This window comes from Bacillus sp. B.PNR1 (genome assembly GCF_030386235.1).
Classification (GTDB): Bacteria; Bacillota; Bacilli; order Bacillales; family Bacillaceae; genus Bacillus; species Bacillus stercoris.
The window spans coordinates 688,935-746,605 of the sequence record NZ_JANYMN010000002.1 but is presented as its reverse complement, the minus strand read 5'-3'; the positions used below and the strand labels follow the sequence as shown (position 1 = coordinate 746,605).

The following is a 57,671-nucleotide window of genomic DNA, read 5'->3' as shown; positions in this document are numbered from 1 at the left end:
GGTTCAACCATTCCGGAGTGGCCGACCATATCAGGGTTTGCGAAGTTCAGAATGATCGCGTCATGCTTGTCAGCTTCAATTTCTTTGACAAGCGCGTCCTTCACTTCATACGCACTCATTTCAGGCTTCAAGTCGTATGTTGCGACTTTAGGCGAGTTGATGAGAATACGCTCTTCACCCGGGAATTCAGCTTCACGGCCGCCGCTCATAAAGAACGTGACGTGCGGATACTTTTCAGTCTCTGCAATTCGAAGCTGTTTTAATCCGTGCTGAGATAATACTTCTCCGACTGTGTTATCAAGATTTATCGGTTTAAACGCTACATAGCCGTCAACTGTTTCACTAAAGTGAGTCAGGCAGACGAAATACAGGTTCTTCGGATAATTCTCGCCGCGGTCGAATTCACGGAAGTCTTTGTTTGTGAACGTGTTGGAAATCTGGATGGCGCGGTCCGGTCTGAAATTATAGAAAATCACAGAATCGCCGTCTTGGATTTTCGCAACAGGCTCACCGTTTTCTTTTGTGATGACAGATGGAATCACGAATTCATCGTAGATACCATTTGCATATGAATCATCAACAACATCTAGGGCGCTGCGGTAAGATGGGCCTTCGCCATACGCCATTGCGCGGTACGCTTTTTCTACACGGTCCCAGCGTTTGTCGCGGTCCATAGAGTAGTAACGTCCGGAAATGCTGGCGATTTCACCCACACCGATTTCCTTGATTTGATCGTTCAACTGGTTGATGTACGTTTTCGCTGTCTGCGGACCTACATCACGGCCGTCAAGGAAGCCATGGATATAAACCTTTGTCAGCCCTTCTTTTTTCGCAAGCTTTAACAGTGCGAATAAATGGTTGATATGGCTGTGCACGCCTCCGTCGGATAAAAGACCGAACAGGTGCAAGGCTTTGTTGTTTTCTTTCGCGTTGCTGATCGCGTCAAGGAATGTTTGATTGCGTTCGAACTCTCCTTCACGAATGGCAACATTTACGCGTGTTAAGCTTTGGTACACAATACGTCCCGCACCGATATTTAAGTGACCTACTTCGGAGTTCCCCATTTGCCCTTCAGGAAGACCTACAGCCTCGCCTGAAGCAGTCAATGTTTGATGAGGATACTGGTTCCAATAGCGGTCAAAATTCGGTTTTTTCGCTAAAGCGACAGCGTTCCCTACTGTTTCGTTACGTAATCCGAACCCATCAAGAATGATGAGTGCAGCTGGTTTTTTACTCATATTGACCTTCCTCCAATAATTGAACGAATGACTGTGGCTCAAGGCTCGCGCCGCCGACCAAAGCACCGTCAATATCGGACTCTGCCATATATTCTTTAATGTTTGCAGGCTTTACGCTTCCGCCATATTGGATGCGAAGCTTGTCTGCAGCTTCTTGGCTGAAGCTTTCAGCGACGGTTTTACGGATATGCGCACACACGTCATTCGCATCTTTCGCTGTAGAAGATTTGCCTGTTCCGATTGCCCAGATTGGCTCATACGCAATAACAGAAGCAGCAACTTGTTCTTCAGAAAGACCAGCAAGGCCTTTTTTCACTTGGTCAGCAACAAGATCATTTGTTTTGCCGGCTTCACGCTCTTCAAGCGTTTCACCTACACAGATGATCGGCACAATGCCGTGTTTGAAAGCTGCGTGTGCTTTTTTGTTAACTGTTTCATCAGTTTCAGCGAACATTTCACGGCGCTCAGAGTGGCCGATGACGCAGTAGTCAACGCCAAGGTCTTTCAGAGCAACCGGGCTGATTTCGCCTGTGAACGCGCCGCTTTCTTCGAAGTGCATGTTTTGAGCGCCGACTTTTAGGTCAGTGCCTTTAACAGCAGAAGCAAGCTTTTCTAAGAAAAGTGCTGGCGCGCAAACAACAGCTTCAGCTTTGTCTGCTGCTGGAATGGAAGATTTCACTTCTTCAACGAAGCTGACAGCTTCGCCGAGTGTTTTGTTCATTTTCCAGTTACCGGCGATAATTGGTTTTCTCATCTGTTCCACTTCCTTATAGCAGTTTTGAGATTATTTATCGTTCAGTGCAGCTACCCCTGGAAGCTCTTTGCCTTCCATAAACTCAAGGGATGCGCCGCCGCCTGTTGAGATGTGGCTCATTTTGTCAGCAAGGCCGAATTTTTCAACCGCTGCCGCAGAGTCTCCTCCGCCGATGACAGAGTATGTATCTTTCGGCTCTGCCAATGCTTCCGCAACCGCTTTTGTTCCTTGAGCGAACAAGTCGATTTCGAATACGCCCATCGGTCCGTTCCACACGACAAGTTTGCTGTTTTTGATGACGTCAGCATACGTTTCGCGTGTTTTCGTACCAATGTCGATTGCTTCTAAATCACTAGGGATTTCAGAGATCGGCACAATTTTCACGTTTGCATCGTTAGAGAAATCATCTGCAACGAGTACATCTTCAGGCATGTAGAAGTTAACGCCTTTTTCTTTAGCGCGGTCCATAAATGATTTCGCAAGCTCGATTTTATCTTCTTCAAGAAGAGATTTACCGACTTCATAGCCAAGCGCTTTTACGAAAGTATAAGCAAGACCTCCGCCGATGATCAGGTTGTCTACTTTATCAAGAAGACTTTCGATAACACCGATTTTGTCTTTTACTTTCGCTCCGCCGATGATCGCCGTGAACGGGCGGTCAGGGTTAGAAAGCGCTTTTCCGAGTACATCAAGCTCTTTTTCCATTAAGAAACCTGCAACTGCTGGCAGATGCTCGGCAATTCCAGCTGTAGATGCGTGAGCACGGTGGGCAGCACCGAATGCGTCATTTACATATACATCTGCAAGCTCAGCAAATGCTTTTGCAAGCTCAGGATCATTTTTCTCTTCACCAGGATAGAAACGTACGTTTTCCAATACAAGAACGTCTCCGTCCTTCATCTCGGAAATTTGTGCTTTTACAGCATCGCCGTAAGCTTCATCCGCTTTTTTCACTTCTTTGCCAAGCAGTTCGCCGAGACGTGCAGCGACAGGAGTTAAACGAAGCTCCTCAACCACTTCGCCTTTCGGGCGGCCTAAGTGGCTCGCAAGAAGGACTTTTGCGCCTTGTTCTGCAAGGTGTTTGATTGTTGGAAGCGCAGCACGGATACGTGTATCGTCTGTTACTTCCCCGTCTTTCATTGGAACGTTAAAGTCGACGCGGCAGAATACAACTTTGCCTTTTACGTCGATGTCTTTGAGAGTTTTCTTATTCATGCCTAGGAGATCCTCCTTCAAAATGGTTTGCATACAGCACGAAAAACGTGAAACCGTCTGGTCAAGCGATAACGCCGCTAGGGCAGATCGCAGTCTTTTTTCGGCACAGGGCAGTTCGTCTAAAAGCCAGGGCAGCGGCCTTAGGCGAAAGCGCCGGCAAAGCTGCTAAAAACGCGGTCGTTTCTCTTTCACAGAGCGTTTTCTGAAAGCCGGTCTTCATGGAAAAAGGGAAAGGGAGTCCGTCCCCTTCCCTTGTCCGCTTTCATTATAGCGCTTCTATTCAAAAGAACCAAGTCAGGTCCTTTTTTAGCTATAAATTAAAGACCTTTTTTTGCGATGTAAGCTGCAAGGTCAACAACGCGGTTAGAGTAGCCGCTTTCGTTATCGTACCAAGAGATTACTTTTACCATGCTGCCTTCCATAACCATTGTAGAAAGAGCATCAATTGTAGAAGAGTTTTTGTTTCCGTTGTAGTCGCCAGAAACTAATGGCTCTTCGCTGTAGCCAAGGATTCCTTTAAGGTCGCCTTCAGCTGCTTCTTTAAGAGCTGCATTTACTTCTTCAGCTGTTACTTCTTGGTTCAGTTCAGCAACCAAGTCAACTAGAGAAACGTTTGGAGTTGGAACACGCATTGCTCCACCGTTCAGTTTGCCTTTTAGTTCAGGAAGAACTAGAGAAACTGCTTTAGCAGCACCAGTTGATGTTGGGATGATGTTTTCAGCTGCTGCACGCGCACGACGGTAGTCTTTGTGCGGAAGATCAAGGATTTGCTGATCGTTTGTGTAAGAGTGAACAGTTGTCATCATACCGCGTTTGATGCCGAATTTATCGTTAAGTACTTTTGCAAACGGCGCAAGGCAGTTTGTTGTGCAAGATGCGTTAGAGATAACATCGTGGTTAGCCGCATCGTATTTATCTTCGTTAACACCCATAACGATTGTGATATCTTCTTCGTTAGCAGGAGCAGAGATGATTACTTTTTTCGCGCCAGCTTCTAAGTGTTTCGCAGCGTCTGCGCGTTTTGTGAAGAAACCAGTAGATTCAACTACGATTTCAACGCCTTGTTTGCCCCAGCTAAGTTTAGCAGGATCGCGTTCTGCAGAAACTTCAATTGTTTTGCCGTTAACAACAAGGTTGTTACCGTCAACTGAAACTTCAGCGTCTAATTTTCCGTGTACAGAATCATATTGTAAAAGGTGAGCCAGCATGTTAGCATCTGTTAAATCGTTAACCGCTACTACCTCAACTTCAGGATTGTTTAATGCTGCGCGGAATACGTTACGTCCAATACGACCAAAACCGTTAATACCGACTTTTACTGCCATGATTGTTTCCTCCTTTAAATAAGTGAGAGATATTTATATTGAGGGATTATTCATCCCTTAATAACTTCTTTGCGGCTCCTTCGTCTGTGACGAGAACCGTGTTGCGCGGCTTTTTAAAGTAAGCCTCGATCGCCTCGGCTTTTGATGATCCGCCCGCTACCGCAATAATATCGGGAATGGCGTCTATGTCATCCAGCTGCATTCCGACAGAATGCACTTTGTGGACCACTTCGCCGTCCGCATTAAAATAGTAGCCAAACGCTTCTGTCACCGCGTCGTTATCATCTATTTTCTTTAAGTCTTCTAAAGGTGTGTTTCTGCGCTGAGCCATAGTTTTAGCTTCGCCGATTCCGTGAACCAGCATACTCGCTGATTTAATGGTGTTCAGCACCTCTTTGACAGAAGGCTCTTCAATAATAGATGAATAGGCGCCTTGTGACAGCTGTCCCGGAACAAACAAAAGTCGGTAAGTGCCTGAAGCCTTCTCCGCCATATGCGCGCATATGGTGTTCGCCTGGTTTTTCACGTCTTCGCCTAAACCGCCTCTTGCAGGCACAAACAAAAGCTCGCGGTTTTTAGAATCCGGCGTCATCATTTCGGCGACAGCTTCAATTGTCGTACCGCCAGTTACAGCGACGATATTTTTGCCTGAAAATCTTTTTTTCATACATGCGACAGCCGCTCTACCCATTTCTTTTTTGACCCATGGAGAGTGATCGCTGTCTCCGGATACGATAATGACATCCTTTAGATTTAAACGTTCTTTTAATGTCTTTTCCAAAAGCGTCAAACCTAAAACATCTTTCATTGTATCTTCCAGAACAGAAAGCAGTTCATAGCCCTCTTCTGTCAATGTCATGCCGTTTGTCTTAATATCGACCAGGTTCTGTTCCTTTAAAAACTGAACCTCGCCCCTCAGCACACGCTCGCTGATTTCGAGACTGGCAGACAGGCTTCTTCGCCCGATGGGTTCTGTCAGCCTGATATACTGCAAGATTTCAAACCTCTTTTGCATAACGAGCAGAAGATCAGGCAATAATTTTTTTTGAGCTTGTATTAACTGGTTCATGACTCAAACGTTCCTTCCTTTTTTGCTGGACATTATATGTCCCGCTATGACAAAAAACGTCCCATCATAGCCAAAAAAAATCATTTCTGCTTTCTTTAATTATTTTAACAGGGTGGAATTGTTTATTCAACTGTTAAGAGCCAATTCATCGACAATATTCGCAGAGTTTTCATGCCGCGGCGTTTTAACTAGCACTATTTTTCCCTATATATCTTTATCTTATACAGAAATCGCCAAATGGTGCATCCCAATATAAACAGCCCTTCCCAGAGAAAGGGCTGTTCTTTTAAAGCGTTTTCATTTTATCCAGAGCTTTTCAATTTCTTCAAGCGATTTGTTCTTCGTTTCCGGGCAGATTGTTACGACAAACAGAAAGCAAAGGATGTTAATCACCGCGAAGATCCAGAATGTATAGGCGAGCCCGAACGAATCAATCATCATTGGCACAAACTGTCCGATCGCCCAGTTTGCTCCCCATAAAAAGATGGTCGCAATGCCCGCAGCCCGCGCACGCAGATGGTTCGGGAAGATTTCAGAAATCATAATCCATGTGATCGGTCCAACCGAGACACAGAAAGCAGCGACAAAACCTAATATAAGGATGATCATCATGATCCCGCTTGTTAACTCAAAATAAAACGACGTCCCGATTAAAATCATAAAAATAGCCATAAAAGCAGAACCGATGGACATCAGTTTTTTTCGTCCGACTTTATCAATCAGCAACACCGCAATAACGGTAAAGATGACTTCTACAACTCCGACGATACAAGTCGTCACGAATCCGGCGTTTTGCCCGAATCCCATCATTTTAAAGATTTCCGGCCCGTAGTAAGTAATGGCGTTCATGCCGATGACTTGGTTAAACAGCGCCAGCAGGATTCCAATGAAAAGCGCCTTTCTGAGACCCGGCTTAAACAGCTGGGAGAGCGACCCCATTTGTTCTATTTTTAAAGAGTTCTCAATGTTCTTTAATTCTTCTTTTGCAACAGTTTCTCCATTAATACGTGTCAGAATCTTTAAAGCTTCGTTTGTTTTGCCCGCTTTCGCCAGCCATCTCGGGCTTTCCGGGACGACGAGCAGGACAAGGAAAAAGATGACGGACGGCACCATTCCATAAGCAAGCATCCATCTCCAGCCGGTGTGCACGCCCCATTCGTATGTTCCGGACCGCTGCACAGCCAGATTAATAAAGTATGTTGCGGAAATACCCAGGATCGTAAAGAGCTGATATAAGGATGATAAACTTCCGCGTATGGCGGGCGGCGCCGCTTCTGTAATGTACGTAACAGAAAGCGATGATCCCATCCCGATTCCCAAGCCCCCGATAATCCTTGCAATGATCAAAGTGGACACGTCTTGAGAAAGCGCTGAAACGATTGCTGATATCGCAAATAACAAAGCGGCTGTCATTAAAATTTTTCTCCGGCCGAATCTGTCACTTAAAAATCCGGATATCCCGACGCCCACAACTCCTCCAATCATAATGCTTGAAATGACAAGTCCCTCCATAAACGGACTCAGGCTGTATAAATCTTTCAGAAAACCGATGGCGCCAGAAATCACCGCCGTGTCATAGCCATACAATAAGCCGCCAAGCCCGGCCGCGCATGAGATTAAAATGACAAATCCCATTGAATGGCTTCTTGTTACAGGAACATTTGGTTCTAATTGAGTTGGAGTATTCTTCATTTCCCTGCCCTCCCGAAATGTTGAGTAAAGCGTTTTCATTTCAACCTGTAATTGTACGTACTTATATTAAAATTTAACGAAAATTACATTTAATTAGTACGTACAAATATAGAATAATCTTGTTTGTATTTTCTGTCAATGTTTTCTTACAAAGAACGCTATGATATACTAAAATTTGTCCGTATACATTTTGGAGGAATGGATATGTTACCAAAATACGCGCAAGTAAAAGAAGAAATTAGTTCATGGATTAATCAAGGCAAAATACTGCCCGATCAAAAAATCCCTACCGAAAACGAATTAATGCAGCAATTCGGCGTCAGCCGGCATACCATTCGCAAAGCGATCGGAGACCTCGTATCACAAGGTCTGCTGTACAGCGTGCAAGGCGGAGGCACCTTTGTCGCTTCACGCTCTGCGAAGTCAGCGCTGCATTCCAATAAAACGATCGGTGTTTTGACAACCTACATATCAGACTATATTTTCCCGAGCATTATTAGAGGAATCGAGTCCTATTTAAGCGAGCAGGGATATTCTATGCTTTTGACAAGCACAAACAACAACCCGGACAATGAAAGAAGAGGCTTAGAAAACCTGCTGTCCCAGCATATTGACGGACTCATCGTAGAACCGACAAAAAGCGCCCTGCAAACCCCAAACATCGGCTACTATCTAAACTTGGAGAAAAACGGCATTCCTTTTGCGATGATTAACGCGTCATATGCCGAGCTTGCCGCACCGAGTTTTACCTTGGATGATGTGAAAGGCGGCATGATGGCGGCGGAGCATTTGCTTTCTCTCGGCCACACGCACATGATGGGTATTTTCAAAGCTGATGACACACAAGGTGTGAAACGGATGAACGGATTTATACAGGCGCACCGGGAGCGTGATTTGTTTCCCTCTCCAGATATGATTGTGACATTTACAACGGAAGAAAAAGAATCAAAACTTCTGGAGAAAGTGAAGGCCACACTGGAGAAAAACAGCAAGCACATGCCGACAGCCATTCTTTGTTATAACGATGAAATTGCGCTGAAGGTGATCGATATGCTGCGGGAGATGGATCTAAAAGTGCCGGAGGATATGTCTATCGTCGGGTATGATGATTCACATTTCGCCCAAATCTCCGAAGTGAAACTAACCTCTGTCAAGCACCCGAAATCCGTGCTCGGTAAAGCGGCGGCGAAATATGTGATTGACTCCCTTGAGCATAAAAAGCCAAAGCAAGAGGATGTTATATTTGAGCCTGAGCTGATCATTCGCCAGTCCGCACGAAAACTGAATGAATAAAAAAAGCAATGTATGGGTCTCCCCGCTACATTGCTTTTTTTATAGCTGTTATCTGTTTTCCCAAACATCAGCGATGATTTCAAACGAACGCATTCTGTCTGCGTGTTCATAGGTTTCTGAGTTGACCATAATTTCGTCAGCCTGTGTCGTTTTGACGAAGTCTTCAAGCTTCACCTTCACTTCTTCCGGCCCTCCGACAATCGTGGAGCTTAGCTGCTCATTGACCATCGCTTTTTCATACGGGCTCCAGATTTGGTCCATATCCTCAACAGGCGGTTTCAGCTGGTTCGGCGTACCGCGGACAAGATCAAGAAATCTTTGATAATGTGAAGTCGCAAGGTGCTGCGCTTTCTCGTTTGTATCTGCCGCGATAATGGTGACGCCGACCATCGCATACGGTTCGTCGAGCACTTCAGACGGCGTGAAGGAATTGCGGTACAGCTCTAAGGCAGGAACCGTATTCGCCGGCGAGAAATGGGCCGCGAACGCAAACGGAAGACCAAGTTCACCTGCAAGGCGGGCGCTGAAGCCGCTTGAGCCCAGCAGCCAAATCGGCACATCTATGCCCTCTCCGGGAATGGCGCGGACTTGATTGCGCACATTTCCCTTTGGTTTAAAGTAATTGCGCAGTTCCTCTAATTGTTCAGGAAAATCTTCACCGCTGTTGATGTTTCTGCGGAGCGCTCTTGCTGTCAATTGGTCCGTTCCCGGCGCACGTCCGAGCCCCAGGTCAATCCGCCCGGGATACAATGTTTCGAGTGTGCCGAATTGTTCAGCAATGATTAATGAAGAGTGATTCGGGAGCATAATGCCGCCGGAACCGACGCGGATTTTCTTAGTGCCTCCGGCAATATGGCCAATCAAAACTGCGGTGGCAGAGCTTGCCACACCTTCTATATTATGATGCTCAGCAAGCCAGTAACGGTGATAGCCCCATTCCTCCGCACGGCGCGCCAAGTCCATGCTGTTTCGGAATGATTCCGCGATCGTTCCTCCCTGAACAACCGGAGATAAATTCAAGACAGAAAGCAAGGTATCTTTGCGTTGGTTGTTAGACATATTGTTCTCCTTTGCAAATGTGTTATCAGGAAACAGCCCAAAGCTGTCAGGTCATGATCGAATGTACTTCTATCACACCATAACACAACTGCATTCAGGAATAAAAGAATTTGATTCGATGAAATTCGAACAATATAAAACGAACGGTTTGGTACGTTATTCTGCTCTAAACAGCTCCTTAGCCATCTCAATAAAGAGCTTAGCCGCCAGAGAAGCCTCCTTCAGCGACGGAACAGCTAGCTGCACATCACGGTATACCTGCGGGTCCAACTCTCTGGTCACCACATGCTCCGGCAGCGGCATGTGCGACATGGACATTTCTGATAAAATCGCGAGACCCAGTCCTTCTTTGACCATACTGATCGAGGTGTTCATGTTATAGACTGTGAAAGCGGCGTTCAGCGTAGCGCCCGCTTGCCTGAACATATCGTGAAAAGGTGATTCATAGCCGCCGTCGCAGACGATCATCGGTTCATCATCGAGATCTTTCAGCGTAATGGCTGAACGGCTGCAAAGCGGGTGATCATCCCTGAGCACGACAGCCATTTTGTCTTTTTTCAAATGAATATACTCCATCTCCTCTGTTGGATACAGAAGAATGCCGACATCTATCATCCGCGTGTGAAGCCACTCCTTGACTTCATTTACAGTTCCCTCGTGCAGCACAAGCTCCAGTTTCGGATATTTTTGTTTAAATTCACTGATCAGCTTCGGCATAAAATAAGCCGAGGCAGTTGAGAATGTGCCAATATGGATCGTACCCAGTTCAAGCCCTTTTTCCGCAGCTGCGACCTGCTCAACTTTTTCAATGCCTTTTAAGACTTCCCTGATGTGTACTAAGATCTGTTTTCCCGTATCAGTCAGCATCAGGCCATTGCGGCGGTCACGAATAATCAGCTTTACATCAAGCTCAGCTTCGATTGCAGAAATCGCATGGCTGACAGCCGGCTGTGTCATGTTCAGCGCCTGACCCGCTTTTGTAAAGCTTCCCGTTTCAGCTATTTTGACGAAAACCTTTAATTGTGTAATAGTCATAACAATTTACTTATGCTCCTCATAAAAAAGATTCATTTTATTTATCTTATGTTCTACCGTATCATATGATGGAAAAGTTCTACAAGGAGTGAATGAACAATGAAGCAGCTCTCAAAAACGCGGACAGCTCTCCTGCTCGCATTTCTCGTCATCATGTGGGGCGTCAATTGGCCGCTGTCCAAAGCCGCGCTCGCCTATTCGCCGCCCTTATTATTCGCGGGCATCCGAACGCTGATCGGCGGGCTTTTATTAGTCATTGTCGCACTGCCGCGTTTTCATAAATTACGTTTAAAAGAAACGTGGCCGATTTATCTTGTTTCTGCACTTTTAAATATTACGTTATTCTACGGCCTGCAAACGATCGGGCTGAATTATCTTCCGGCCGGCCTGTTTTCTGCAATCGTCTTCTTTCAGCCTGTTCTGATGGGCGTATTTTCTTGGCTGTGGCTCGGCGAATCCATGTTTGTATTGAAAGTGATCGGGCTCATCCTCGGTTTTGCGGGAGTAGCCGTCATTAGTGCCGCGGGCTTTGGCGGGCATATTTCTGTCATTGGGGTTCTGCTGGCGCTTGGCTCCGCAATCAGCTGGGCGCTCGGAACAGTATATATGAAAAAAACAGGCAGCCGCGTCGATTCCATCTGGATGGTCGCCTTGCAGCTGACGATCGGCAGCGTGTTTCTGCTTATATCCGGTCTTTGGACAGAAAGCTTTTCCGCGATCCAATGGACAGCTCCGTTTATCACGAGCCTGCTGTTCATCTCTGTATTCGTTATCGCACTCGGCTGGCTTATCTTTTTTACACTTGTCGGTTCAGGAGAAGCAAGCAAGGTCGCATCTTATACGTTTTTGATTCCGCTCATATCGATCGTGGCCAGCTCCATTTTCCTGCATGAACCGCTCACCCTTAGCCTCTTGGCAGGGCTGCTGCTGATTGTCACAAGCATCTGTCTCGTGAATACAAAATCAAAAGCGCAGAAAGCAGCGGCGATTGGCATAAATGAGAAAGCTGCACAATAATAAAAACCCTCTTGCCGGATGCGGCGAGAGGGTTTCTTATCTACTGGTGTTTGCGTCCTTTGACCAAATACGCAACGGTAATCAAAAGGTAGATCGCCGCAGTAATGCCGGTAATGACAATTGACGTTGTCATGACGACCCCGATCAGAATGGCGAGTAATGCCACAATCGCAAACCATGTCGTGTATGGGAACCATTTTACATAATAAGCCGGTTTTTCCGTTTGCTGTTTTCTCGATTTCAAATGAGCGAATCCGATGATCAGCCAAATGAATAAAACGGTATATCCCAATGATCCCATTAAATAATTAAATGTTTGGCTTCCCGCGAACAGAGAAATCAACACGCCAATATAGAGAGAAGAAGTGCACATCAGAATTGCAAACATCGGTACGTTTTTTGATGAAAGCTTGGAGAAGACCTTCGGAAGCCTTCCGTCACTTGCCTGTGTATACAAAATGCGTGATGATCCGTATAAACCAGAATTCATAGAAGAAATGATCGCCAGCAGGATAACTGCGTTCATGATATGATCAGCGCCCGGAATGCCTACCATTTTAAAGACCATCACGAAAGGACTTTCCGGAACGGAATTGACTTGGTTCCACGGAATCAGGCTGACGATGATGAAAAACGGCAGCAGGTAAAACGCGACAATCCGTGTCAGTGTGCTGCGGACAGCTTTCGGGACAACCTTTTCTGGATTTTTTGTTTCAGCAAGTGTCACTCCGATAATTTCTGTACCGCCGTAAGAGTAGATGACGACAAGCATCGCCGTAATCAGCCCTGTGCCACCGTGCGGGAAAAACCCGCCGTGCTCTGTCAGGTTTGAAAATCCGGCAGCTGTATGATCACCGAATGATACGAATAAAAGCAATAACCCTAAAATAATAAAGACAATAATAACGGTAATCTTGATCATGGCCAGCCAATATTCAGTTTCGGCGAAGATTTTAACAGAAAGCAAGTTTACGATCGTGACGATAAGAGAAATCCCCAATGCCAGCACCCAGATCGGGCAGCCCGGGAGCCAGTATTGAATGAATATCGCAGCTACAACAGCTTCAGCCGCAATGTTGAGCACCCACATTTTCCAGTAGATCCAGTCTAAGAAATAAGCGGCGTAATTCCCTAACACCTGCTGGACAAGGTCCCTGAAAGTTCTGGCGTTGCGGTTTCGAACAGCCATTTCCGCGAGCCCCTGCATAATAAACAGCAAAATAATCCCGCCAAGCAGGTATGCGATAATGACAGATGGCCCTGCCACATCGATCGCTGAGCTGCTCCCCTTAAATAAACCTGCGCCGATTGCTCCGCCCAGCGCCATCATCATAATATGGCGGGACGTCATCGTGCGTTTTAACGTTTGATTGTCGTTTTTCATCCTCTGCTACCTCTCCTTCTCGTTTTCAAAAACAAAAAAGCCCGCCGTTCCTTATCTAATCTAATAGATAAAGAGACGACGAGCCTTCGGCTGACCGCGGTACCACTCTTGTTGATTCTTCATGAAGAATCCTGCTTTTGACCTGTAACGAAGGTTAGCCGTTAAAACATAGGGAATATTCAATCTATTCCGTTCTGTCTTACCACTCCCGGGCGAGTTCAAAGAAGAATCAGGCTGCGTCGCACCACCCCGCAGCTCTCTGTTCTGATTACTTTCTTTTACTGCTCCCAATCTATGCGTTTTAGTTTTCTGAAAAACTCAAATTTTATGATCTGAATATATTAACATAATATACGTGCTTCTCTTTTCCCTGTCAATAACTTCAGAGAAAAAAGAAACTGTTATTTTGTCCCTTTTTGAATGGCTTTCCAAAAGGATTCTGACTCATTTCCTAATGCGTAGACTGAAACACCTGCTATTTTATATTGCTTTGCCAAATGGCTTTTCGTTTGAACGGTTTTTTCGTTTTCATACCACACGACATGTTTATGCTTCTTTTTGTCAACATAAGAAAACGTCATTGAACCTGCTTTTTTGTTGAATGCCGGCTTTGCTTTTTGCTTTTGGATGAGGGATTTGAGTTCATTCCATTCCCTCACAGAGCTTCCGCTTCCGTCTTTTACATCCCAGTCATAGCCGTATGCAGGGATGCCCATGATGACTTTATTGGCTTTGATCTTTTTGACTGAAAACTGCAGAGAGCTTTTGATCCAGTTTGTGCTTGCCACTGATCCTGGCTCACCCCAAATGCCGTGTTCGTCGTAGGTCATGACTTGTACGAAGTTGGCATATTTGCCGATTTTCGCATAATCATACGGCCAGCTCCAGTCATCATTTTTATCATCAGCGCTTTTGGCCGGAACGGATACCATTGTTTGAATATGTTTCTTTTTCAAAGCCTGTGAGACATCTTGAATAAAACGTGAGTATTTAGATCGGTCTTCTGGATTCACTGCTTCAAAATCGATATTGATACCGTAGTATGAGTGCTTTTTCGCCAAAGATATGAGCTGATCAGTGAATCGTTTTTTCGCTGTTTTATTACTCATGACCCGACTTGCCAAATCTCCATCAAAGTCATAAATGGCATCATTATAGTTTGAAATGACAGCCCATGTCTTGATTTTTTTCTTATTCGCATATGTCAGCTGCTTGCTCGGGGCATCGCCAATGATTTGTCCGTTTTTTTCAAACGCAAATGTATCGGTTGCGATGGCATTCATGTATGTATGATATTTCGTAAGAGAATTGTATGAAGCCGTATCCCCAGTCGTGTAGCCTAATGTCATACCGGCTGCCTTCGCTTCTCCTTTTGTATACATAAACAGAACAATCGCAATCGCCAGTGAAACCGCTATGATCAGCCATTTTTTCATCACATTTCCTCCTGTATCAAGTCATACTCTTCTCATCGGCCAAAAAATTGGAAGTTGAAGTTTTTTTCAAGCAAAAAGCCCGGCATATGCCTGCCGGGCTTTCTGAGTTTAGCGGTCAGAGACGAGAATATAGGCTGCCTTTACTGGCCCGTGCACTCCTACAACTAAATCCATTTCAATGTCGGCTGAGTTGCTCGGTCCGGTAATGTAGTTGATACATGAAGGAACAGTGACACCGTCTGCAATGTTTTGGCGGATAATATCACTGGCTTGTGTCATTCTTGGCACAATGCTTGATTTCGGCACGATCGCAATATAAGTCGTCGGCAGAAGGCTGACAGATCGGCCGATGTCTTTTGAGGAGAAGAGGACAACCGTCCCCGACTCAGCCAATGTAATTTCGCTGAATGTAATCCCTACATTGGCTTGCTCCGCTTTTTTGATATTTTCCTGGCCTTTGTCAGCATCCCACTCCCAGACTGGCGTTCCCTCGCTCGGCCAATCCTTGGTGAGCAGGCTTTTCAGTCCGTATGCTTCAAAGCGGGTGTCCTTCGGAATGATGACAGGGCCTCCGGAGAAGCGGCTGACTTGCTCGCGCAGGGCATCATAAAGGCCGGTTGAATCCGTTTCAATCAGCTCTGTATGGATTTTGACACAATGGTTTTTGAGCACTGTGACTAAGTCATCCGCTGAATATCCCTCAAGTGTTTTATATTGCGGCTGATGCGCCCACTCAGGAACTGCCACGCCTCCTGTTCTTCTTTCACGGCCAAGGCTAGATGCGATTCGGTTTAAAAAGCTCTCTTGATTCTGAATGGTTCCCTTCGTCATCACTGCTCCTCCTTCGTGCGTTCACTTGTTTCTCTGTCTGCAAACCAGTCTCTGAATCTCGATTTATGCGGTGCCGGGAAGTCGCGGATCTGTGTCCAGCTTTTGAGCGGGCCGGGACCCTTCGAAATTTTTTCGTCCTCTGTAAAAGGTGTCATGGCGGCCGGCGCCCATTTTGAGCCCATTTTGTATAGTGACAAGGAGGATGCGCCAAGTCCGAACGCTTTCATCGCAAGCTTTTCACTGATCGGCGCTCTGCCTTCTTTTTCGACGATGTTTTGGCGATGCTTGAGAAGGAGCTCGTGCAGCGGAATTTTGACCGGGCAGGCTTCTGTACAAGCAGCGCACAGTGAAGAAGCGTACGGCAGCTCCTTATAATCGTCATAACCGCCGAGCAATGGCGATAAAACCGCTCCGATCGGCCCCGAGTAGATTGAGCCGTATGAGTGTCCGCCGACATGGCGGTACACAGGGCAGACATTGATACAGGCGGCACAGCGGATACATTGCAGCACAGACTGGAATTCTGTTCCTAGGATGTTGGATCGTCCATTGTCAACGATGACAAGATGGAATTCTTCCGGACCATCCACTTCACCTTCCAGCTTCGGACCCGTTAATGCTGTAATATAACTTGTCAGCCGCTGTCCGACAGCACTTCTTGTCAGCATGCTGACAAGCACTTCAAATTCAGAAAATGACGGGACAATCCGTTCCATTCCCATGACGGTAATTTGTGTTTTCGGCAAGGTGCTCACAAGCCGTCCATTTCCTTCATTGGTCACAAGGCTGACAGAACCCGTGTCCGCAATGGCGAAGTTACAGCCGGTAATGCCGATATCCGCTTCCAGAAACTTTTTCCGGAGAATGGCACGCGCATGCATGACAAGCTCTTCCGGTTTTTCTGTATGTTGATAGTCCAGCCTTTCTTTAAACACATCGCGTATCTGCTCTTTATTTTTATGAAGGGCGGGCGCGACGATATGTGACGGTGGATCGTGATCATCAATCTGCAAAATATACTCGCCGAGGTCGGTTTCGACGACTTCACAGCCTTCCTTCTCCAGCACCTCATTCAGATTGATTTCCTCTGTAACCATTGATTTTGATTTTACGATTTTCTTCCCGTTCTTCTTTTGAATGACGTCGCGAATATAAGAAGACGCCTCTTCCGCTGTTTCCGCGAAATAGACATGTCCGCCTCTTTTCGCCACATTTTCGGCAAGCTGTCCGAGATAGAAATCAAGGTTTTCAAGGACATGCTGCCTGATTTCCTCTGATAAAGAACGCCACTCCTCCCAGTTTCCCAGTTCTTCTGCCGCCTCTAGGCGCCGCGTCCGCAGACGCTCCTGTGCACCTGAAACAGCGCCTCTCATAAATTCATTATCAATCCCCTGTGATACCCGCTCTTTAAAAGCGTCAGTACCGATTTTCATCGCCATGATCCTTTCCCCCTCTGAATCCAGTTTTATCTGCTGTTGAGCACTTCGGCGATGTGCATCACTTTGACATTCTTATCTTTTCGGTCAAGCCGTCCCCCGATATTCATCAAACAGCCGCAGTCAGCGCCGATCAGCACCTCTGCTCCCGTTTCCTCCACACATTCGACTTTTTCATCGACCATCTGCTCTGAAATCTGCGCCATTTTGACGGAGAACGTTCCTCCGAATCCGCAGCAGTTATGTTTGCCCGGAAGCTCTGTAAACTGCAGTCCCTTTACATGGCTCAACAGCTTCATCGGCTCCTCCCGAACCCCGAGCAGCCTTGTCATATGGCACGACGTATGTAAGGTCGCTCTCGTATGAAGGGTCGCGCCGACATCCTCTACCCCAAGGACGTTCACGATAAAATCTGTCAGTTCATACGTTTTATCCGCCAGCTTTTGCGCTTTATCGGCCCATTTCGGATCATCCGCAAACAAGTGCGGGTATTCCCGGAACATCGTTGTGCAGGAACCGGAAGGACTGACAACATATTCGGAATCCTGAAACGTTTCGATCATCCGTTTCATTGCTTTTTTGGCGTCATGTACATAGCCGCTGTTGTAAGCCGGCTGCCCGCAGCAAATCTGCCCCTCCGGAAAATCAACCTCGCACCCAAGCCGCTCCAGCAGCTCAACCGTTGCTTTTCCGACATTTGTTTGAAACATATCAACAAGACAAGTGACAAAAAGTGAGACTTTCATGATGAACCCCTCTCTCATCCCCAATATATGATCAGGTCATCTGATGACCTGAGTTAAAATAACTATATGAATATCGTACACTATTCTGATAATGGAAGGGAAGGGTTTTCTGGGGATATTTTCATTAGCGGGCATATCAAAAACACTCCTGATCTCCCAGGAGTGCATAAATGGTGAAAAGTATACGGTGGTTAAATCCAGCCCTTTTCCTCAGCAATGCTGGCGGCTTCTGTCCGGTTTTTCGCATGAAGCTTTTGGATGATTTCTGAGATATAGTTTCGGACTGTGCCTTGAGATAAATAGAGCTCCAGCGTAATGTCTTTTGTTGTCTTGCCTAAAGCCGCAAGCCTCAGAATTTCTTGTTCTCTAACGGTTAGGGGATTTTCGTCTCGCATCATATTAAACGTCAGCTCGGGGCTGAAGACACGTTTTCCCTCTACACATTTTCGAATGGCATCGGCCAGATCGTCAATTTCTCCGTCTTTCAGCAGATAGCCATGTGCACCGGCTTTTACCGCACGTTCAAAATATCCGGGGCGGGCAAAGGTAGTTAAAATAATGACCTTGCTGACGCAGCCTTTTTTCATTAATTCCTCTGCCACATCCAGTCCGCTTCGAACCGGCATTTCAATGTCCATGATGCATACATCCGGCTCCAGCTTCAAAATAGCATGTAGCGCCTCTTCCCCGTTTAATGCTTGTCCGATGACTGTCATATCCTCTTCTAAATCAAGCAAAGATCCCAAAGCGCCTAAAAGCATTCGCTGGTCCTCAGCAATAAACAGACGAATCATTCTTTTCGTCCTCCAATCATTCTGCTTTTTTAATCAGCGGAATCGTCAGAGTCACAACCGTTCCGTTATGATCTGAAACTGTTAATCCCCCTTCAATGAGCATGAGCCGTTCTTCCATTCCCCGCAGGCCATTCCCAAAGGTTTTCCCCTTCGCTGCTCCCTTTCCGTCATCCCGTATCACGATCCTCATTTTGCCAGCAAACTGAGAAATGGTGATGGCGCAGTGAGTTGCTTTGCTGTGCTTGATGATGTTAGTCACGGCTTCCCGCATACACATACTGATAATATTTTGAGTGACGGGAGATATCGCTGAAAAGTCGTCGGCTCCTTCGTATTGAAAGGTAATGTTCCCCACCCTTAAAATGTGCTGAATGTTTACGAGCTCCTCTGTTATCGTGACCGTCCTCATATCAGAAACCAGCTCTCGGACTTGCTTGAGTGCGGCTCGCGAGCTGGTTTCCATTTCTTTTGCCTCATGCTTGGTCCGTTCTGCATCAGATGCAGCCAGCCGCTGAATGAGCTGGCTTTTTAATGTAAGCAGCGACAAGGTATGGCCAAGAGTATCGTGAAGATCACGGGCGATTCGAACACGCTCCTCTCTTTTAGAGAGTTCTTTTATCTGTTCGTTGGCTTGTGCCAGCTTAGCTTCAAGCTCAATTCTCCGAAACATAGAACGAATGCCGAATGGAGAAATGAGCATGATGACGAGAAACGGGAGAACAGAAAAAAGCTCCCGAAGCGTGACTGAATTCACGATAAATTGGTATAGGCATGGAAAAAGCAGGATAAAGATTAAAGCGCAGAACGCACGGTTAAAATTCGTTTTCTCTTTGTAATAACCAACAAAGTTTGCCGGGAAAAAACCTAAGTATATATAGGTGATATTGTAAAACACACTATATATCAAAATAACCGCCATTTGAACGATAAGCCAATATGTAAACGAAGCTCTGCCCACGCAGCAGAATAACTGGCGATATGCCGCGATAAATAGAAGCAGGATGCCATATCCAATGACCTGTTTGATGCCTGATTCTTTCAATAAAGAGAGGAACGGCATAATGGTGTACACCAGAAAGATATAAGGGAAAAACCCGAATTGCTTCGGGAAAATTGATATTGCCTTTTTCATGTATTACACCGCTTCTTGTTTTCTTCTAATATATTTAGATAGTAGCATGAAGAACATCATATAAGCGATTAATATCAGGATATTTTTCCAATCCGGACTCCCGCCCCGCACTAGTTCCCACGCGCCGCTCCCGAAATGATAAGACGGAAGCCACTGGCCAATGTTCTGCATCATGTCAGGCATGACCTCAAACGGCATCCACATCCCCCCGCCTAAAGCCAGCAGCATATAAAGCACATTACTGATTCCGGCCGCTGTTTCTACTTTTCTCATGAGGCCGATTAGTGTGCCTAATGCTAAAAAAGGCAATGCGCCAAACAAAATCCACAGTCCGCTCATCATCCATTCAAACGGTGACAAGGCAATGTCATTGATCATTGCGCCGAACAGAAAAATGACGGTAATCGATAAAACGTGAATGACACTTTGTCCGATCATCTGAGCTAATAAATAGATATGATCTGGAAGAGGCGTAAGGCGGATAAAGGCAGTCCAGCCTTGTGACCGTTCTTGAACCATACGGATGCCCAGTGTCATGATAGAGGAACCCATCACGCTGAAGACTGTCATTGACATTAAGTAATGGGCGTCCCATGCACGTTGGTCGGGAACGTTGGTATTCACTACATTGGTAAAGAGATAATAAAAGACTATTGGCATGATCAGCGACCAAAGCACAAAATACTTGTTCCTAAGCACCCTTTTCATTTCAGCTATGCTTTGCTTCTGCAGCATGTTCACTCACATCGCCTCCCTGTTTCCGTCAGCCAGCCGGCGAAATGCCTCATCGAGCGTCCCGTGTTCAATTCGAATATCCCGTGCTGGGATGTTTTCTTGAAAGATCAACGCCAACACTTTGTCTGTATTTGATGTTTGGATGATGATTCTTTGATGCCTGCGGAACACTCGCTCTACTTCCGGGTGCCGAGACAGCTTTTCCAACGATTCATCTGAATGGAGCGCAAAGGAAACAGACTGTTTTTGAATTCTTGAGCGGATTTGCATCGGTGAGTCATCTGCCACAAGCCGTCCATCAGCAAAAAATAAGATTCGCTGTGCGGCATCGTCTGCTTCCTGTAAATAATGCGTTGAAAAAATAATCGTTTTTCCTTGGTCCGACAGTCCGTGAATGGTCTGCCAGAATCGATGTCTTGATGAAGTGTCCATGCCGACTGTCGGTTCATCAAATATAAGCAGCTCCGGATTCCCGGCAAGAGCCAAAGCAAAGCTTAAACGGCGTTTTTGTCCGCCGGATAATTTTTCTGCTCTTGTTTTCAAATCTTCTTTGGTGAGTGCTGTTAACGAAACGAGTTCTTTCATGGACAATGGATTCGGATAATAGCTCCGGAAGAGTTCAAGGATTTCATCCACCTTAAGGCCCGGCATGACACTTACTTCCTGAAGCATTACACCTATTTTTTCACGAACCTGTTGATCATCGGGAACCCGGTTAAATAGTTTGATTTCTCCCTCACTCGGTTTCAGCAATCCTAATATCATAGAGATGACGGTCGTCTTCCCTGCCCCATTTGGCCCGAGAATGGCTGCAATTTCTCCTTTTTCAATACTGAAGCTGATGTGGTTTACAGCGGTTTTTTGCTGGAACTGTTTTGTCACGTTGCTTACTGATATTGCCTCATTCATCACATGAGCACCTCCTGATAGCTTACATTGATTGTAAAATGCCGGAGCAGCTGTTGTTAGTATGGGGTGTCATGATGATGGAGTGACAAATGTCATTTTCTTTCTCACCGTTAGTATCTAGGCAATCCTCCTGCATCTTCCAATTCATCCACCTTTTCTATCACCCATGTCCTCTTTCTTTTAAACTGCTATGACTTTCATAGAAAGATACACTTTTCAAAGCATGCGAGTGTTATGATAGACACATTGAACTTTATATTACTTTCCGGCTGAAAGGAGCCAATCATGAACGAAGCGATTTTGTCTAGAAATCATGTGAAGGTGAAAGGCAGCGGCAAAGCATCTATCATGTTCGCACCCGGTTTTGGATGCGATCAAAGCGTGTGGAATGCCGTAGCACCGGCCTTTGAAGAAGAGCACCGGGTCATTTTATTTGATTACGTCGGTTCGGGACATTCAGATTTGCGCGCATATGACCTGAATCGCTACCAGACACTTGACGGCTATGCCCAAGATGTCCTTGATGTTTGTGACGCTTTAGATCTGGAGGAAACCGTGTTTGTGGGGCACTCCGTCGGAGCCGTGATAGGGATGCTTGCATCCATCCGCCGCCCGGAGCTTTTTTCCCAACTGGTGATGGTAGGGCCTTCTCCTTGCTATTTGAATGATCCGCCTGAGTATTATGGAGGATTTGAAGAGGAGCAGCTCCTTGGTTTGCTGGAGATGATGGAGAAAAACTATATCGGTTGGGCAACTGTATTTGCGGCAACCGTTCTGAATCAGCCAGATCGGCCTGAAATTAAAGAAGAGCTGGAAAGCCGTTTTTGTTCTACTGACCCTGTCATTGCCCGCCAATTCGCAAAAGCGGCGTTTTTTTCTGATCACCGGGAAGATCTTTCGAAGGTAACGGTTCCATCTCTTATTCTCCAATGTGCAGATGATATCATCGCACCTGCAACAGTAGGTGATTATATGCATAAGCATCTGCCTTATAGCAGTCTGAAACAAATGGTGGCCCGCGGACATTGCCCTCATATGAGCCATCCAGATGAGACGATACAGCTGATCGGTGATTATTTAAAAGCTCACGTGTGATAGCGGAACAAAAAGGATAGAGGTGACCCTCTTAATGGACAAACAATTGAATGATGCACCATGCGGTTTCCTCACTTTGTCAGAAGAGGGGTCGATCATAGCTGCCAACCGTACCCTTATCAATATTCTGGATTATGAACCGGAGCAGGTTATCGGCCAGCATATGAATACGATGTTGACCATTCCCGCACAGCTTTTCTGCCAGCTTTATTTTTTTCCGCTTTTGAAATTGGAGCATCACATCGAAGAATTATACATTTCCCTGAAAGCAAGAGATGGAGAAGAAGTCCCCGTCCTTATCAATGCTATTGCGAGACACAGTAGCGGGGCCTCTGTCTTTGATTGTGTTCTTATTCCAATGCGAAAGCGAAATGAATATGAAAATGAGCTGCTGATAGCCAGAAATGAAGCTCAAGAAGCGTTGCTTGCCAAACAGAAAGCCAATGCGGAGTTAGAGATTGCCTTGGAAACGCTGAAAGCAAAACAAGAAGAACTTCTTGAGATCAATAAACAAAATCAACAATTTAAATTAAACACCAAAAGAGAGCTTGAACTCGCCAGAAAGATCCAGAAAAACTCGTTGACTGAACCGATTGTAAACGATCAGGTGCAGATTGACTCTTATTACAATGCATCGAGTGATTTGTCAGGGGATCTTTACGGATTCTATCAAATCGATGAACACCGTTACGGCATTATTATCCTTGATGTGATGGGGCACGGGATTTCATCGGCATTGATTACGATGTCACTTCATCCTTTGTTTCAGCGCCAGATCACGCAAGGTCTCAGTCCCGTTAATGTCATGAAAGAATTAGACCGGCACCTTCACAGCTTGTTTCAAAATGATGAGGAAGCAAGACATTATTGCACTGCTATTTATCTTGAGATTGATATAGCAAGGCAAAGCATTGATTATGTCAACGCAGGGCATCCGCCGGCACTATGGCAGGACGATAGCGGAACTCAACATCTGCTTCACGCGACCTCGCCTCCGATCGGGATGTTTGAAGACTTAGTGTTTCAGTCAAGCAGCCTTTCATATACGGATGGCGGGAGACTGCTTCTATATACGGATGGCGTGATGGATCCTACGGCTTCATGCTATTTATTTGATTTACTAAAAGAGCATCCTGATTCGCCGATCACTGACCTGAAGGAGAAAATCCTTACATCGCTCCAGCATCAAAAGGAAGCTCATCATAAGAGTGATGATGAATGTTTTATATTAGTGGATGTAAAATAAAATGATCCATGAGACATAACAATGATTTGTTACATCTCATGGATTTTTTTGTTTCAGCGTTTCTTTGGAATATGGCCTGATTCCGCATATTGAAACACTTGCAAGGAAGGCAGCGGATGACCATTAAAATCAAACAAAGCTTGATTATCTACAGCACTTCCCCCATACCACTTCCCGGCGTCCTCAGGATCGTATTCTGCGGCATAGCTTGAGGCCCACCCTGACCCGTATGTTTCCCATAACACTTTGTTTTTCTCTATCTGCGTCTTCGGCCCGACTGGAATCCACGCCGGCTCCCAATAGAAAACGCCAAGTCCTGCTTTGCCCGTATTCGCCACTGCCGCCATTACATCTCTTACTGCAGTTGCCTGGCCTTGAACAGAAATGGGATATGGCAGCGTCTGCCCGCTTTTTGGCGCTGTATTTCCATGCCCATCGCCATCCTCAGCGGTATAGGTGTACGACGTCTCCGCCACCATGACTTTTTTGCCGTACGTATCGGCAACAGCCTTCAGCACGGAGGTCAAATTTTGTAATGTGCCATGCCAGAAAGGATAATAGGAGCTCGCGAACACATCATAATCTACTTTGTTTTTGCTGAGTGTTTCTGCAATAAATGAATACCTTCCAGCCGTTTCAGGATTGGTAAAATGCAGGGCGACCAAAATGCCTGGATTTGTCTCCCTGACCGCTCGGCTTCCTTCATGAAATAATTGGCACATCTTCGTCCAATCGGTTTCGCCGGCAAATCCTCCTGTTGTTTCATTTCCGACCTGAACCATGCCGATGTCAACGCCTTCCTTGGTCATCTTTTGCAGACTTTGTTTCGTATACTCATAGAGCTTGGCTTTTTTTGCTTCAAAGCTGAGATTCGCCCAAGCTTTGGGCACCTTTTGTTTCGCGGGATCTGCCCAAAAATCAGAATAATGAAAGTCGGCAAGCACCTTCATTCCGTTCGCTGTCGCTCTTTTTCCGATTTCGATGGCTTTTTGAATATCATTGTTTCCCCCGCCATACCCATTGCCATTTGAATCATACGGGTTATTCCAGATGCGGACGCGAACATAGTTGACCCCAGCCTGTTTTAAAGTTGTAAAGATGTCCTGGCGTTTTCCGCTTGTATTGTAAAAGGTGACACCGCTGTTTTCCAAAGCAATAACGCTGGACACATCTGCCCCTTTAATAAAGTCTTTGTTCATTCCCTCTACTTTTTTAACAAAAAGATCCTCTGCCCGAAGCTCTGGCATATGCTTCTCCTTCTCAACGGCAGCGGCAGATCCCGGTGAACTGAATGCACTCCACACGATGGCAGCCGCTAAGCACATTTTCACTCCATTCCTCATGATTCCACCCCTCACGATTTAGTAAGCGTTTTCTAAAATGCAGAAAAAAGAATCCGCCCATATCGAGCGGAGCATCAGCCTAATGTGTGTTTACGACGATTCTTACTTCATACTTTTCCATCGTCAGGTCGCCTGACAATATGTCTCCTGTCATCATGTCCTTCACACTCTGCTCAAACGTGATCAGCTGTTTTTCTTCCGTAAAATTCATGACAAAAATATAATCATTGTCCTGATCCTGCCTCGCTTGTACGGAGACGCCTTTTCCGTGCCGAACCGGAAAAACAGGTGAAAGAGACAGGTCTGTGATCAGACCCTCATAGAAATCACGGTGAAATTGATCCTCCAAACGCGCGCCGATAAAATACGCCTTGCCCTGCTGATATCGATGGCTTGTGACAGCTGGCGTACGGGCGTAAAAATCCTCTTGATACACCGCTTCTGTTGAAGCAGTCTTTACATCAATCACGGTTGCATAATCCTTCATTTCGTATGTTTTGCCGCGGTAGCTGACAGCATTTCGATCCTTCGGATACAGCGTGTCAGTTTCAAGAGGCTCAATTCCGAAAATTGCTTGAAGATCCGGATGCCATCCGCCTGTGTATGTTAAGTCATGCTCATTCACAATTCCGCTGATATACGTCATGACTAAAGTGCCGCCATCAGCTGTAAACGCTTTTAAACGGGAAATGGTGTCCTCGCTGATTAAATAAAGCATCGGGACGATGAGCAGTTTATATGGTGAAAAGTCTTGTTCTTTCGTGATGACATCGACAGGGATATCGTGTTCCCAGAATGTGCGGTAATGCTGCTGAAGCGTTTGCGGATAACGTTTTGTCGCCTTCGCAAACCCCTGAGCATCCTCGAGCGCCCAATGATTTTCCCAGTCATATAAAATAGCGGTTTGTGCCGGCCTCTTCGTTCCGACAACCTCGGACAGCCGTTCCAATGTCTCGCCGACCTTGGCCACTTCTTGAAAGACGCGGTTCTTCGGGCTGTTGTCATGATCCACAACCGCCCCATGCAATTTTTCTGATGACCCGCGTGATTTGCGGTATTGGAAGTAGAGAACGCTGTCCGAGCCGTGGGCTATCATTTGCATAGATGACAGCAGATTCATGCCCGGGCGCTTCGCCTTATTGACGTTATGCCAATTGACCGCGCTTGGCGTACACTCCATTAATAAGAAAGGCTGCTGCTTCAAGCTTCGGTACAGGTCATTGATAAAGCCGACCTTCATCGCCAAATCAGCTGTGCTTTCCCAGTCATTGTGCCAGACAGGATAAGCGTCCCAGCTGATGGCATCGACATGTTTCGCAAATTTGCTGTAGTCGAGACCCTGATACGGAATTAAATCCGGTGTGTCAGCCATAAAGTTCGTTGTGATAGGGACATCAGGCGTCAGTTCTTTCAGCGGAACGATTTCATTTTCATAAAACGAAATCGTTTGATCGGTGACGAACCGGCGCCAGTCTAAGTTCAAGCCGTGCAAGCCGTTTTCACCGATCGGCGAAGGGCTTTCAATTTGTGACCAGTCATTGAATGTATGGCTCCAAAAAGGAGTCCACCACGCACGGTTCAATGTTTTGAGGCTGTTGTCGTATTTTGCTTTCAGCCACTCCCTGAAAGCATGCTGGCATAGATCACAGTGGCAATCTCCCCCGTATTCGTTTGAAATATGCCACATTAACAGCGCCGGGTGATTGCCGTATCGTTCTGCTAATAGGCGGTTGATATGCCGTGTTTTATCTCGGTAGACTTTAGATGTGAGACAGTGGTTGTGCCTTCCGCCGTGCAGCTGTTTGACGCGGGAGGCATTGACGCGCAAAACTTCCGGATAGGCTTGTGATAGCCAGGCCGGACGGGCTCCGCTCGGCGTTGCTAATATGACCCGGCCGCCTATACTGTGAATCCGCTCAAAAATATCATCCAGCCAGTCAAATTGATATACGCCCTCCTCCGGCTCAAGTGCGCTCCATGCAAAAATGCCGACAGAAAACGTATTCGTATGAGAAAGCTTCATCAGTTTGATATCGTCAGCTAAAATATCAGGCCGATCCAGCCACTGATCGGGGTTATAGTCTCCCCCATGAAGCATAAAATTCGCTTCGGTTACGTGCGTTTTTTCAAGCTTTGACATCACATTCTCCTCCTTATTCTCTTAGCCTTTCGTTCCGCCTGCGGTTAATCCGGACACAAAATTCTTTTGCAGTATGATAAAGATGACGGCAACCGGAATGCTGATAAGCAAGGCTCCGGCCGCAAATGTCGTATAGCTGGCCCCCATAACATCATTCACTAAATTGAATAGGCCGACGGGCAATGTATATGATTCAGGCGTTCTCAATATCGTTGATGACAGCACAAAATCTCCGAGCGGTCCTGTAAAGCTGTTCATGGCCACCACTGCCGCCATCGGTTTTGATAATGGCAGAATGATTTGGAAGAAGATTCGGGTGCTGCTGGCCCCGTCAATCTTGGCGCTTTCGTCTAAATCCATCGGAATCGAATCCATGTACCCTTTCATCAAATACGTATTCATCGGGATCAGGCCGCCGATATAAAGCAAGATTAACAGCCAGTGGCTATTGATCATGCCCAAGATTTGCGCCAATACAAACAAAGCGATTAAAGCCGAAAACTGAGGAATCATTTGCAGCAATAAAAAGAGGGTTAAAGCGTATTTCCTCCCTTTGAACCGAAAGCGCGAAAACGCATAGGCCGTAAACGTCACACAGAGCAAAGACCCTGCCATTGTAAACAGGCTGATCTTCATTGAGTTGACATACCACTGCACATATTGAAGGCTTTCCTTGCCCGCAAATAATTCCTTGTAATGATCGAATGTCGGATGCTTCGGAATGATGGATGTACTGATTAAGCTGTTGCCGGGGTTAAAGCTTGCGCCTGCCGTCCAAAGGAGAGGATAAACAATGATGACCGCCATAAAGGCTAACAACAAGTAAGAGAAAAGGAGACGGAAATATTTTCTGACCTTCATATCTGCCAGCATGACTCATGCCTCCTCTTTAAAAGACTTTGTCTGTCTGAACTGCCATAATGCGATGGAGATGACAAACACAGATAATAAAATCGTTAAAGCCGCAGCAAGTGAATATTGACTGGACTGCATTGTCAACTTATAAATCCATGAAACGAGGATGTCTGTCCCGCCGGCTGTCGATCCGGTTACAGCCGGACCTCCGCCATTAAATAGATAGATAATATTAAAGTTATTAAAATTAAACGTAAACTGAGTAATGATAATCGGAGCCATGGCGATGAACACCATTGGAAGCGTAATGTATCTCAGCTTTGAAAAGACAGAAGCGCCATCAATCGTAGCTGCTTCATACAGATCGTCCGGGATGGATTGCAATACGCCTGTTGAGACGAGAAAGATGTACGGAAATCCGAGCCAGCCCTGCATGAGAATCAACGCAAGCCTCGACCAATTGGCATCTGTCATCCACGGAAGCGGATCTATCCCGAAGAAAGCCAAGATGTCGTGATTCATCGCACCAAAGCTATCATTAAACAGCCCCGCAAAAATTAAAATCGTCACAAAACCGGGAACAGCCCATGGCAAAATCAGTATCGTCCGGAAAAAGCGTTTAAACCGAAGGTCTTTCTGGTTGACAATGATCGCGAGAAAAATCCCCAAGCTGACTTGCAGTGTGGATGCAGCGAGTGTCCAAACCACCGTCCAAGCCAAAACATCAAAAAAGGTCGACCTCCAAATATCAACTGTGAAAATATTTGCGAACGTTTGAAAACCGACCCAATCAATTAATTTTGCAGGAGGAGAATGATACAAATCATAGTTTGTGAACGCTAATGCAAAGCTGAATAAAATGGGGAAGATCACGGCGAAAATTAAAATAAACAAAGATGGGCCGCTGACGACATAAGGATAGCCCTCAGAAATGATATGCCGGTATTGTTCTTTTAAGGAACTTAATGGCTTGTTTTCATCACGCTGCTTTCCGCTTTGAAACGCATCGCGAAGATTCACATAATACACCGCAAGGCCAAAGCAGGTCACGATGACAGCGATAATTCCTTCCGCCAGCAAGAAAACGGAATTATCCCGCGGCACTTCTGTTCCCAGTGTAAAGATTCCCCAAAACCCCATATTGAGCAGATCTCCAAAGACCACAAAAAACGATGCGCCTAAGAAAAGAAAGACAAAGCCTTTTATCCATTGCTTGTTATAAAATTGCCCGAGCCCCGGGATGATAGACAGCAACAAAGCGATTTGACGATGCTGCACCGTTTTCACCTCTCTTACAATACAAATCTAGCTTTCTCTTTATTTTCCGCTGTGCTTTGCCTTAATTTGTCCTTTGGCCGTTTCAGCTGCTTGATCCAATGCTTGTTTCGGATCCGCCTTCCCTGTTGCAACTGTCTGTAATGCTGAATCAGCCGGCGTCCATATTTCATTCATTTCCGGAATATTTGGTGTTGGCTCTGAGAAGCGGGATTGTTCAGTAACAGCCCGTGCCGCCTCACTTTTCATAATAGCCGGGTCATTGGCTAGGGATTTCACAGCAGGAACTTCTTTCGTCTCTTCATATCGTGTTTTAGAATTTTTTTCATTTGCCAGGAATACGGCTAATTCTTGCGCCAGCTCCGCATTCTTTGAAAATGCGCTGACGTTGTAGCTTTTAACGCCGATAAAGGAACTCATGTTTTTCCCATTTTCCAGCTTCGGCAGTTTCGTAATGCCATAATTGATTCCTGCTTTCGAAAAGGCTTCTACATTCCATGGACCAGAAATGATCGCGGCGGCTTTTCCTTCTGTGAACAGTGATTCCAACACGTTAATCCCTTGTTCTCCAATAATGCCTGCCGGGAATAAGCCCTCTTTGTAAAACTTCTGCATCAGCGCCGCACCTTTGACAGCGCCTTCATTATTGATTCCAATGTCTGATGGGTTATAGCTGCCGTCTTTGTCCTTTCCAAAAATGTATCCGCCGTATCCGCTCATTACACTTTCCGCATAATAAATTTGATCGAATAAGGCTAAAAAGCCAAATTTGCTGCCATCAGCAGTCTTTTTGGAATAGTCGTACCACTCTTCCAGCGTTTTGGGCAATTCCTTTTCTGAGATGAGAGCTTTGTTGTAAAACAGCACAGTCGTTTCAACTGCTTTTGGCAGTCCATAAAGCTTTTGATCGACCATTTGAGACTGAATGGAAGCGTCAGTATAAAGTGATTGAACGTCTTTTTTGACATGTAATTCCTTGAGTAATCCTTCCGTGACAGCCGTTCCGATTTGGTCACCTGGCATTGTTAACACGTCAGGGCCTGTGCCGGCCGGTCCGTCCATTCGCAAATCTTCAATCTGCTTGGCATACGGTTTTTCAACGACTTTGACCTTCACATCGTGCTCTTTTTCAAACGCAGCCACGGCGTCTTTAATGCCGATGCTTTTTTCCTTATCCTCCCACACGACAAGCTCCGACCCTTTTGAACTCGATTTGGCGCTGCTGCTTTCCTTTGGGCCGCAAGCCGCCAAGGATAAACTGACAGCTGCGCAGAGCATGAGTACGGAACACCTTTTTGCCTTTTTCATTGATTGTCACCCTTTCGGTAGAAATGAAAGCGCTTTTAAAATAATATAGCACGCTTGAGAAAATGTGTAAACAAACTATTTACTACTTTAGGTAAATTATTTTACCTAATTAAAAAAACGGCTTAGTGTCCTAAGCCGTTTTTAATTCATACTCTTTCTGACGATTAATTCCGCGCCCACATATAAAGTTTTTACCGTCTTTCTCTTGTCCTGCACTTGTTCAAGCAGCAATTGAACAGCGTTTTTACATAATTCATGTATATCAATATGAAACGTCGTCAGAGGAGGTGAGACATACTTCGCGAAGCTGATGTTGTTGATACTCACAATACTTACCCTGTTCGGTATGGTAATTCCTTTTTCGTTCAGGGCTTGCAGACAGCCCACTGCAATCGGGTCCGCTGCGATCATAAAAGCAGTCGGAAGCTGGTCGCCTAATGTCTCGATCGCCGCTGACATCAGGCGGTAGCCGTTTTCTACAGAGAATCCGCGATGACAGAAAATATATCGCTCGTCCAGCATGCCTTTTTCCCTCATATAGGCTCTGAAGGTTTGTTCACGGATGTCCATTTCATCCTGATTGGTGTTCGGATTTTTGTATGTGCCGCCGATAAAACCGATGCTTTTATGTCCCTTCTCAGCCAGGATGTTTACCGTCTTCCTTGTCATTTGTGCTAAGTCAGGCCTTACCGAGTCAAAATAATCGGGATCAGGAGTTGAATCGATAAAGACGCCGTTTTCAGTGAGATTTCTAAGGAAAGCCAGCTCTTCATCTGAAAATGTGCCGACGGCAATAAACCCTTCCGTATGTTCAGGAATGCACTCGATTCCATCTGATATTTTATAAGTGGTTATATCGATATTGAATGCTTTCGCCAGTTTCTCTATTTCCAATCTCATCGTTTTAAAATAGACATCTTCCAATTCTTCTTTATCTGTCAGCCAATATAAAAACGCAATATGTTTCACCAGCGGCCTTACTGTTTTTTTGCGGTAATTGAGTTTCTCCGCCGCTTCATAGATTTTCTCCCGTGTCTCATCAGGAACAGAAAGGCTTTCATCGTTATTTAAAACGCGGGAAACGGTTGAGATTGAAAATCCCGCTTCCTGCGCGATATCTTTAATTGTCGCCATTGCATCTGCCTCCATTATGCAGCTCGCATTCATTTTAGTAAAATATTTTACTTTCTTTTTCAAAAATGTCAAGCGTACAAAGCCCCTGGCTGCCTCATGTAAAAAGACTGAACCATTTGCGGCTCAGTCTCAGTTGTTCGTATCATCCGGAACCGGCAGAATTGCCCGGGAAATGAGTTGGTTATTGCACATTTTCCTCGAAATATCCCGAAAGCACATCTTCCACATTCGTCAAGTGCGCCAGCATGGCGGCTTCCGCCTGTGCACCGTTCCCGGCAGCCACGGCATTGTAAATCCGTTCGTGCTCCTCATACAGCCGCTGAACTGAGGTCTTCTTGGAAAACAGCCAGATTTTCCGCGTTTCTCTCATTGTTTCCAGCAGCAATGATGATACGTGATTCATCAAGTGTTTAAGAAGTTCATTTTGAGAAGCGTCCGCAAGCGCCAGATGAAATGCAAAATCTGCTTTCTCTCCCAACTCCCCGTCTGCTTCAATGCTCCCCATTTCCTTTAGTGCATCATGAATTCTTTCGAGATCTGCTTCTGTCCTTTTTTCAGCAGCTAATGACGCCACGCCGAGTTCAAGCAGTTTTCTGACCTCGAGCAGCTGCTTGACGTCCTCTTTTTTCATAAGAAGGGCGGCTGAGAGCGGCTGAGAAATTTGATTGAGCTCAAATTCCTTCAGGTACGTGCCTTCCCCCTGTTTCATTTCGACAAGCCCCATCGCTTTTAGCGCAGAAAGTGCTTCTCGAACCGCTGAACGGCTGACTTGAAAGCTCTCAGCAAGCGCCTGAACAGAGTCCAGTTTATCTCCAGGCTTCAATTCGCCGTTTTTGATCATATCTAATAGTGCATCCGCTACTTCTTCATATATTTTTTTTGTTTTAATCTGTTTGTATTTCAATGCAATTCACCCCGTAACTTGTAGGTCTGGCTGTTTACGATCTATTATACTCTGTTTTATGGGCCGCCAAAAGATTTTGACTATTTTGTCAAAAAGTCTTGTACTTTGATTTTTTTCAAAATATAATGCTAGGTAACTGGTCTTATTACCCAGTCATCAGATGATCATATCATCTATAGAAACCGCTTACACACAACGCCAGTTTATGTTTCAAGGAGGGGTTTGGGATGCAATGGACACAGGCATATACGCCTATAGGGGGAAATTTGCTTTTATCAGCGCTTGCCGCACTTGTACCGATTATTTTCTTTTTTTGGGCACTCGCGATTAAACGGATGAAGGGGTATACAGCGGGCTTGGCCACATTGGGGATCGCCCTTGTCATTGCTGTATTGGTTTATCGGATGCCTGCGGAAAAAGCGCTGATGTCGGCGACACAAGGAGCCGTATACGGCATATTGCCGATTGGCTGGATCATTGTGACGTCTGTTTTTTTGTATAAAATCACTGTGAAAACGGGGCAGTTTGATATCATTCGCAGTTCGGTTCTCTCGATTACTGATGACCGGCGGCTTCAAGCCCTCTTGATCGCTTTTTCATTCGGGGCTTTTTTAGAAGGGGCTGCAGGCTTCGGAGCGCCTGTCGCCATTTCTGCCGCGCTTTTGGTCGGTCTCGGCTTTAATCCTCTTTATGCGGCGGGGATCTGTTTGATCGCCAATACGGCGCCTGTCGCCTTTGGCGCAATTGGAATTCCAATTACAGCCGTAGAAGGGCCGACAGGGATTCCGGCGATGGAGATTTCACAAATGGTCGGGCGGCAGCTGCCGTTTTTATCCGTATTTATTCCACTTTATTTAATCATCATTATGAGCGGGTTCAGGAAAGCCTTGGAGGTCTGGCCGGCGATTCTCGTATCCGGTGTTTCCTTTGCTGTTGTTCAATATCTCAGTTCCAATTTTTTAGGGCCTGAGCTGCCTGATGTTTTGTCAGCGCTTGTTTCAATGGCTGCGCTTGCTGTGTTTTTGAAATGGTGGAAGCCGAAAACAACATTCCGGTTTGCCGGTGAACAGGAATCGGCCGCTGCGATTGAAACGGCGCAAATGAATCCGACAGCGCCTGCGTACAGCGGCGGACAGATTTTCAAGGCTTGGTCGCCATTTCTGCTGCTGACGGTGATGATTTCCGTATGGGGCATTCCATCTGTCAAATCCGCGCTGACCGGGCATTATGAAGGCTCTGCTGTGTTCTTGACATGGTTGAATGCTGTTGGGGAAAAACTGACTTTTGCCCCTGGTGTGCCTTTTTTGAACAATCAGATTGCCAATGCTGACGGTACGCCGATTGAAGCGGTTTACAAGCTTGACGTGCTCGGTTCAGCCGGCACCGCCATCTTGATTGCCGCTGTGCTGTCAAAATTCATCACGGCAATTTCGTGGAAAGACTGGGGAGCCGTTTTTAAAGAAACAATCCAAGAGTTGAAGCTTCCGATTTTGACCATCGCATCTGTGGTTGGTTTTGCCTATGTCACAAACTCCTCAGGAATGAGCACGACACTCGGGATGACACTCGCGCTGACGGGTTCGATGTTTACCTTCTTTTCGCCTGTTCTCGGCTGGCTCGGCGTCTTCATTACCGGCTCGGATACTTCTGCCAACCTGCTGTTCGGCAACCTGCAGAAAGTCACCGCGTTATCGGTCGGCATGGACCCTGTTCTGTCTGTCGCCGCCAACTCTTCAGGCGGTGTCACAGGAAAAATGATTTCGCCGCAGTCGATTGCGGTGGCATGCGCGGCGGTAGGACTCGCCGGAAAGGAGTCAGATCTTTTCCGCTTTACCATTAAACACAGTCTGTTTTTGCTGCTGCTCGTTTGTATCATCACCTTTTTGCAGCATCATGTGTTCAGCTGGATGATTCCTTAAAAAAACCTCCCAACATGGGAGGTTTTTATTTATACCGTTTTCTCGCTGCCGAAGACGGTATATTCATCTGATCGCGGTATTTAGCCACGGTGCGTCTCGAGATTTGGATGCCGTGCTGTTCATATAGCAATTCGGCAAGCTTTTGATCTGAGAGCGGTTTTGTTTTGTCCTCTTGATTGATCAGGTCTTCAAGATGCATTTTGACTGCATAATTCGACGCATCTCCATCTCCTGAAGCCTCGGCTTTTGCTGAGAAAAAGAGTTTCATCTCAAACAGCCCGTAAGGCGTTTGAATCGTTTTTCCTTTAATGGCCCGGCTCACAGTTGATTCATGAAGGCTTAAGCAGTCTGCTATCTCCCTGAGAGTCAGCGGTTTCATTGCGCTTCGCCCTTTCAGAAAGAAATCCTTTTGGCGTGTGATCAGCTCATTGATTATCCTCGTGATGGTCTGTTTTCGCTGCCGCAGCGCGCGGCTCAGCCAGCGCCATTCCTGATATTTCGCGGATAAATAAGAGACAGTATCCTGACAGGAGCCGGATGATAAAAGCGTACTGTACTGCGGATGCAGATCGATTTCGGGAAACGAGCGGGTATTCAGCTCCGCTGCGATGTGCCCGTTTTTTACGGTGATAAAAATGTCAGGCTCGATATACACATCTTGCTCTGGCCGGGCAAACAGAAGACCCGGTCTTGGATGAAGAGCCGCTATATCATCTGAGATATCCTGAATGGTATCAAGCGGAATTCCAGTCTCCACTGAAAGCGCTTTCCACTTTTTTTGCGCAAAAGCATCAAAATGAGCAGAAACAAGCATTTCCGCGTGTTCATTTCTGTTCGGCAGCCGCTGTAATTGAAGAAGGATGCATTCCTGCAAAGATCTCGCGCCGATTCCAGCCGGCTCTAGTGACTGGAGTTTTGCCAAAACAGCCTCTGTTTCGTTGGCCGATACAGATAAGCGCTGTGCCGCCTCCTCCACATCTTCTTCCAAGTATCCGTTTGAATCAAGCGAATAAATCAGATAATTAAAAATCTTTTTTTCAGTGTTTGACAGATTCATATCGAGTGACTGCTGTTTTAACGCATCCTGCAATGTTTTTTGCGGATCACTTAATTGAAGGCCCGCTTCCTGTGCATTCATCCTGTTTTTATTTGTTTTATGGTAAGATAGTGGCGGTGTGTCTGTTTCCTTTCGTTCAATAAGAGGGTTTTCCAGTGAGAGCTCATCAATGTACTCGGCAAGCTCTGCCGAATGATAGCCAAGCAGCGTGATGGCCTGCCTGAGCTCCTGTGTCAGTTGAGGCTTTAATACTTGTACTTGCTGAAGTTTCATATCCATCTTGCTCACTCCCCTTTCTTCATTGTACATGATTGAGATCACACCGTATACATTTATGAAAAAGGAGCTGCCAAAGAAATGTCTGAACTTTTTTCCGTCCCTTATTTTATTGAGAATTTAAAACAGCATATTGAAATGAATCAGTCTGAGGATAAAATCCACGCGATGAACAGCTACTACCGTTCCGTCGTCTCAACGCTCGTGCAAGACCAGCTGACGAAAAACGCTGTCGTCTTAAAGCGGATTCAGCATTTAGATGAAGCATACAACAAAGTCAAACGTGGAGAATCAAAATAAACCTTCCGCTCACATGTGAGCAGGAAGGTTTTCCTTCTTTGAGGCGTCCTGGATGAGCCGGGTGCTTGGCACTCCTTCCATCCAGGTATGAAAGTAATTGGCGTTTTTCCCATAGGAATTATCAATGACCGTGTTTTCTTTTTGAAGAAGAGAAGACAAGATGTGGCCGTGCAGCCTTGATGTTTCCACCGATTCGTAACGGCTGAAAAACCGAATGGCTTTTTTGACGATATAATCCGAGTATTTTCCCCATATATACGCAATAGGCAAAGGGTTGCCCGCTTTTTTGTTCAGGACGTTGAGCGTTTGCAGAAAAGCGATCGTCCGGCGGTCTGAAGCTGACAGGACCGTGCGCCAGTCGTAGCTCTCCGCTTTAGCGTGTTCCTGAAGCTCCTGGTTTGCTTCATGATCTGTTCGGATAAATCTCAGCTTTTGATTAGACGGCTGCTGCGTGGGAATGACGGGAAACAGCTGATGAGCCATATCAGGCAGAAGCTGAATATGATTTCTTGAAAAATAAGCCTGTGCCGTAGCATAGGAGGCTTTTTCCCTTGTCATGATGTGGAGATTCGCATGCTTAGAAAATATCTCCGCCGTCCGCTTGAGGTTGTTTTTGTTTTGAAAATAAATCGATTGCGGCAGGATCACAATTTTGTGGTTCGGATAGGTTTGGATAATTTTCTCTCTAAAGCCTTGATAATACGGATACAGATCCCCGAAGTTTCCGCCTCCCTGGCAGACAATGATAAGATTAGGGTCCAGCTTTCGCCCGACTGGAAAATTGTCGGGATTCCAGCGTTTTCTGACCCGAATCGCGTGTTCTTGAAAGAAGGCTTCTGTTCCTTTCATAATAAATAAATCCCCTACATTCCCATATAGAGGATAGTCCGCATATACGATCTCAGATTGTTTCGGAATGACGTCGAGCAGCCCGGACAGTTTCTGTTTCAGGCTGATCATCGAATGCTTGCTGTCCATTTCTTCACCTCGGCATTTTGGAATAAGTGCAGTAGCACGTCAATGACCCGATCTTGCTCATCTTCTGTCATATTTGACCCGGATGGGAGACAGATCCCTTGCTTGAAAAGCTCTTCGCATACGCTTCCTGTATCTTCATGGGAATAAAATAAAGCCGGATCGAACAGCGGCTGGGTATGAAGCGGCTTCCACAGCGGACGGGCTTCAATGTTTTCTTCAGCAAGACGTTGAACTACGTCATAGGGGCTGAGCCCGTTATCAAGCGTGAGCGTGGTGAGCCAGCGATTGGATACGCCTGCTGCGTACTCCGGCATACAGCGGACGCCGTCTAAGTGACCGAGCGCATTTTTGTATCTCGTGAAAATGGTCCTTCTTTTCTCTACGCGCTCATCCAGCACCTCAAGCTGGGCAATGCCGACACCGGCTAAAATATTGCTCAGCCTGTAATTATGCCCCATTTCACTGTGCTGATAATGAACAGCCGGCTCTCGAGCCTGCGAAGCGAGAAATCTTGCTTTTTCCATTGCGGCTTCATCATTTGAAACGAGCATCCCTCCGCCTGATGTGGTGATGATTTTGTTCCCGTTAAATGAATAAATGCCGAAGCGCCCGAATGTCCCGCTTTGCTTCCCTTTGTAGACTGTTCCGAGAGATTCGGCTGCGTCCTCAATGACAGGAACTCCGTATGCATCACACAGGCTTACAATGTCATCCATTTTCGCGCTCTGCCCATATAGATTGACGGCAATAACGGCTTTTGGCAGAGTTCCGTTTCTTTTCGCTTCCTGCAATGCTCTTTCAAGGGCTTTCGGCGACATATTCCATGTGTCAGGCTCAGAATCAATAAAGACGGGCACCGCTTTTTCATATAAAATCGGATTGGCGGTTGCTACAAATGTGAAGGACTGGCAAAACACGCTGTCTCCTTCTTTTACCTCAAGCAAACGCAGCGCCAGATGAATCGCAGCCGTTCCAGAGCTGACCGCAGCTGCTGCTTTTACACCGACGCGTTCTGCCAGCTGTTCTTCAAATAAATTCACGAGCGGCCCAAGCGGCGCGATCCAGTTTGAGCGAAAGGCTTCCGAAATATAGTGCTGCTCCCTGCCGCTCATGTGAGGGGGAGATAAGTAGATTTTTTTATGCATAGAATCATCCTTTGTTTGATGTTTGAATGGAAGAAATGATGCGTGCCGGTGCCCCGGCCGCCGTTACCCTATCCGGTATGGAACGGATTACCGCAGAGCCGGCGCCGACAATGCTCCAAGCCCCGATTGTGATCTGCGGTATGACGGACGCACCGGTTCCAACGTGAGCGCCTTCCTGAACGGAAACCGCTCCTGACAGTGTGACACGCGGGGACAGATGAACGTAATCGCTGATTTGATTGTCATGCTCTGCCACTGCGCCCGTATTGATGATGCAGTGGGCGCCGATTCGCGCATCCGCCTGAATGATTGCGCCCGCCATAATCACTGTCCCTTCCCCGATAGAAGCCGATTTGCTGATAATGGCTGACGGGTGAATCAATGTAATAAAATCATCTTTCTTCAGTCCCAGTCGTTCAGTCAGCTGTTTTCTGACACTGTTATTTCCAACAGCAATCAAAAACAGCACATCGGGAATGAGCCTGCGCAATTCACTAATAGCTTCCGGCGGGCCTGTGTACCATTCTTTTCCGCCTTCGAACGTTTTGAATTTATCATCCAGCACCGCGGCTAAACGCGTATCTGCGCGGGCGTTAATCAGCTCTCTGATCACCTTTCCGTGTCCGCCGTCACCCACAATGGCCACGTTTTTCATGAGGACACATCTCCGCTTCCGGTAAACCGTTCCGCGGTCACATGATTGGTTTGCTGAATCCCTTCTGAAACAAGAACCTTTCGCACCGTCAAACATAGAATTTTCAAATCGAGAAAAAATGATCGGTTGTCAACGTACCAAACATCTAATTCAAATTTCTTTTCCCAGGAAATCGCGTTTCTGCCATTGATTTGCGCCCAGCCTGTGATACCCGGCTTCACCTCATGGCGCCGGGCCTGTTTTTCTGTATAAAGGGGCAGATAGTCCATCAAAAGCGGCCGCGGCCCGACAAGGCTGAGATCGCCCTTCAGAACATTCAGAAGCTGCGGAAGCTCATCAATGCTTAGCTTTCTGATCAGCCTGCCTGTTTTCGTCAGCCTAACTTCATCGGGCAGCAGATTTCCTTCACTGTCCCGTTCATCCGTCATTGTCCGGAACTTATACAGGGTGAACGGTTTGCCGTGCAGGCCCGGCCTTACTTGCTTAAAGAAGACAGGTGATCCTATTTTCAGCCTGACAACGGCGATGGTGAACAGAATGATCACACTCGTACAGCACAACAAAAAAATGGCGGCCGTCAGATCAAAAAGTCGTTTCAGGATCAAAGATTCACAGCTCCTTTCGTTTTTCGAAACCGTTTTAGTACCAGCTGTCTTTCCTCTTTTGTACAAACGAGCATAAAAGCGAAAACAGCATAGCAAAAGCTGACTGTCACTCCCGTCACTATCAGTGACGTCCAGCCGTCAATCTTCACAACAAACTGCATGGCCTTACAAACCGTCCAGGCAAACACAGCGGCTGAAAGAGGCCCGATGATGCCTTTAAAGAACACGTGCTTTTTACAGCCTGTAATGCGGGATACAAAAAGCGGCGTGAAGACGGCATTTTTTAAAATAAGGGAAATCGCCCCGGCCAATGTTATGCCGTACAGACCGAGATGAGCCGGCCCGCTCAGCGTGACGGCCAGCACCACATTCACTGCGCCTAACAGCAGGGTAACAATCGCCGGTGTTTTTTGTTGATTAAAAGCGGTCCAAATATAAAACAGCGGCATAAAGGCGAGACTGATCACCAAGTATCCGGCATGAATAAATAAAAGCGGTGCTATCGACGAAAAGGACGGTCCGAGCCAGATTGTCAGAAAAGGCCCCGCCAACCCGCCCAATAAGGCAGCAGGAAGTGCAAGCAAAAGGCCATTCAGCCTCACTGCCTTATTGGCGTAATTCATCAATCCGTCCATATCGCCTTTTGAATAATATGAAGTCATGATAGGCGCAAACAGGGATGCGACCGTTCCGGCCAAGCTGCGCAAAAGCAGCGGAAACTGGATAATCGCCGCGTATTTCCCGGATGCGGACGCTCCAAGCATCAAATTGGCGGTTAACAGATCAATCTGCAAAAAAAGCAGGACGCCGATTTGATTGACGGAGCTCCATGCGCCCGCTTGAAACAGCTCCTTGCTTGTGCGGAATGAAAGATCCTTCATACGGAACGAAAACCACGGAATCAGCTTTTTGAAGAAATAGAAAGACAGTACAGACGCGATGACAGCACCAGCTAAAGCGGCAAGCTGGATCTGCCAGATTTTTGGCGCAAAGCATGCAAACAGGAGCAGCACAGACAGCACGCGTACAAGCATTTGCACCGCCTGAATGGAACTGGTGATGTAAAGGCGGTTGGCATAAAATGGTGCAGCCCCGAAACCAGCCGTCAGAAACGTTAAGATAAACAGCAGACTGCCGATCAAAATTGACACACGCACATCAGCCAAAAGCGCTTGCGGCACATTCATAACGCGGTCAACAAAAAAAGCCGAGCCCGCAAGCGGCAGCAAGAGAAGCAATGAAATCAAAACAGAGGCCGCTAAATAATTGCTGATATACGCATTTGCTTTCTCCCGCTCTCCCCTGTGGGCAGCAACAGAAAAGAAGCGAACGACAACCGAGCTGAGAGCCACGGTGATAATCGAAAAGTAATTAATCACATTTTGTGTCAAGTGAACAAAGCCGAACGCTTCCACACCGAGCGTTTTGACAATAAAAGGCGTCAGCCAAACCGACAGGAAAACAGACAAGAGAAAAGCCGTAAGATTCGCGCTGAAGTTTATCGTGAATTTCATGCCTGCTTCGCACTGCCTTTCATCGTCCCCCGCTGCTCGAAAAACAGCTTGATGAGAAAAGTGAGCCGCCATTTACACAGTGCTAATATCAAACGCTCTCCTCTTAATAATTTCTCATGCTGAAACGGTGTATGTCTGACAGCCTGCCGCACCATGTCATAGGACAAAATCTGTCTGATCTTTTTTTTGATGTCTTTCGGCGAATTCGGAGAAGCACAGGCATTTGCCAAAAGCATCGGAAGCTGGTGCCTGCAAATGTACACATTCAGATCTTCTTGGCATGCGCCTGCTAAGCCATAGTGATTGTAGAATGCGATTTTAGCCTGATATTGTTTTTGAAGATGTTCATCCATCGCCGGCTTATAAGGAATTTCTGTCAGGCTGTTCGGGTTTTCACGATAAATGTACAATCCTTCATCAAGCATTTTCACCCTCTCCGCTTCGCGAAAAGCGGACAAATTAAAGGGAGAGTCTTCAGCAAAACGGATGTCTTCCTCAAACATCAGATTCGCCCTATCAAAAAGCTCACGGCGGTAAAGATAACGCCATACATACCAGATAAATCTCGTTTCGTGAGCATATTTAAGCCATTCAGTCATTTCTTTTTTTGTCAGCACGCGGTTTGCCTCAAGCTGCGGCGCCACATATGTCCGCCTGTCCGGTGACTGCTTGTAAAAACCGCATCCGGCGATGTCGAGCCGATTTTGCTCCGCTTCTTCAGCCAGCCTCTGGAACATGGCTGATGATACATAATCGTCTCCGTCTACAAAGCCGATGTAAGTGCCCCGCGCGGCCTTTATTCCCGTATTTCGCGCTGAACTAAGCCCGCCGTTTGCCTGATGAATGACCCGGATTCTCGCATCCCTTTTTGCATAATCCTCTGCAATTTCGCCTGACCGATCCGGTGTTCCGTCATTCACGAGGATGATTTCAATATCAGAAAGCGTTTGGCCAAGCAAAGAATCAATGCATTCCCCTATAAATGGTTCAACATTATACAACGGGACAATAATGCTGACGAGCGGGGTCATTGCGCTTCACCGCTGATTTTGTCACGCAGACCTTTAAAATACACATCTCTCGGAAAGCCGCCACGGGGTGTTTCTTTTGTTAAAAGCTCATTGACTGCGGCTGTTACACGCTCCGGCTCCGGATCTTCAATCAGCTTCATGAATGGGATGTCTTTGAGCCATTGATAGCCTTCCATCACCTTATGGTCAAAGGAGCGAATAACAACACACGGCGTTCCTGTCAGCGCGCAAAAAATCATGCCATGAAGCCTGTCTGTGACGACGGCTTCTGCGCTTTGCAGCTTAGACCACAGTGCTTCAAGCTCTTGTTCCCGTGTATCGCGGCTGACCCGGCGCCCAATCGTTGTCGTAAAGGAATTGATCTCGCCGAATTCCTCATATAGCGCTGCCTTGACCCGGTTTCTCTGCTCCTTCTGAAGCACGCTTTCCTGGTCCTCGCGCAAACACATATAAACCCCTTCGCGCTCTGCGGGGGCCTTGCTTCTGTCTAAATACAGCACCATGTCAGGCTGCTTCAAAATTGTTTTTTCTTGAAAATGCTGTTTCATAAATTGATACGTTGTTTCATCCCGTGCCATCAGCAACAGGCCCGGGTGCGAATTATAAATTTTCTGTGCCCGCTTCAGCTCTTTGCGCCCTTTTTTCGTGTCGGAAAAATGAGCCGTTGCCGGAAGCTGGACAACCCGATAGTCATGAAATGTTTTAATGATGAAGCGGCGCGTCCACTCCTCATAACGGTATAAATCCCCCATGTTTCCGCCGCCGATGATAAAGACCATATCCTCCGGATGGCGCGAGCGGATCAGGTTTTTTGCTGATTTGTAAATGTCCTTCATATCGACCTCGATGATGTCAAAGTCCTGGTATTCTTGCTCAAGAAATGTCTTGCTGGCATAAGCAATTGCGTGATCTCCCAAATTGTCATGTGACGGCAGCAGGGTCAGTATGATTTTTTTCTGATGTGCTGCGGCCTTTACCGGCTGGTCTGCCGCTCCCAGCCAATATTGGGACGGGTATTTGACCTTAAGCAGCAGCCATTCTGCAAAATTAATTTTCAACGATTGTAACGACATGTCCTCACCCTCTGTTTCTCATTTTGTACTCGATCACCCGCTGATACACAGCCGATGCCATCGCGACGAACGGAATCATTCTGTATTTCGCCATCAGAAGCAGGCATGACCGTTTTGCGTCAAAAGGCGCTGTTCCCGTTTTTGAAAGACTTTCTTGAAACACCCGGTCCGCGCATATCACGCCAACATTTCTAAGCTTTTCAAACAGCCGGCGGCTGCCGCTCGTTTTCCATTCATTCAGCATACAGATGCTGCTGTGAAGAACGATAAAGGTATCAAGCTCCTTGCGGTACTCCTCCAGTTTGTTGTTCTCCTGTAAAAACGCCGCATTCGCCTCATACAGCGCAAGCCCTGATTCAAACAGTTTTTTCTGATAGCGCTGCACAATGGAGGAAAGGTGAATTCGGTAATGATAGAGCGGCGTTTTTACGTAGGATACCGAGCGGGCGAAAAAATGAGCCCTGAAGCTGAAAAACTGATCCTCGACATGCTCCAGCTCGCCTCGGAGCGGAAACGACAGCCGATGGGCTTCAATCATGCTTCTTCTGTACAGTTTGTTCCATGAAAACCCTCTGACCTTCCCTTCGAATAACGCCTTGATATAATGCTCCTTCGGCTGATCCTGATAGGTTTGGGCAATGTCTGAGTCCATGGTTTTGCCAGTATCCTCAAACTCCGCGGCGTAATTGCAAATGACCAGATCAGTTTCATCGCCTGCTGCGCGGAGCATCTGCTCGCAATAATCAGGCTCGATCCAATCGTCTGAATCGATAAACGCGATAAATTCGCCGCGTGCAGCTTCAATGCCTTTATTCCGAACCGCACCGAGCCCCTGGTTTTCCTGATGAATCACCTTAAACCTGTTGTCCATTTTGGCGTATTCTTCCGCGATATCCGGGCTGGCGTCAGCTGAACCGTCATTGACGATGATGATTTCAATATTGTCCACTGTCTGGTTCCGTAGTGATTCGAGACACGTTCTGATATATGTTTCTGTGTTATAAACAGCGACTAACAGACTAACCGCAGGTGTTTCCATAATGACCGGCTCCTCGTGCATAAATTACCGGGAAAAAATCGTTCTGTAAGGCAGAACCGATGAATCAACCGGCATAAGCAAATAACTGTAAAGAAAATAACAAACAACGATAGCAATATAGATAAGAGCATTCGATTTTTCATCAAATATCCTGACGAAATAAGGGACTAGGATCATTTGATACAGGCCGAAATAAATATTGAATCTGGCAAAAATCACGTCCTTTGTGGCCAAAAGGCCGAACAAAAAACCTAGCAGGCACAAATTGACGACAATATCAATTTGCGGCCACAGACTCCGCAGTCGTTCTTTATAGCAAAATGCAAGGAACAGCGGCAGAACCAAAACAGCGATTTTGATCACATTCATTCCATTTGTGTTCGTCATGAGCCATTTTTCATAATGGCTGTATGAGCTGTTTTCAAGTACAACGACAAACACAGAAATAAATTTTTGATATAAAAAGGTCATGCCGAGAAATAAAGCGGATAGGCCGAATATCGCCGGAGACCAGGCTTTTCTTCTGACAATAAAGTACACTGGAATCATAATCAGCGCGGACGAATGAAAGAGCGAGCTGACCAGCACAATCAGAAAATATCGCTTCCAGTTCCCGCTGATGATATAACGGAGCGCCCAAAACAAAACAGCTGCCACCATGTATTGCCTGATGCCGTTAAAAGACGCGTAATAATGAAAGGTTCCCAAAAATAAAAAGACACTCAGCTCAAACGGCCTGCCATAGTCGGCGAGTGTCTTCATAATAAAGCTATAGGTCACGACCGCAACCGTAAAATACATGATTTGCGGATCTTCTGTGATAAAATTCATCAGCCAAAGGAGTGCGGTAAACCCCGGATCTGTCGCTGTTTTCGCTGTGCCGAAACCGAATATCTGCCACACATTTTGATAATCGCCCGCCAATTCGTACAGCAGTGTGTACGTCTGAAAATCCGTGCCAACTCGGTAGCGGAGGCCTGACACGAGCACAAGTGAAGCGAGCGGAATCCAGATCAAAAGCTTATTCGGCCGATACCCCGTGGCAAGCGAATCGTCACGGCCGCCGCACATTTTAGCGAACCAAGACCAAACAAATACAATCCCCATATTGACGGCATATACAATCATCGGTTATTGTCCTTTTCCGTGTGGATGTTGTATACATTCAGCAGCGCTCCTACATTTTGCTGTGCATCGTAGCCAAGTTGGGCGAGTGTTTCCTTGATGAGCTCGCGCTTCGGTCTGCCTGCGGCGGCCGCTCTTGCAATGGTTTCAGCCCAAACGCTGATCGGCTCAGAGAGACTTAATCTTGTGACAAGCCCGAGCCCGGCGTCGACTTTTTCTGTAATGCTGTCTGAAATGATGCATGGAAGCCCCGACGCCTGCGCTTCCACAAGCACAACCGGCAAGCCTTCGTACAGAGAAGGCATAACAAATACATCGAATGTGCGCATCAATTCATGAATGCGGTCTTCAGTGCCTAAAAAGAGAACCTCTGACAACAGATCTTGCCGCCGCGCCTCCTCCTCTATCTCCCCTCGCAACGGCCCGTCTCCTGCGAGAACAAGCTGAAAGCGAACGCCTCTTTCTTTGAGATGTGCGGCAAGCTTCAGGAGAAACGCATGGTTTTTCACTTCATGAAACCGGGCCACATGGCCAATGATGAGCCGGTCAGCTGCAATACCGCGGGCTGTTTTTTCTTCATCAGCCGCCTGCCCATTTGGGGCGAACAGCTCAAGATCAATCCCGTTCGGAAGGAGGTGAACACGCTCCCGCTCCATGTTGGACTGTCCAAATAAAAACCTGCCCGCATCCTCTCCGCAGGCACACAGTGCAGTCGCATTCGCCAAGATGAGCCGCCTGAACACCATCAGCTGCAAGCGATCCTTCCAATTGAAGCCGGTCTTCCAAGACGTATTGTGGGAATGGCAGACCCTGATCGGCACTCCGGCGAGCCTTGCCGCAAGAGCGATAAAACCCGTTTGGAAATCTGTATGCGCATGAACGGCGCTGAACGGCCCGTTTTCTTTTATCGCGTTACTCACATTCCTCACAAATGTAAGGGGATTGCTTTGCCCAATGCTCGGGACATAAAAAAGCCGCCCGCCTAAGGATAAAATCTCTTCATCGTAAGCGCACGGATCATTTCGATACGTTAAAAAATCAAATTGTACTTTGCTTCTGTCCATTTTCCGATATAAATTCATCACCATGGTTTCCGCGCCGCCCCTGTTCATGCCGCTGAGAACATGGAGCACGCGTTTTTGGCCGCTATTCATGCTTGACAAGCCCTTCCTTTTGGTTCATTACCCTTTTTTTGTGGTAGCGATTCATCACGGCTGCGGGCATAAACGCGCGGATTAACGGTTTTGCGATATATATGTAATCAGATATAGGAAGCTTCAAGCGTCTGCACGCCTGATAGACAAGGATGGCATTGTCGATCGAATACGTAAATGACCGCCGTTTGAATGCATCGCTGTCTTCCCTCACTTTATACAAGGCTTCCTGAAGATTATAGCCCCTGAAGCCCTCTTCAAAAAAGCGAAGCCACAAATCGATATCCTCCATTCGTCTCGTCCTGCGCACCGACCGGTAGCCTTTCAGCGTGCGGTAGGCACTCGCTCTCATCATAATCGTGCCGTGGCAAAATGGGGTCCCTTTTGCCATGACGCCCGGCTCCGGAACAGAAGGCAGGATGCGGGTGCCTCTTACGCCAAATTCATCAAACACAAGCATGCCGGTGCCAACCACCTGATAGTGGCGGTGTTTTTCTAAAAACGCGACCTGCTTTTCCAGACGGCGCGGAAACGAAAGGTCATCTCCGTCCTGACGTGCGATATAATCGCCTGTCGCATGCGAAAGACAATGATTTAATGATGCGGCAAGCCGCTTGTTTGTTTTGTTTCGAATCAGTTTGATGCGGTCGCTATAATGAGCGGCATACTGCTTCGCGATGCGGAGCGTGCCGTCTGTTGACGCATCATCGCACAAAATCAGCTCCCAATTTTTATAGGATTGGCTGAGTATGGATTCTATGCTTTCTGCCAACGTGCGCTCGCAATTATAAATGCCCATAATGACAGAAACTTTCGGTCCTGAGTTCATACGCTTTTCTCCTTTGTATCCATATCCATGTACGCGGAATAAATATCTGCCATTTCTTCCACCGTTCGCGCCTCCGAAAAGCGCAAGGCTGTTTTTCGGCCTTCCTGTCCCAGCTTTCGGCAGAGTTCCGGCTTATGGTAAAGCTGTTCAATCCGGCGGGCAAAAGCAGCACTGTCACCGATTTTGACCAGAAAACCGTTTTCTCCGTCGCGGATGATTTCCCGATGCCCACGGTTATCTGTGGCGATCGCCGGTTTTTCCGCCGCCATTCCCTCAAGCACATTCATGCCGAGGCCCTCTCTCATGCTGGATGCCACAGATACATCCGCAAGCTGAATCAGCTCATGTATGTCACGGCAAAAGCCATAAAAACGGACATTGGCGGAAGCGCCAAGCTTTTCAGCTAACGTTCGATACGTTTGTTCCATTGCCCCTTCCCCGGCAAACACAAGGCGGAGCGAAGGAATGTTTTCTTTCAGCAAGGCTGCGGCTTCAATTAACAGCTTCTGATTTTTGTTCACATTAAGCTCAGCCGGATAAACCAATATAAAATCATCTTCACGGAATCCGTGTTTTTCTCTGAGTCTTTGCTGCTCTTTCGGGCTAACAGGCCGGAAACGCTCAGTATTGACGCCAATGCCGTGAATTTTCTGCGTCCTTCCGCCCGGCCTTTGAAGTCCTTTCGCCCGTGTGTAATCCTCTTCATTGATCGTGATCAGGCAGTCCGTATATGCTGAAAGCCACTTTTCGACCGGATAGTATAGAAGCCAATTTTTCATCGGTGCCCCTTTGCAGAAGTGAAAGCCGTGCGCTGTGTACAGCACCTTCGTTCCGCACCGCCGCGCCTGCCGCGCCGCCAGCCTGGCGAGAACGCCGCCTACCGGTGTATGGCAATGAACCATGTCGTATTCATGGGTGTCGATCACTTTCTTCAGCTGCCTATAAACGGACAGATTCTGAAGGTGAAAAGGTGACCTGCGAATCGGGATGGAGAATTTCTCATCCACATACGGCAGCTTGGTTTGTCCGCTCGCGGCGACATGAACCTCCCAGCCCATTCGCTTGAACCATTTAAAATAAGGGAGGTGAAAGGCCTTAAAATGATAATCAACAGTCGCGCAAAACAATATCTTTTTCGTCATTTTCACTCCCCCTAATGAACACTGGCAGCCGTCATGTTGTCTGATGTATTGATTGCCGCAAACAGCCTCGCTCTCAGGTCGGCTTCCGACAGTTCAGTGAAATCCTCGATAAAGCGCATCAGCACCGGCCAGTCGCCGTCTACCGCTTTGCCGATATGAATTTTTGGAAAGACTTGTTCAGCGTGGACTTCATTTTTGTTCAGTAATTCTTCATACATTTTTTCGCCGGGACGAATGCCTGTGAATTCGATTGGAATCTGCTCTGTCGTGTAGCCTGACAAATGGATGAGGTTTTTGGCCAGATCCACAATCTTTACGGGCTCCCCCATATCGAGAACGAAAATCTGGCGCCCTTTCGCCAATACCCCAGCCTGAATCACAAGCCTTGATGCCTCGGGAATCGTCATGAAATAGCGGGTCATTGCCGGATGTGTTACTGTCACAGGGCCGCCTTTTTCAATTTGTTTTTTGAAAATCGGAATGACGCTGCCGCGGCTCCCGAGTACATTGCCGAAGCGGACAGCGACAAATTTGGTACTGCTGACTTTTCCAAGATTCATAATAATCATTTCCGCGAACCGTTTTGTCGCCCCCATTACATTGGCTGGGTTCACCGCTTTGTCTGATGAAATCAGCACGAATGTCTCAGTTCCCGACATATCGGCTGCTTCCGCGACATTTTTTGTTCCGATAATATTGTTTTTGACCGCCTCTTCAGGATTGTGTTCCATTAAAGGGACATGCTTATGGGCAGCTGCATGGTAGACAACATGCGGCTCGTACTTTTTCATCAAGGTAAACATTTTATCGCGGTCCTGCACATCAGCGATTTCCGTATGGAGCACAATGTGTTTGCCGAATCGTCCATTCAGCTCTGTATAAATCGAATGAATGCTGTTTTCCCCATGGCCGAGCAGAATGATTTCCTTAGGCAAAAACGCGCTGATCTGCCGGCAGATTTCCGAGCCGATTGATCCGCCCGCTCCCGTGACGAGAACTGTTTTTCCTTTGATGCGGTTTGAAATTTCGCTAGTGTCGAGGGTCACCGGCTTTCTGCCGAGCAGATCCTCAGCTTTTACATCTCTGATTTGTCCGGCAGTTCGTGTGCCGAGCAGCATTTCCTCAAAATGAGGCATAATTTTAATGCTTACTCCGGTTCGCACACATTCTTTATATAACACCTGAAGCTCATGGGTGCGGAGTGAAGGAATGGCAATAATAATATAGTTAATTTTGAGCTTTTGCACCGCAGGCATGATACTTTCTTTTCCGCCGATTACGGGCAGCCCCATGATTTCTAATTTATGTTTCGTTTGATCGTCATCAATAAAAGCAACAGGTATGATATCAGGTTCATCTTTCGAAAGCAGCTGCCTGACCATCAGAGTCCCACCCGAGCCCGCCCCGATAATCAGCGCGCGGGACGAGGCGCAGCGTTTTTTTCTAATGCTTTCGTTTAATACTCTGGATAAAATACGGGTCCCTCCAATGGACAAAAGCTGAAGCACCCAGCACGCGGTTAACAGACGAAAGAACATCGTATGATACACAGCATACTGAATGACGCCGGTCACAGCGGCGGAAAGCGTAATGCCTTTAAGCAGGACAAGCAGCTCGCCGAGCCCGGTGTATGTCCACACCTGTTTATACTGATTGAACAGGAAAGCACACACATGATAGCTGAGGAGCAAGCTGACAGCGGTAAGCAGTAATGCTCCGGAGTCATAAAATTGATAGGAATCTTTTAAAAATTGATATCCTGCAATAACTGAATTTAAAACGAGGTAAGTATCCAGCGCAATAATCATTGACAGTCTTCTCCGGTAACTCAACCTATTCCCCCCTAATTCTTTTATCGGTTTAGCTGCGGCGGTTTTCGTCTCTCCAAAACATCGGCAGCAGCTAAACCGACAACACGTCCTATGTATATATCAGATAAGTGGGCATTTAACCCATCCTCACGCCCCGCCAGCGACGACCAGCATCTAAGGCAGCAACTTCAGCTGCCCACAGCAGAGCCGAGTGCCTCCATTGATACAGGTCAGGAGACATCACCTTTCCAAAAACTAGTAGGAATAGTGTTCCGATTTTTTCATTTTCTTTTTGTTTAAAAGAGCGCCTAACAGCTTCGCATTGGATTGTTCCAGTGCATCTTTTGCTTTCAGGACGGTATCGGTTTTTGTTTTTCCGCTTAAAACGACGAGCACGCTGCCGTCTGTCTGATTTGCCAGAATCTGAGCATCGGCAACAGCCAAAAGCGGAGGGGAATCAAAGATGACGAGGCTGAATTGTTCATAGATGTCAGATATTAAATCTCCCATTGCTTTTGAAGACAGCAGTTCTGCCGGATTTGGCGGGGTCGGCCCGCTTGTCAGGATGTATAAGTTATCGATCGGCGTCTTTTGCACCGTCTCACTGAGTGAAGCATTACCGACCAGCACATTTGTCAGCCCGGTTACATTCTCAACCTGAAACGTCTGATTGATGGTCGGCTTTCTTAAATCGGCATCCACCAGCAGCACTTTCTTTTCCTGCTGCTGCGCAAAGACAGCTGCAAGATTCGCTGCACTGAACGATTTACCTTCACCAGGCACAGAGGAGGTGACGAGGATGGATCGCAAGTTGGTCTGGACAGATGAGAACTCAATGTTTGTCCGGATGGTGCGATATTGTTCCGCAACAACTGATTTATTGTGTAAAACAGATATTTGAGCCAAACCTCGCCTTGCTTTCTTTTTTCTAAAGATCACTCGCTTCACTCCCCGAAATGTTTTATCCCGCGATTCCGCCCTTTTTGAACATCAGGAACGGAGCCTAAGCATGGCAATCCGGTTCTCTCGCTGAGCTGCCGTGCGCTTTTGCACGTATCATCGAGAAAATGCAGAAAAAATGCCAGTGTAATGCCGCCCATGACAGCAGCGCCAAGAGCCATGACCATATTTCGCAGCCGGGCCGGCTTGATCATCGGGCTTTCCGAAGCCTTCGCCTCTGATAATATATGTACGCCTTGTACATTCATTCTTTCATCTACTGCTCTTTCAAACTTGTTCACTAATGTGTTCGCAATCTCAGCCGCTTTCGCCGGATCGTGATCCTGGACGGCAACGGTGATAATTTCTGATTCATTTTCACTGCTGGTGATTACTTTTCCTTTCAGCGAGGAAGCCGATTCAGATAGGTGCAATTCCGCCTTGACCTCTTCCATCAAGGCAGTGCTTTTCATAATCGATTGGAACGTGCTGCTATACTGAAGATTTCGCTGGATGTCACTGAGATTCGAGTTTTCTTCACCGTCTGATTCATGAATCAGCACCTGTGTCGACGCCTGATAGGTCGGTGAAATAACCTTAAATTGCACAAAACCCGTAATCAGGGTAACGCCGATTGTGATGAGCAGAATCAGCACGAATCTGTGTCTGACAATCGCATATAATTCTTTAAAACTCATATTCTCATTCATGTATTCATAGCCTTCAGCCTTCCCGCGGCTGGCTTCCCGCGCCCCTTTCTGTTAATGATTGGATTATAAAAGAAAATAGTATTATTTAAAAATTGCAAAATAAGCCAATAAGTTCTCTTTAGAGAACAAAATCATGATTTTCCTCTAATTTACTGCACTTCCCTTATTATTTTAAATTTTATAAAGAACGAATAATTCCTTATAATGAACAAAATAACGACAGGAATAGAGGAGAATTTCACATTATGATTGGAAGAATTATCCGTTTATACCGTAAAAGAAAAGGCTATTCTATTAATCAGCTGGCGGTTGAGTCAGGCGTATCCAAATCCTATTTAAGCAAGATTGAAAGAGGCGTTCACACGAATCCATCCGTTCAATTTTTAAAAAAAGTTTCGGCGACACTTGATGTGGAATTAACAGAATTATTTGACGCAGAAACAATGATGTATGAAAAAATCAGCGGCGATGAAGAGGAGTGGCGCGTACATTTAGTACAAGCCGTACAAGCTGGAATGGAAAAGGAAGAATTGTTCACTTTTACGAACAGACTCAAGAAAGAACAGCCTGAAACGGCTTCTTACCGCAACCGTAAACTGACCGAATCCAATATAGAAGAATGGAAAGCGCTGATGGCGGAAGCAAGAGAAATCGGCTTGACTGTCCATGAAGTCAAATCCTTTTTAAAAACGATGGGAAGATGATGATCGGCTAGAGGGCTAACGTTCGCACCTTGAGGGTAAATCTGTTTATAATGGGTGAAAAAGGGAGAGGACACAATGACTCATCAAACAGTAACGACTCAATACGGCAAAGTAAAAGGCACAACGGAAAACGGCGTACATATATGGAAAGGCATCCCCTTTGCCAAGCCGCCTGTCGGACAATTGCGTTTTAAAGCACCTGAGCCGCCTGAAGTGTGGGAAGATGTACTTGATGCTACAGCCTATGGCCCTGTTTGCCCGCAGCCGACTGATTTGCTTTCACTATCGTATACTGAACTGCCGCGCCAGTCCGAGGATTGCTTGTATCTCAATGTATTTGCGCCTGACACACCAAGTCAAAACCTGCCTGTCATGGTGTGGATTCACGGCGGCGCTTTTTATCTGGGAGCGGGCAGTGATCCATTGTATGACGGATCAAAACTTGTGGCGCAGGGAGAAGTCATTGTCGTTACACTGAACTATCGGCTGGGGCCGTTTGGCTTTTTGCACTTGTCTTCATTTGATGAGGCGTATTCCGATAACCTTGGGCTTTTAGACCAAGCCGCCGCACTGAAATGGGTGCGGGAGAATATCTCAGCGTTTGGCGGTGATCCCGATAACGTAACAGTATTTGGAGAATCCGCCGGCGGCATGAGCATTGCCGCGCTGCTCGCAATGCCTGCGGCAAAAGGCCTGTTCCAGAAAGCCATCATGGAAAGCGGCGCTTCTCGAACGATGACGAAAGAACAAGCGGCGAGCACCGCGGCAGCCTTTTTACAGATCCTTGGGATTAACGTGAGCCAACTGGATCAATTGCATACGGTTTCTGCAGAAGATTTGCTAAAAGCGGCGGATCAGCTTCGGATCGCAGAAAAAGAGAATATCTTTCATCTGTTTTTCCAGCCCGCCCTTGATCCGAAAACACTGCCTGCTGAACCAGAAAAAGCAATAGCAGAAGGGGCTGCTGCCGGCATTCCGCTATTAATCGGAACAACCCGTGATGAAGGATATTTATTTTTCACCCCTGATTCAGACGTTCATTCTCAGGAAACGCTTGATGCTGCACTCGAGTATTTATTAGGGCAGCCGCTGGCCAAGAAAGCCGCCGATCTGTATCCGCGTTCTCTGGAAAGCCAGATTCACATGATGACTGATTTGTTATTTTGGCGCCCGGCCGTTGCCTATGCATCCGCACAGTCCCACTACGCCCCGGTTTGGATGTACAGGTTCGATTGGCACTCGGAGCAGCCACCGTACAATAAAGCGTTTCACGCATTAGAGCTTCCTTTTGTCTTTGGAAATCTGGATGGGTTGAAGCGGATGGCAAACGCGGAGGTTACGGATGAGGTGAAACAGCTTTCTCACACGATACAATCAGCATGGATCACGTTCGCTAAAACAGGAAACCCAAGCACCGAAACTGTGAATTGGCCGGCGTATCACGAGGAAACGAGAGAGACGCTGATTTTAGATTCGGAGATTGTGATCGAAAACGATCCGGATTCTGAAAAAAGGCAGAAATTATTCCCTTCAAAAGGAGAATAAACATGAGGAAAACAGGATATATTGGTGCTGCCATTGTTGTGGCAGCTTGTATCATTATTTTGTCGGCCGTGTTATGTTTACGGGACACAGCCTATTACCAGCCTATGCGCTGGACTGGCATCACACTGTTTTTCACGGGAATTATGATGGTTCCCACATACTCAGCAAAAAGAAAACCCGGAAAAGAGAAGTAAATCTCTTTTCCGGGTTTTGATGTTTCTTATAATTTTCCCGCGCGAATATCGTCTGTCATTCCTTCATAAGGAGCCTTCGAAATCACTTCTTCATTGTCGACTCCCTCATTTTTCAGAAATGTAATTTCCGCAAATTCAGGTACAACGTATTTTGGATACGTTTCATATTTTTCGCGTGATTCTTTCATCAAGTCAATGTGGTCATTTTGGTAGCACACTGTAATTTCAGGATGTTCATGCACCCATTTCGGGAAGAAAATAATGCCGTGCATGCGTTTTTCATTTGGCATAAAGTTTAATGAAACATCCGTGCCAGTCGGCTCTGTCCAAGACACTTTATATACGCCTTCTGTCAGTTTGACAATATTCACTTCCTGATCCCGAACCCAGCGTCCGGCAACCATTCCGCTATGAATTCTATAATCAATTGTATGGTCGTTTTTAATATAAATCTCGTATTCCCAACCGTTTTCATACGTATAAATCATGTGGCTTCCGATAAAGTTGTCCATCTTTCACACTCTCCTTAGTCTTTTACTGTACTTCATAAATGTCTAGTCGAACGTAATCAGGGGTTCTTTCTGCGGAACCGATAAACAAGCGGTCATGCAGCCATTGATAGGCTTCACTGCCTGTTTCAAACGTCGGTACCGTACGAAAATAAACATGCTCCGGATCAATGATTTCCCCGGCTGCCGCTTGTTTTCGAAACGGCTCGCTGACTTGCCGTATTCCATTGTTTTCAATGTAAATCAGTTCATGATCTGCTGTTTCGATTACATACCTGGCAGATAAATCGGTTCTGCCGTCAGCACGAATCATTTGCGAATCGGCGCCGCCCGGCAAAATACGTCCCTTTACTTTCCCGGTTATTGTTCCCGAACGAATCGAAATAAATCGTCTCAGCCCCAGGCCTGTCTCACCAATTGTGATAGGCGGATCAACCTTGATTTCTAAAGAGGCGAATGGTTTTAAAACCGGCTTCTTCAAGAGCACCACCTCACCTTCAGAAAAAATCATGTAACTTTTTACATGTTTACTTTAACACCATTGCAGTTAACTGTCAAACAATAGGAACATAAAAAAACAAGGACTGTTTGAAGACAGTCCTTGTCTGAAGCTAGCTTTGATACGCAAGATATGTGCTGACAGTGCTTTTTGCAAGACAGGCAGAGGAATCTATCATCGGAATCTCACTTTGAAAATGATCTAACACCGCATTTAAATCCGTGCAGGCTGAAATGATGATGTCTGCATGCTGACTGATTTCTTCATATAGCGTCTGCCACAATGCTTGTGTATGCTGCATATGATTTGGCTGTTTGATTGCGGCAATAAGCCGGTTCACAGCGTGCTGCCAATGGTCCTTGTGAACAACTTCTTGTCCATTTGCCTTCAGCCCATTTTGGTAGATGGCGGATTGGATGGTTGGCTCTGTTCCTAACACCACCGCTTTTTTTGCAGGATGCGGAATCTCTTTTATCGTTTCCTCAACGATATTTAACAAAGGAACCGACAATGACTGCTGAATCTCTTCATAGTAGACATGCGCCGTATTACAAGGCAGCGCAATGAAATCAACGCCTGTTTTCTCGAGCTTTACCGCTCCGTCGATAATCGCTTTTTTCATCTCATCATGGTCAATCGGACGATCTGCATAGAAGGGAGTCGGGCATGAATAGATCATCATGTGCGGATAGTCAATGTCGTTTGAAGCCCCATACAGCTTCTGACAGTAATCAATCACCTTATCAATAAACGGCGAGGTCGATTTCGGCCCCATTCCGGCTAATATTCCGATCATCAAATTCATTCCTTTCTAATTCGTACGGACCGCTTCTTCCTCTGAGCCATCCTCATAGAGGATAAAGCTTTTCGCAGCATCCTCGCCTAACATAAACTCGACTTCAACAGACAATGCTCGCAGAAGAAAACGCGTTTCCGAGGAAGGAAATAACTCCAGTCTCAGCTGCCCGGTGATCTCCAAATAAAGCCGTTCATTCTCGGCTGTCACCCGTGCAGCCGTCCCATCCTGAAGCAAGTAGCTGCCAACATAGCGGCTGTATATCGCCGTATCAATTGCTTTTTTCTTTTTATCAGCAGGACGTTTGGGGACCTCATATGGCTGGCCAAATAGAATATGTTCCGCCGCCTTCAGAATCGCTTGTTCATATTCAGTATCCTCTTCCTTATTACTCAAATAGATCAGCGTTTTACGATGATCGATATATCGGATCATCATCGTTGAATAGCCGGGCCATCCTCCGCTATGGCTGACAACCCGCCCTTTTTCAGGACTGTTTTGCAGTACCCAGCCAAAGCCATAATCAATTGTTTCTCCATTATTGAGGCGCACTGGAGAAAACGCGGATTCCTTAGAAGCCTTGCTGATGAAATCGTCCTGATATAAAGCCTGATCAAAACGAAATAAATCGCTTGTGACAGAGTTCACCGTCCCATCCCCTTGTATGCCATCAAGGTACACAACATAGTTCGTTTCCTCCAGGTCGTCTGGAAGGACGTATGTTTCGGAGTGTACATCATACACATATCCGTATGCATAATGATCAATTCGCTCAGGCAAAAGCCTCCAGTTATACACTCTTGTTTCATTCATGCCGATCCGTGAAAAAATACTTGTTTTCATAAAATCCGCATAACTCATGCCAGATGCTTTTTCAATGATAACCGCCAGCAGAACATACCCTGTATTGCTGTACAGCCAGCCTTCATTTGGCTCAAAATAACCGGGCAGCCCCTCATTCATCAGCATATCGACAATATCCTGGTTCACCGCAATCTTGTTTTGATCCCAATTGGCAAAAAACCAACCTATATAATCAGGAAGCCCTGACGTATGGTTCAATAAATGCCGAATCGTTACGCCCTGATACGGAAAGCCAGGCAGCCAGAACCGTCCCGTTAAACTGATGTTTTTCGCCTAATGTCTCAAATAACGTCTGAAGATGCTTTCTTTTATTCTGCTTCATTTCTCCACCTCCCATAGCTTTGTACGTTATCAGGCTATGAACGTTTCAAATATTTTGAGATATCCCTCAGTTAGAGATCCTTTTTAATCGATCACGTATACACGCCGTTCACGTTTGTTTAGCGGGATGAGATCATGTGGTATTTTCTGAATTATTATTAAAAAGGCAACTTTATGCCTATGCGACAGAGGCAATAAAAAATGCAGCGAACGAAAAGAAATTGATAGATATTTTAGTTCCTTAGACCTGTAATCTTTACATCCGTTTATGTTTTTCTATCAAACAAAAGAGGAAAATAGACCAGTTGCAATCCAAACGAGAGTCTAATAGAATGAGGTCGAAAAGTAAATCACGCAGGTTTGTTACTGATAAAGCAGGCAAGACCTAAAATGTGTAAAGGGCAAAGTGTATACTTTGGCGTCACCCCTTACATATTTTAGGTCTTTTTTATTGTGCGTAACTGACTTGCCAACTTCAAACAGGAGGGCTGGAAGAAGCAGACCGCTAACACAGTACATACAAAAAGGAGACATGAA

General features: G+C 46.4%; 52 protein-coding genes, 1 pseudogene and 1 other annotated feature (1 of these 54 only partly in view). Of the genes and pseudogenes, 9 read left to right on the top strand and 44 right to left on the bottom strand.

Going from position 1 to position 57,671, the window contains the following annotated elements; translation table 11 throughout:
* From gpmI to araE, 6 genes are all read right to left on the bottom strand, one after another.
* Positions 1-1,238 carry the 5' portion of a 2,3-bisphosphoglycerate-independent phosphoglycerate mutase gene (gene gpmI / locus NZD81_RS15085; RefSeq protein WP_040081790.1) on the bottom strand. The gene continues 298 nt to the left of window position 1, outside the view, so 1,238 of the gene's 1,536 nt are visible here — the first part of the coding sequence; its start codon is at positions 1,236-1,238; its stop codon lies off the left edge, out of view.
* The gene (gene tpiA / locus NZD81_RS15080) at positions 1,231-1,992 is read right to left on the bottom strand and encodes a triose-phosphate isomerase (protein ID WP_003243394.1); all 762 of its coding nucleotides are present in this window, start codon (positions 1,990-1,992) and stop codon (positions 1,231-1,233) included. Before tpiA ends, gpmI begins: the two co-directional genes overlap by 8 nt.
* Positions 1,993-2,022: 30 nt before the next feature.
* A complete protein-coding gene (locus NZD81_RS15075; RefSeq protein WP_282373546.1) occupies positions 2,023-3,207 on the bottom strand; it encodes a phosphoglycerate kinase in 1,185 nt (394 codons plus the stop codon).
* 317 nt (positions 3,208-3,524) lie between these two features.
* Positions 3,525-4,532: a type I glyceraldehyde-3-phosphate dehydrogenase gene (gene gap, locus NZD81_RS15070; protein WP_003219957.1), complete on the bottom strand. Its 1,008-nt coding sequence runs from the start codon at positions 4,530-4,532 to the stop codon at positions 3,525-3,527.
* Positions 4,533-4,578: 46 nt separating this feature from the next.
* Positions 4,579-5,601, bottom strand: a complete 1,023-nt coding sequence (gene cggR, locus NZD81_RS15065) for a gapA transcriptional regulator CggR (RefSeq protein WP_014665418.1) — start codon at positions 5,599-5,601, stop codon at positions 4,579-4,581.
* A gap of 297 nt (positions 5,602-5,898) precedes the next feature.
* Positions 5,899-7,293 (bottom strand): arabinose-proton symporter AraE, encoded by a 1,395-nt coding sequence (gene araE / locus NZD81_RS15060; RefSeq protein WP_147772542.1) that lies wholly within the window; start codon positions 7,291-7,293, stop codon positions 5,899-5,901.
* 204 nt (positions 7,294-7,497) lie between these two features.
* Here araE and araR point away from each other — a divergent pair, with 204 nt between their 5' ends.
* Positions 7,498-8,586, top strand: coding sequence for an arabinose utilization transcriptional regulator AraR (araR, locus tag NZD81_RS15055; RefSeq protein WP_069838708.1), 1,089 nt, complete (start codon positions 7,498-7,500; stop codon positions 8,584-8,586).
* 48 nt (positions 8,587-8,634) lie between these two features.
* Here the strand turns inward: araR and NZD81_RS15050 are convergent, their stop codons facing one another.
* Both NZD81_RS15050 and NZD81_RS15045 read right to left on the bottom strand, forming a co-directional pair.
* Positions 8,635-9,645: an LLM class flavin-dependent oxidoreductase gene (locus NZD81_RS15050; protein ID WP_282373553.1), complete on the bottom strand. Its 1,011-nt coding sequence runs from the start codon at positions 9,643-9,645 to the stop codon at positions 8,635-8,637.
* A gap of 156 nt (positions 9,646-9,801) precedes the next feature.
* Complete coding sequence (locus NZD81_RS15045; protein ID WP_040081784.1) at positions 9,802-10,680, bottom strand: LysR family transcriptional regulator; 879 nt, start codon at positions 10,678-10,680, stop codon at positions 9,802-9,804.
* A 99-nt stretch (positions 10,681-10,779) separates the two neighbouring features.
* Here NZD81_RS15045 and NZD81_RS15040 point away from each other — a divergent pair, with 99 nt between their 5' ends.
* A complete protein-coding gene (locus NZD81_RS15040; RefSeq protein WP_014665423.1) occupies positions 10,780-11,697 on the top strand; it encodes a DMT family transporter in 918 nt (305 codons plus the stop codon).
* A 40-nt stretch (positions 11,698-11,737) separates the two neighbouring features.
* On the opposite strand, the gene NZD81_RS15035 is transcribed toward NZD81_RS15040, so the two are convergent.
* The 9 genes from NZD81_RS15035 to NZD81_RS14995 form a co-directional block, all read right to left on the bottom strand.
* A complete protein-coding gene (locus NZD81_RS15035) occupies positions 11,738-13,081 on the bottom strand; it encodes an amino acid permease (RefSeq protein ID WP_014665424.1) in 1,344 nt (447 codons plus the stop codon).
* Between the two features lie 68 nt (positions 13,082-13,149).
* Positions 13,150-13,385: a binding site (T-box leader), on the bottom strand.
* A 97-nt stretch (positions 13,386-13,482) separates the two neighbouring features.
* The gene (locus NZD81_RS15030; RefSeq protein WP_014665425.1) at positions 13,483-14,517 is read right to left on the bottom strand and encodes a glycosyl hydrolase family 18 protein; all 1,035 of its coding nucleotides are present in this window, start codon (positions 14,515-14,517) and stop codon (positions 13,483-13,485) included.
* A 108-nt stretch (positions 14,518-14,625) separates the two neighbouring features.
* Positions 14,626-15,348 carry a lactate utilization protein LutC gene (lutC, locus tag NZD81_RS15025; RefSeq protein WP_069150338.1) on the bottom strand — a complete coding sequence of 241 codons (723 nt, stop codon included), beginning with the start codon at positions 15,346-15,348 and terminating at the stop codon, positions 14,626-14,628.
* Positions 15,348-16,787, bottom strand: coding sequence for a lactate utilization iron-sulfur protein LutB (gene lutB, locus NZD81_RS15020; RefSeq protein WP_014665427.1), 1,440 nt, complete (start codon positions 16,785-16,787; stop codon positions 15,348-15,350). Before lutB ends, lutC begins: the two co-directional genes overlap by 1 nt.
* Positions 16,788-16,813: 26 nt before the next feature.
* Entirely contained in the window at positions 16,814-17,530 is a 717-nt protein-coding gene (gene lutA, locus NZD81_RS15015) for a lactate utilization iron-sulfur protein LutA (RefSeq protein ID WP_136653762.1), read from the bottom strand.
* 191 nt (positions 17,531-17,721) lie between these two features.
* Positions 17,722-18,324, bottom strand: coding sequence for a two-component system response regulator YvfU (gene yvfU, locus NZD81_RS15010; protein ID WP_040081775.1), 603 nt, complete (start codon positions 18,322-18,324; stop codon positions 17,722-17,724).
* A 16-nt stretch (positions 18,325-18,340) separates the two neighbouring features.
* A complete protein-coding gene (gene yvfT / locus NZD81_RS15005; protein ID WP_040081774.1) occupies positions 18,341-19,456 on the bottom strand; it encodes a two-component system sensor histidine kinase YvfT in 1,116 nt (371 codons plus the stop codon).
* A gap of 3 nt (positions 19,457-19,459) precedes the next feature.
* A complete protein-coding gene (locus tag NZD81_RS15000) occupies positions 19,460-20,197 on the bottom strand; it encodes an ABC transporter permease (RefSeq protein WP_014665431.1) in 738 nt (245 codons plus the stop codon).
* Positions 20,198-21,103 (bottom strand): ABC transporter ATP-binding protein, encoded by a 906-nt coding sequence (locus tag NZD81_RS14995; RefSeq protein WP_082032948.1) that lies wholly within the window; start codon positions 21,101-21,103, stop codon positions 20,198-20,200. It lies immediately after the preceding gene.
* Between the two features lie 282 nt (positions 21,104-21,385).
* Between NZD81_RS14995 and rsbQ the strand changes: the two genes are divergently transcribed.
* Positions 21,386-22,195, top strand: coding sequence for a sigma factor SigB/phosphatase RsbP regulator RsbQ (gene rsbQ, locus NZD81_RS14990; protein WP_014665433.1), 810 nt, complete (start codon positions 21,386-21,388; stop codon positions 22,193-22,195).
* A gap of 34 nt (positions 22,196-22,229) precedes the next feature.
* On the top strand, positions 22,230-23,441 hold the full coding sequence (gene rsbP, locus NZD81_RS14985; RefSeq protein ID WP_014665434.1) for a phosphoserine phosphatase RsbP: 1,212 nt from the start codon (positions 22,230-22,232) through the stop codon (positions 23,439-23,441).
* 53 nt (positions 23,442-23,494) lie between these two features.
* On the opposite strand, the gene ganB is transcribed toward rsbP, so the two are convergent.
* From ganB to lutR, 7 genes are all read right to left on the bottom strand, one after another.
* On the bottom strand, positions 23,495-24,784 hold the full coding sequence (gene ganB, locus NZD81_RS14980) for an arabinogalactan endo-beta-1,4-galactanase (protein WP_014665435.1): 1,290 nt from the start codon (positions 24,782-24,784) through the stop codon (positions 23,495-23,497).
* Positions 24,785-24,863: 79 nt separating this feature from the next.
* Entirely contained in the window at positions 24,864-26,927 is a 2,064-nt protein-coding gene (gene ganA, locus NZD81_RS14975; RefSeq protein WP_282373567.1) for a beta-galactosidase GanA, read from the bottom strand.
* Between the two features lie 18 nt (positions 26,928-26,945).
* The gene (ganQ, locus tag NZD81_RS14970) at positions 26,946-27,797 is read right to left on the bottom strand and encodes a galactooligosaccharide ABC transporter permease GanQ (protein WP_014665437.1); all 852 of its coding nucleotides are present in this window, start codon (positions 27,795-27,797) and stop codon (positions 26,946-26,948) included.
* Between the two features lie 3 nt (positions 27,798-27,800).
* Positions 27,801-29,057, bottom strand: a complete 1,257-nt coding sequence (gene ganP, locus NZD81_RS14965; protein WP_014665438.1) for a galactooligosaccharide ABC transporter permease GanP — start codon at positions 29,055-29,057, stop codon at positions 27,801-27,803.
* Positions 29,058-29,096: 39 nt separating this feature from the next.
* Positions 29,097-30,362, bottom strand: coding sequence for an arabinogalactan oligomer ABC transporter substrate-binding protein GanS (gene ganS, locus NZD81_RS14960; protein WP_282373571.1), 1,266 nt, complete (start codon positions 30,360-30,362; stop codon positions 29,097-29,099).
* Between the two features lie 141 nt (positions 30,363-30,503).
* Positions 30,504-31,496 carry a galactan degradation operon transcriptional regulator GanR gene (gene ganR, locus NZD81_RS14955; protein ID WP_172640907.1) on the bottom strand — a complete coding sequence of 331 codons (993 nt, stop codon included), beginning with the start codon at positions 31,494-31,496 and terminating at the stop codon, positions 30,504-30,506.
* Positions 31,497-31,677: 181 nt separating this feature from the next.
* A complete protein-coding gene (lutR, locus tag NZD81_RS14950) occupies positions 31,678-32,400 on the bottom strand; it encodes an L-lactate utilization/bacilysin biosynthesis transcriptional regulator LutR (protein WP_014665441.1) in 723 nt (240 codons plus the stop codon).
* 227 nt (positions 32,401-32,627) lie between these two features.
* On the opposite strand from lutR, the gene lutP reads away from it, so the two are divergent.
* Positions 32,628-34,319 carry an L-lactate permease LutP gene (lutP, locus tag NZD81_RS14945; RefSeq protein WP_040081762.1) on the top strand — a complete coding sequence of 564 codons (1,692 nt, stop codon included), beginning with the start codon at positions 32,628-32,630 and terminating at the stop codon, positions 34,317-34,319.
* Positions 34,320-34,344: 25 nt separating this feature from the next.
* Here the strand turns inward: lutP and rpoN are convergent, their stop codons facing one another.
* Positions 34,345-35,655 carry an RNA polymerase factor sigma-54 gene (gene rpoN, locus NZD81_RS14940; RefSeq protein ID WP_014665443.1) on the bottom strand — a complete coding sequence of 437 codons (1,311 nt, stop codon included), beginning with the start codon at positions 35,653-35,655 and terminating at the stop codon, positions 34,345-34,347.
* A gap of 78 nt (positions 35,656-35,733) precedes the next feature.
* Here rpoN and yvfG point away from each other — a divergent pair, with 78 nt between their 5' ends.
* Positions 35,734-35,952: a protein YvfG gene (gene yvfG / locus NZD81_RS14935; RefSeq protein WP_003219905.1), complete on the top strand. Its 219-nt coding sequence runs from the start codon at positions 35,734-35,736 to the stop codon at positions 35,950-35,952.
* A gap of 9 nt (positions 35,953-35,961) precedes the next feature.
* Here yvfG and NZD81_RS14930 read toward each other — a convergent pair whose 3' ends face one another.
* The 15 genes from NZD81_RS14930 to NZD81_RS14860 form a co-directional block, all read right to left on the bottom strand.
* Positions 35,962-36,930 (bottom strand): polysaccharide pyruvyl transferase family protein, encoded by a 969-nt coding sequence (locus NZD81_RS14930; RefSeq protein ID WP_069150348.1) that lies wholly within the window; start codon positions 36,928-36,930, stop codon positions 35,962-35,964.
* A complete protein-coding gene (locus NZD81_RS14925; protein WP_069150349.1) occupies positions 36,909-38,075 on the bottom strand; it encodes a DegT/DnrJ/EryC1/StrS family aminotransferase in 1,167 nt (388 codons plus the stop codon). The genes NZD81_RS14930 and NZD81_RS14925 overlap by 22 nt, the downstream gene beginning before the upstream one ends.
* 4 nt (positions 38,076-38,079) lie before the next feature.
* The gene (locus NZD81_RS14920; RefSeq protein ID WP_040081757.1) at positions 38,080-38,730 is read right to left on the bottom strand and encodes an acetyltransferase; all 651 of its coding nucleotides are present in this window, start codon (positions 38,728-38,730) and stop codon (positions 38,080-38,082) included.
* Positions 38,727-39,335 (bottom strand): sugar transferase, encoded by a 609-nt coding sequence (locus NZD81_RS14915; RefSeq protein ID WP_014480945.1) that lies wholly within the window; start codon positions 39,333-39,335, stop codon positions 38,727-38,729. Before NZD81_RS14915 ends, NZD81_RS14920 begins: the two co-directional genes overlap by 4 nt.
* Positions 39,332-40,849 carry an MATE family efflux transporter gene (locus NZD81_RS14910; RefSeq protein WP_172640909.1) on the bottom strand — a complete coding sequence of 506 codons (1,518 nt, stop codon included), beginning with the start codon at positions 40,847-40,849 and terminating at the stop codon, positions 39,332-39,334. The genes NZD81_RS14915 and NZD81_RS14910 overlap by 4 nt, the downstream gene beginning before the upstream one ends.
* Positions 40,846-41,880 carry a glycosyltransferase gene (locus NZD81_RS14905; protein WP_040081755.1) on the bottom strand — a complete coding sequence of 345 codons (1,035 nt, stop codon included), beginning with the start codon at positions 41,878-41,880 and terminating at the stop codon, positions 40,846-40,848. The genes NZD81_RS14910 and NZD81_RS14905 overlap by 4 nt, the downstream gene beginning before the upstream one ends.
* Positions 41,877-42,953 (bottom strand): polysaccharide pyruvyl transferase family protein, encoded by a 1,077-nt coding sequence (locus NZD81_RS14900; RefSeq protein ID WP_282373574.1) that lies wholly within the window; start codon positions 42,951-42,953, stop codon positions 41,877-41,879. Before NZD81_RS14900 ends, NZD81_RS14905 begins: the two co-directional genes overlap by 4 nt.
* A 4-nt stretch (positions 42,954-42,957) precedes the next feature.
* Positions 42,958-43,992: a glycosyltransferase family 2 protein gene (locus tag NZD81_RS14895; RefSeq protein ID WP_282373575.1), complete on the bottom strand. Its 1,035-nt coding sequence runs from the start codon at positions 43,990-43,992 to the stop codon at positions 42,958-42,960.
* A gap of 24 nt (positions 43,993-44,016) precedes the next feature.
* The gene (gene epsG / locus NZD81_RS14890) at positions 44,017-45,120 is read right to left on the bottom strand and encodes a biofilm exopolysaccharide biosynthesis protein EpsG (protein WP_069838682.1); all 1,104 of its coding nucleotides are present in this window, start codon (positions 45,118-45,120) and stop codon (positions 44,017-44,019) included.
* On the bottom strand, positions 45,117-46,271 hold the full coding sequence (locus NZD81_RS14885; RefSeq protein WP_282373576.1) for a glycosyltransferase family 1 protein: 1,155 nt from the start codon (positions 46,269-46,271) through the stop codon (positions 45,117-45,119). The genes epsG and NZD81_RS14885 overlap by 4 nt, the downstream gene beginning before the upstream one ends.
* Positions 46,264-47,100 (bottom strand): glycosyltransferase EpsE, encoded by an 837-nt coding sequence (gene epsE / locus NZD81_RS14880; RefSeq protein WP_040081750.1) that lies wholly within the window; start codon positions 47,098-47,100, stop codon positions 46,264-46,266. The genes NZD81_RS14885 and epsE overlap by 8 nt, the downstream gene beginning before the upstream one ends.
* Positions 47,097-48,242 carry a glycosyltransferase family 4 protein gene (locus tag NZD81_RS14875; protein WP_243571527.1) on the bottom strand — a complete coding sequence of 382 codons (1,146 nt, stop codon included), beginning with the start codon at positions 48,240-48,242 and terminating at the stop codon, positions 47,097-47,099. The genes epsE and NZD81_RS14875 overlap by 4 nt, the downstream gene beginning before the upstream one ends.
* A gap of 11 nt (positions 48,243-48,253) precedes the next feature.
* Positions 48,254-50,074, bottom strand: a complete 1,821-nt coding sequence (locus tag NZD81_RS14870) for a polysaccharide biosynthesis protein (protein WP_187360230.1) — start codon at positions 50,072-50,074, stop codon at positions 48,254-48,256.
* A 234-nt stretch (positions 50,075-50,308) separates the two neighbouring features.
* Complete coding sequence (gene epsB, locus NZD81_RS14865; protein ID WP_040081747.1) at positions 50,309-50,992, bottom strand: protein tyrosine kinase EpsB; 684 nt, start codon at positions 50,990-50,992, stop codon at positions 50,309-50,311.
* A gap of 5 nt (positions 50,993-50,997) precedes the next feature.
* The gene (locus tag NZD81_RS14860; RefSeq protein WP_014665456.1) at positions 50,998-51,702 is read right to left on the bottom strand and encodes a YveK family protein; all 705 of its coding nucleotides are present in this window, start codon (positions 51,700-51,702) and stop codon (positions 50,998-51,000) included.
* 245 nt (positions 51,703-51,947) lie between these two features.
* Here NZD81_RS14860 and slrR point away from each other — a divergent pair, with 245 nt between their 5' ends.
* The 3 genes from slrR (at position 51,948) to NZD81_RS14845 (ending at position 54,145) form a co-directional block, all read left to right on the top strand.
* Entirely contained in the window at positions 51,948-52,406 is a 459-nt protein-coding gene (slrR, locus tag NZD81_RS14855) for an HTH-type transcriptional regulator SlrR (protein ID WP_147772557.1), read from the top strand.
* 75 nt (positions 52,407-52,481) lie between these two features.
* Complete coding sequence (gene pnbA, locus NZD81_RS14850) at positions 52,482-53,951, top strand: para-nitrobenzyl esterase (protein ID WP_282373585.1); 1,470 nt, start codon at positions 52,482-52,484, stop codon at positions 53,949-53,951.
* A 2-nt stretch (positions 53,952-53,953) separates the two neighbouring features.
* Positions 53,954-54,145, top strand: coding sequence for a hypothetical protein (locus NZD81_RS14845; RefSeq protein ID WP_069150361.1), 192 nt, complete (start codon positions 53,954-53,956; stop codon positions 54,143-54,145).
* Positions 54,146-54,171: 26 nt separating this feature from the next.
* Here the strand turns inward: NZD81_RS14845 and padC are convergent, their stop codons facing one another.
* From padC to NZD81_RS14825, 4 genes and pseudogenes are all read right to left on the bottom strand, one after another.
* Positions 54,172-54,657: a phenolic acid decarboxylase gene (gene padC, locus NZD81_RS14840; protein ID WP_147772559.1), complete on the bottom strand. Its 486-nt coding sequence runs from the start codon at positions 54,655-54,657 to the stop codon at positions 54,172-54,174.
* Positions 54,658-54,679: 22 nt separating this feature from the next.
* On the bottom strand, positions 54,680-55,135 hold the full coding sequence (locus tag NZD81_RS14835) for a DUF3237 domain-containing protein (RefSeq protein WP_282373588.1): 456 nt from the start codon (positions 55,133-55,135) through the stop codon (positions 54,680-54,682).
* 130 nt (positions 55,136-55,265) lie between these two features.
* Positions 55,266-55,949, bottom strand: coding sequence for a broad specificity amino-acid racemase RacX (racX, locus tag NZD81_RS14830; protein WP_136653782.1), 684 nt, complete (start codon positions 55,947-55,949; stop codon positions 55,266-55,268).
* Positions 55,950-55,964: 15 nt separating this feature from the next.
* Positions 55,965-57,135 (bottom strand): annotated as a pseudogene (locus tag NZD81_RS14825) (serine hydrolase).
* Between the last annotated feature and the right edge of the window lie 536 nt (positions 57,136-57,671).

What these genes read in the sequence shown, in the direction of transcription:
- ganS (WP_282373571.1), bottom strand. Translation starts at nt 30,362, where the DNA reads ATGAAAAAGGCAAAAAGGTGTTCCGTACTCATGCTCTGCGCAGCTGTC.
- cggR (WP_014665418.1), bottom strand. Translation starts at nt 5,601, where the DNA reads ATGAACCAGTTAATACAAGCTCAAAAAAAATTATTGCCTGATCTTCTG.
- NZD81_RS15030 (WP_014665425.1), bottom strand. Translation starts at nt 14,517, where the DNA reads ATGAAAAAATGGCTGATCATAGCGGTTTCACTGGCGATTGCGATTGTT.
- NZD81_RS15050 (WP_282373553.1), bottom strand. Translation starts at nt 9,645, where the DNA reads ATGTCTAACAACCAACGCAAAGATACCTTGCTTTCTGTCTTGAATTTA.
- lutB (WP_014665427.1), bottom strand. Translation starts at nt 16,787, where the DNA reads ATGGCGATGAAAATCGGTACTGACGCTTTTAAAGAGCGGGTATCACAG.
- lutA (WP_136653762.1), bottom strand. Translation starts at nt 17,530, where the DNA reads ATGAAAGTCTCACTTTTTGTCACTTGTCTTGTTGATATGTTTCAAACA.
- slrR (WP_147772557.1), top strand. Translation starts at nt 51,948, where the DNA reads ATGATTGGAAGAATTATCCGTTTATACCGTAAAAGAAAAGGCTATTCT.
- yvfG (WP_003219905.1), top strand. Translation starts at nt 35,734, where the DNA reads ATGTCTGAACTTTTTTCCGTCCCTTATTTTATTGAGAATTTAAAACAG.
- NZD81_RS14910 (WP_172640909.1), bottom strand. Translation starts at nt 40,849, where the DNA reads ATGAAATTCACGATAAACTTCAGCGCGAATCTTACGGCTTTTCTCTTG.
- NZD81_RS14860 (WP_014665456.1), bottom strand. Translation starts at nt 51,702, where the DNA reads ATGAATGAGAATATGAGTTTTAAAGAATTATATGCGATTGTCAGACAC.
- NZD81_RS14845 (WP_069150361.1), top strand. Translation starts at nt 53,954, where the DNA reads ATGAGGAAAACAGGATATATTGGTGCTGCCATTGTTGTGGCAGCTTGT.
- epsG (WP_069838682.1), bottom strand. Translation starts at nt 45,120, where the DNA reads ATGATTGTATATGCCGTCAATATGGGGATTGTATTTGTTTGGTCTTGG.
- NZD81_RS14920 (WP_040081757.1), bottom strand. Translation starts at nt 38,730, where the DNA reads ATGAAAAACGTGGCCATTGTGGGTGACGGCGGACACGGAAAGGTGATC.
- NZD81_RS15075 (WP_282373546.1), bottom strand. Translation starts at nt 3,207, where the DNA reads ATGAATAAGAAAACTCTCAAAGACATCGACGTAAAAGGCAAAGTTGTA.
- araE (WP_147772542.1), bottom strand. Translation starts at nt 7,293, where the DNA reads ATGAAGAATACTCCAACTCAATTAGAACCAAATGTTCCTGTAACAAGA.
- NZD81_RS14905 (WP_040081755.1), bottom strand. Translation starts at nt 41,880, where the DNA reads ATGACCCCGCTCGTCAGCATTATTGTCCCGTTGTATAATGTTGAACCA.
- NZD81_RS14925 (WP_069150349.1), bottom strand. Translation starts at nt 38,075, where the DNA reads ATGCATAAAAAAATCTACTTATCTCCCCCTCACATGAGCGGCAGGGAG.
- gap (WP_003219957.1), bottom strand. Translation starts at nt 4,532, where the DNA reads ATGGCAGTAAAAGTCGGTATTAACGGTTTTGGTCGTATTGGACGTAAC.
- NZD81_RS14900 (WP_282373574.1), bottom strand. Translation starts at nt 42,953, where the DNA reads ATGTCGTTACAATCGTTGAAAATTAATTTTGCAGAATGGCTGCTGCTT.
- NZD81_RS15035 (WP_014665424.1), bottom strand. Translation starts at nt 13,081, where the DNA reads ATGAAAAACGACAATCAAACGTTAAAACGCACGATGACGTCCCGCCAT.
- araR (WP_069838708.1), top strand. Translation starts at nt 7,498, where the DNA reads ATGTTACCAAAATACGCGCAAGTAAAAGAAGAAATTAGTTCATGGATT.
- tpiA (WP_003243394.1), bottom strand. Translation starts at nt 1,992, where the DNA reads ATGAGAAAACCAATTATCGCCGGTAACTGGAAAATGAACAAAACACTC.
- lutP (WP_040081762.1), top strand. Translation starts at nt 32,628, where the DNA reads ATGCAATGGACACAGGCATATACGCCTATAGGGGGAAATTTGCTTTTA.
- ganR (WP_172640907.1), bottom strand. Translation starts at nt 31,496, where the DNA reads ATGGCGACAATTAAAGATATCGCGCAGGAAGCGGGATTTTCAATCTCA.
- NZD81_RS15045 (WP_040081784.1), bottom strand. Translation starts at nt 10,680, where the DNA reads ATGACTATTACACAATTAAAGGTTTTCGTCAAAATAGCTGAAACGGGA.
- rpoN (WP_014665443.1), bottom strand. Translation starts at nt 35,655, where the DNA reads ATGGATATGAAACTTCAGCAAGTACAAGTATTAAAGCCTCAACTGACA.
- lutC (WP_069150338.1), bottom strand. Translation starts at nt 15,348, where the DNA reads ATGACGAAGGGAACCATTCAGAATCAAGAGAGCTTTTTAAACCGAATC.
- NZD81_RS14885 (WP_282373576.1), bottom strand. Translation starts at nt 46,271, where the DNA reads ATGAATAGCGGCCAAAAACGCGTGCTCCATGTTCTCAGCGGCATGAAC.
- yvfU (WP_040081775.1), bottom strand. Translation starts at nt 18,324, where the DNA reads ATGATTCGTCTGTTTATTGCTGAGGACCAGCGAATGCTTTTAGGCGCT.
- rsbQ (WP_014665433.1), top strand. Translation starts at nt 21,386, where the DNA reads ATGAACGAAGCGATTTTGTCTAGAAATCATGTGAAGGTGAAAGGCAGC.
- ganB (WP_014665435.1), bottom strand. Translation starts at nt 24,784, where the DNA reads ATGAGGAATGGAGTGAAAATGTGCTTAGCGGCTGCCATCGTGTGGAGT.
- padC (WP_147772559.1), bottom strand. Translation starts at nt 54,657, where the DNA reads ATGGACAACTTTATCGGAAGCCACATGATTTATACGTATGAAAACGGT.
- NZD81_RS14930 (WP_069150348.1), bottom strand. Translation starts at nt 36,930, where the DNA reads ATGGACAGCAAGCATTCGATGATCAGCCTGAAACAGAAACTGTCCGGG.
- ganQ (WP_014665437.1), bottom strand. Translation starts at nt 27,797, where the DNA reads ATGCTGGCAGATATGAAGGTCAGAAAATATTTCCGTCTCCTTTTCTCT.
- NZD81_RS14895 (WP_282373575.1), bottom strand. Translation starts at nt 43,992, where the DNA reads ATGGAAACACCTGCGGTTAGTCTGTTAGTCGCTGTTTATAACACAGAA.
- rsbP (WP_014665434.1), top strand. Translation starts at nt 22,230, where the DNA reads ATGGACAAACAATTGAATGATGCACCATGCGGTTTCCTCACTTTGTCA.
- NZD81_RS14875 (WP_243571527.1), bottom strand. Translation starts at nt 48,242, where the DNA reads ATGACGAAAAAGATATTGTTTTGCGCGACTGTTGATTATCATTTTAAG.
- racX (WP_136653782.1), bottom strand. Translation starts at nt 55,949, where the DNA reads ATGATCGGAATATTAGCCGGAATGGGGCCGAAATCGACCTCGCCGTTT.
- yvfT (WP_040081774.1), bottom strand. Translation starts at nt 19,456, where the DNA reads ATGAAAAAGGCAATATCAATTTTCCCGAAGCAATTCGGGTTTTTCCCT.
- pnbA (WP_282373585.1), top strand. Translation starts at nt 52,482, where the DNA reads ATGACTCATCAAACAGTAACGACTCAATACGGCAAAGTAAAAGGCACA.
- epsE (WP_040081750.1), bottom strand. Translation starts at nt 47,100, where the DNA reads ATGAACTCAGGACCGAAAGTTTCTGTCATTATGGGCATTTATAATTGC.
- NZD81_RS15040 (WP_014665423.1), top strand. Translation starts at nt 10,780, where the DNA reads ATGAAGCAGCTCTCAAAAACGCGGACAGCTCTCCTGCTCGCATTTCTC.